At 72.4% G+C, this 57,671-nt stretch carries 47 protein-coding genes and 1 pseudogene (2 of these 48 cut by a window edge); 30 read left to right on the top strand and 18 right to left on the bottom strand.

Translation table 11 applies throughout. From position 1 onward, the window contains the following. The 6 genes from ACFWI8_RS12795 to ACFWI8_RS12770 all read left to right on the top strand — a co-directional run. Positions 1–1,164, top strand: partial view of an amidase gene (locus ACFWI8_RS12795; RefSeq protein WP_387089471.1) — the 3' portion only. It extends 426 nt beyond the left edge of the window; 1,164 of the gene's 1,590 nt are visible here — the last part of the coding sequence; the start codon falls outside the window, past its left edge; the stop codon is at positions 1,162–1,164. Continuing rightward, positions 1,149–1,910 (top strand): cysteine hydrolase family protein, encoded by a 762-nt coding sequence (locus ACFWI8_RS12790; RefSeq protein WP_387089468.1) that lies wholly within the window; start codon positions 1,149–1,151, stop codon positions 1,908–1,910. Before ACFWI8_RS12795 ends, ACFWI8_RS12790 begins: the two co-directional genes overlap by 16 nt. After that, the gene (locus ACFWI8_RS12785) at positions 1,907–3,004 is read left to right on the top strand and encodes an acetamidase/formamidase family protein (protein ID WP_387089465.1); all 1,098 of its coding nucleotides are present in this window, start codon (positions 1,907–1,909) and stop codon (positions 3,002–3,004) included. The genes ACFWI8_RS12790 and ACFWI8_RS12785 overlap by 4 nt, the downstream gene beginning before the upstream one ends. Positions 3,005–3,011: 7 nt before the next feature. After that, positions 3,012–3,668, top strand: a complete 657-nt coding sequence (locus ACFWI8_RS12780) for a YoaK family protein (RefSeq protein WP_387089462.1) — start codon at positions 3,012–3,014, stop codon at positions 3,666–3,668. A gap of 197 nt (positions 3,669–3,865) precedes the next feature. Continuing rightward, positions 3,866–4,342 carry a hypothetical protein gene (locus ACFWI8_RS12775; protein WP_387089459.1) on the top strand — a complete coding sequence of 159 codons (477 nt, stop codon included), beginning with the start codon at positions 3,866–3,868 and terminating at the stop codon, positions 4,340–4,342. Positions 4,343–4,572: 230 nt separating this feature from the next. Further along, the gene (locus ACFWI8_RS12770) at positions 4,573–5,820 is read left to right on the top strand and encodes a sensor histidine kinase (protein ID WP_387089456.1); all 1,248 of its coding nucleotides are present in this window, start codon (positions 4,573–4,575) and stop codon (positions 5,818–5,820) included. Positions 5,821–6,071: 251 nt separating this feature from the next. On the opposite strand, the gene ACFWI8_RS12765 is transcribed toward ACFWI8_RS12770, so the two are convergent. Then, positions 6,072–8,300: an MMPL family transporter gene (locus tag ACFWI8_RS12765; RefSeq protein ID WP_387089453.1), complete on the bottom strand. Its 2,229-nt coding sequence runs from the start codon at positions 8,298–8,300 to the stop codon at positions 6,072–6,074. Between the two features lie 397 nt (positions 8,301–8,697). Between ACFWI8_RS12765 and ACFWI8_RS12760 the strand changes: the two genes are divergently transcribed. Further along, positions 8,698–9,372 (top strand): response regulator, encoded by a 675-nt coding sequence (locus tag ACFWI8_RS12760; RefSeq protein ID WP_387089451.1) that lies wholly within the window; start codon positions 8,698–8,700, stop codon positions 9,370–9,372. Between the two features lie 56 nt (positions 9,373–9,428). Here the strand turns inward: ACFWI8_RS12760 and ACFWI8_RS12755 are convergent, their stop codons facing one another. After that, entirely contained in the window at positions 9,429–10,490 is a 1,062-nt protein-coding gene (locus tag ACFWI8_RS12755) for a hypothetical protein (protein WP_387089448.1), read from the bottom strand. A gap of 733 nt (positions 10,491–11,223) precedes the next feature. On the opposite strand from ACFWI8_RS12755, the gene ACFWI8_RS12750 reads away from it, so the two are divergent. Then, positions 11,224–11,802, top strand: a complete 579-nt coding sequence (locus tag ACFWI8_RS12750; protein WP_387089445.1) for a dihydrofolate reductase family protein — start codon at positions 11,224–11,226, stop codon at positions 11,800–11,802. A gap of 213 nt (positions 11,803–12,015) precedes the next feature. Here ACFWI8_RS12750 and ACFWI8_RS12745 read toward each other — a convergent pair whose 3' ends face one another. After that, complete coding sequence (locus ACFWI8_RS12745) at positions 12,016–12,693, bottom strand: SDR family NAD(P)-dependent oxidoreductase (RefSeq protein ID WP_387089442.1); 678 nt, start codon at positions 12,691–12,693, stop codon at positions 12,016–12,018. A gap of 179 nt (positions 12,694–12,872) precedes the next feature. On the opposite strand from ACFWI8_RS12745, the gene ACFWI8_RS12740 reads away from it, so the two are divergent. Next, positions 12,873–13,571, top strand: a complete 699-nt coding sequence (locus ACFWI8_RS12740; RefSeq protein WP_387089439.1) for a TetR/AcrR family transcriptional regulator — start codon at positions 12,873–12,875, stop codon at positions 13,569–13,571. A gap of 65 nt (positions 13,572–13,636) precedes the next feature. Then, positions 13,637–13,966 carry a hypothetical protein gene (locus ACFWI8_RS12735; RefSeq protein WP_387089436.1) on the top strand — a complete coding sequence of 110 codons (330 nt, stop codon included), beginning with the start codon at positions 13,637–13,639 and terminating at the stop codon, positions 13,964–13,966. A gap of 53 nt (positions 13,967–14,019) precedes the next feature. Here the strand turns inward: ACFWI8_RS12735 and ACFWI8_RS12730 are convergent, their stop codons facing one another. The 4 genes from ACFWI8_RS12730 to ACFWI8_RS12715 form a co-directional block, all read right to left on the bottom strand. Next, positions 14,020–14,877 carry a carbohydrate ABC transporter permease gene (locus ACFWI8_RS12730; protein WP_387089433.1) on the bottom strand — a complete coding sequence of 286 codons (858 nt, stop codon included), beginning with the start codon at positions 14,875–14,877 and terminating at the stop codon, positions 14,020–14,022. Continuing rightward, the gene (locus ACFWI8_RS12725) at positions 14,874–15,821 is read right to left on the bottom strand and encodes a carbohydrate ABC transporter permease (RefSeq protein WP_387089430.1); all 948 of its coding nucleotides are present in this window, start codon (positions 15,819–15,821) and stop codon (positions 14,874–14,876) included. Before ACFWI8_RS12725 ends, ACFWI8_RS12730 begins: the two co-directional genes overlap by 4 nt. Then, entirely contained in the window at positions 15,808–17,157 is a 1,350-nt protein-coding gene (locus tag ACFWI8_RS12720; protein ID WP_387089427.1) for an ABC transporter substrate-binding protein, read from the bottom strand. Before ACFWI8_RS12720 ends, ACFWI8_RS12725 begins: the two co-directional genes overlap by 14 nt. Positions 17,158–17,235: 78 nt before the next feature. Further along, positions 17,236–19,281 (bottom strand): hypothetical protein, encoded by a 2,046-nt coding sequence (locus ACFWI8_RS12715; protein ID WP_387089424.1) that lies wholly within the window; start codon positions 19,279–19,281, stop codon positions 17,236–17,238. Between the two features lie 215 nt (positions 19,282–19,496). Here ACFWI8_RS12715 and ACFWI8_RS12710 point away from each other — a divergent pair, with 215 nt between their 5' ends. The 4 genes from ACFWI8_RS12710 to ACFWI8_RS12695 all read left to right on the top strand — a co-directional run bounded on the left by ACFWI8_RS12710 (position 19,497) and on the right by ACFWI8_RS12695 (position 22,747). Next, complete coding sequence (locus ACFWI8_RS12710; RefSeq protein ID WP_387089421.1) at positions 19,497–20,414, top strand: NAD(P)-dependent oxidoreductase; 918 nt, start codon at positions 19,497–19,499, stop codon at positions 20,412–20,414. 21 nt (positions 20,415–20,435) lie between these two features. Next, positions 20,436–21,110, top strand: coding sequence for a GntR family transcriptional regulator (locus tag ACFWI8_RS12705; protein WP_387089419.1), 675 nt, complete (start codon positions 20,436–20,438; stop codon positions 21,108–21,110). Positions 21,111–21,231: 121 nt separating this feature from the next. Next, positions 21,232–21,852: an HAD family hydrolase gene (locus tag ACFWI8_RS12700; RefSeq protein WP_387089416.1), complete on the top strand. Its 621-nt coding sequence runs from the start codon at positions 21,232–21,234 to the stop codon at positions 21,850–21,852. 202 nt (positions 21,853–22,054) lie between these two features. Further along, positions 22,055–22,747 carry a lytic polysaccharide monooxygenase gene (locus tag ACFWI8_RS12695; protein ID WP_387089413.1) on the top strand — a complete coding sequence of 231 codons (693 nt, stop codon included), beginning with the start codon at positions 22,055–22,057 and terminating at the stop codon, positions 22,745–22,747. Between the two features lie 314 nt (positions 22,748–23,061). Here the strand turns inward: ACFWI8_RS12695 and ACFWI8_RS12690 are convergent, their stop codons facing one another. Next, the gene (locus tag ACFWI8_RS12690; protein ID WP_387089524.1) at positions 23,062–23,982 is read right to left on the bottom strand and encodes a GNAT family N-acetyltransferase; all 921 of its coding nucleotides are present in this window, start codon (positions 23,980–23,982) and stop codon (positions 23,062–23,064) included. A 452-nt stretch (positions 23,983–24,434) separates the two neighbouring features. Between ACFWI8_RS12690 and ACFWI8_RS12685 the strand changes: the two are divergent. After that, positions 24,435–24,632: pseudogene (locus ACFWI8_RS12685) on the top strand (ferredoxin). 77 nt (positions 24,633–24,709) lie between these two features. Here the strand turns inward: ACFWI8_RS12685 and ACFWI8_RS12680 are convergent. The 5 genes from ACFWI8_RS12680 to ACFWI8_RS12660 form a co-directional block, all read right to left on the bottom strand. After that, positions 24,710–26,731 (bottom strand): TIM-barrel domain-containing protein, encoded by a 2,022-nt coding sequence (locus ACFWI8_RS12680; protein ID WP_387089410.1) that lies wholly within the window; start codon positions 26,729–26,731, stop codon positions 24,710–24,712. Positions 26,732–26,818: 87 nt separating this feature from the next. After that, complete coding sequence (locus ACFWI8_RS12675) at positions 26,819–27,637, bottom strand: carbohydrate ABC transporter permease (protein ID WP_387089407.1); 819 nt, start codon at positions 27,635–27,637, stop codon at positions 26,819–26,821. After that, on the bottom strand, positions 27,634–28,563 hold the full coding sequence (locus tag ACFWI8_RS12670; protein WP_387089404.1) for a carbohydrate ABC transporter permease: 930 nt from the start codon (positions 28,561–28,563) through the stop codon (positions 27,634–27,636). The genes ACFWI8_RS12675 and ACFWI8_RS12670 overlap by 4 nt, the downstream gene beginning before the upstream one ends. Positions 28,564–28,662: 99 nt before the next feature. Beyond that, a complete protein-coding gene (locus tag ACFWI8_RS12665) occupies positions 28,663–29,910 on the bottom strand; it encodes an extracellular solute-binding protein (protein ID WP_387089401.1) in 1,248 nt (415 codons plus the stop codon). Positions 29,911–29,999: 89 nt separating this feature from the next. Next, positions 30,000–30,986 carry a LacI family DNA-binding transcriptional regulator gene (locus ACFWI8_RS12660; RefSeq protein WP_387089398.1) on the bottom strand — a complete coding sequence of 329 codons (987 nt, stop codon included), beginning with the start codon at positions 30,984–30,986 and terminating at the stop codon, positions 30,000–30,002. Positions 30,987–31,458: 472 nt separating this feature from the next. Between ACFWI8_RS12660 and ACFWI8_RS12655 the strand changes: the two genes are divergently transcribed. Next, positions 31,459–33,297, top strand: a complete 1,839-nt coding sequence (locus ACFWI8_RS12655; protein ID WP_387089395.1) for an RICIN domain-containing protein — start codon at positions 31,459–31,461, stop codon at positions 33,295–33,297. 130 nt (positions 33,298–33,427) lie between these two features. On the opposite strand, the gene ACFWI8_RS12650 is transcribed toward ACFWI8_RS12655, so the two are convergent. Continuing rightward, positions 33,428–34,051, bottom strand: coding sequence for a hypothetical protein (locus ACFWI8_RS12650; RefSeq protein WP_387089392.1), 624 nt, complete (start codon positions 34,049–34,051; stop codon positions 33,428–33,430). A 299-nt stretch (positions 34,052–34,350) separates the two neighbouring features. Next, the gene (locus ACFWI8_RS12645) at positions 34,351–34,977 is read right to left on the bottom strand and encodes a TetR/AcrR family transcriptional regulator (protein WP_387089389.1); all 627 of its coding nucleotides are present in this window, start codon (positions 34,975–34,977) and stop codon (positions 34,351–34,353) included. Positions 34,978–35,068: 91 nt separating this feature from the next. Here ACFWI8_RS12645 and ACFWI8_RS12640 point away from each other — a divergent pair, with 91 nt between their 5' ends. Beyond that, positions 35,069–35,965, top strand: coding sequence for an alpha/beta fold hydrolase (locus ACFWI8_RS12640; RefSeq protein WP_387089386.1), 897 nt, complete (start codon positions 35,069–35,071; stop codon positions 35,963–35,965). 30 nt (positions 35,966–35,995) lie between these two features. Here ACFWI8_RS12640 and ACFWI8_RS12635 read toward each other — a convergent pair whose 3' ends face one another. After that, complete coding sequence (locus tag ACFWI8_RS12635; RefSeq protein ID WP_387089383.1) at positions 35,996–38,857, bottom strand: AAA family ATPase; 2,862 nt, start codon at positions 38,855–38,857, stop codon at positions 35,996–35,998. Positions 38,858–38,969: 112 nt separating this feature from the next. Here ACFWI8_RS12635 and ACFWI8_RS12630 point away from each other — a divergent pair, with 112 nt between their 5' ends. Both ACFWI8_RS12630 and ACFWI8_RS12625 read left to right on the top strand, forming a co-directional pair. Then, complete coding sequence (locus tag ACFWI8_RS12630; protein ID WP_387089381.1) at positions 38,970–41,828, top strand: AAA family ATPase; 2,859 nt, start codon at positions 38,970–38,972, stop codon at positions 41,826–41,828. A gap of 219 nt (positions 41,829–42,047) precedes the next feature. Continuing rightward, a complete protein-coding gene (locus tag ACFWI8_RS12625) occupies positions 42,048–42,188 on the top strand; it encodes a hypothetical protein (protein ID WP_387089378.1) in 141 nt (46 codons plus the stop codon). Between the two features lie 134 nt (positions 42,189–42,322). Here ACFWI8_RS12625 and ACFWI8_RS12620 read toward each other — a convergent pair whose 3' ends face one another. Together ACFWI8_RS12620 and ACFWI8_RS12615 are read right to left on the bottom strand one after the other, a co-directional pair. Further along, the gene (locus tag ACFWI8_RS12620) at positions 42,323–43,711 is read right to left on the bottom strand and encodes a cytochrome P450 (protein WP_387089375.1); all 1,389 of its coding nucleotides are present in this window, start codon (positions 43,709–43,711) and stop codon (positions 42,323–42,325) included. 225 nt (positions 43,712–43,936) lie between these two features. Then, positions 43,937–45,184, bottom strand: a complete 1,248-nt coding sequence (locus ACFWI8_RS12615) for a tol-pal system YbgF family protein (RefSeq protein WP_387089372.1) — start codon at positions 45,182–45,184, stop codon at positions 43,937–43,939. Between the two features lie 511 nt (positions 45,185–45,695). Between ACFWI8_RS12615 and ACFWI8_RS12610 the strand changes: the two genes are divergently transcribed. The 11 genes from ACFWI8_RS12610 to ACFWI8_RS12560 form a co-directional block, all read left to right on the top strand. Then, entirely contained in the window at positions 45,696–46,802 is a 1,107-nt protein-coding gene (locus ACFWI8_RS12610) for a polyprenyl synthetase family protein (RefSeq protein ID WP_387089369.1), read from the top strand. Then, complete coding sequence (locus ACFWI8_RS12605; protein ID WP_387089366.1) at positions 46,799–47,863, top strand: polyprenyl synthetase family protein; 1,065 nt, start codon at positions 46,799–46,801, stop codon at positions 47,861–47,863. Before ACFWI8_RS12610 ends, ACFWI8_RS12605 begins: the two co-directional genes overlap by 4 nt. Positions 47,864–47,897: 34 nt before the next feature. Beyond that, positions 47,898–48,920, top strand: a complete 1,023-nt coding sequence (locus ACFWI8_RS12600) for a hypothetical protein (protein ID WP_387089363.1) — start codon at positions 47,898–47,900, stop codon at positions 48,918–48,920. Further along, positions 48,917–50,377: a protoporphyrinogen/coproporphyrinogen oxidase gene (locus ACFWI8_RS12595; RefSeq protein WP_387089360.1), complete on the top strand. Its 1,461-nt coding sequence runs from the start codon at positions 48,917–48,919 to the stop codon at positions 50,375–50,377. Before ACFWI8_RS12600 ends, ACFWI8_RS12595 begins: the two co-directional genes overlap by 4 nt. Further along, positions 50,374–51,744, top strand: a complete 1,371-nt coding sequence (locus ACFWI8_RS12590) for a protoporphyrinogen/coproporphyrinogen oxidase (protein WP_387089357.1) — start codon at positions 50,374–50,376, stop codon at positions 51,742–51,744. Before ACFWI8_RS12595 ends, ACFWI8_RS12590 begins: the two co-directional genes overlap by 4 nt. A 130-nt stretch (positions 51,745–51,874) precedes the next feature. Beyond that, positions 51,875–52,879 carry a mevalonate kinase gene (gene mvk / locus ACFWI8_RS12585; RefSeq protein WP_387089355.1) on the top strand — a complete coding sequence of 335 codons (1,005 nt, stop codon included), beginning with the start codon at positions 51,875–51,877 and terminating at the stop codon, positions 52,877–52,879. Beyond that, positions 52,866–53,912: a diphosphomevalonate decarboxylase gene (mvaD, locus tag ACFWI8_RS12580; protein ID WP_387089352.1), complete on the top strand. Its 1,047-nt coding sequence runs from the start codon at positions 52,866–52,868 to the stop codon at positions 53,910–53,912. Before mvk ends, mvaD begins: the two co-directional genes overlap by 14 nt. After that, on the top strand, positions 53,912–55,030 hold the full coding sequence (locus tag ACFWI8_RS12575; protein ID WP_387089349.1) for a phosphomevalonate kinase: 1,119 nt from the start codon (positions 53,912–53,914) through the stop codon (positions 55,028–55,030). The genes mvaD and ACFWI8_RS12575 overlap by 1 nt, the downstream gene beginning before the upstream one ends. Then, a complete protein-coding gene (gene fni, locus ACFWI8_RS12570; protein ID WP_387089346.1) occupies positions 55,030–56,088 on the top strand; it encodes a type 2 isopentenyl-diphosphate Delta-isomerase in 1,059 nt (352 codons plus the stop codon). Before ACFWI8_RS12575 ends, fni begins: the two co-directional genes overlap by 1 nt. Further along, entirely contained in the window at positions 56,085–57,167 is a 1,083-nt protein-coding gene (locus ACFWI8_RS12565; RefSeq protein ID WP_387089342.1) for a hydroxymethylglutaryl-CoA reductase, read from the top strand. Before fni ends, ACFWI8_RS12565 begins: the two co-directional genes overlap by 4 nt. Then, positions 57,160–57,671, top strand: partial view of a hydroxymethylglutaryl-CoA synthase gene (locus tag ACFWI8_RS12560; RefSeq protein ID WP_387089339.1) — the 5' portion only. The gene runs 661 nt beyond the window's last position; 512 of the gene's 1,173 nt are visible here — the first part of the coding sequence; its start codon is at positions 57,160–57,162; the stop codon falls past the right edge of the window. The genes ACFWI8_RS12565 and ACFWI8_RS12560 overlap by 8 nt, the downstream gene beginning before the upstream one ends.

Here is a 57,671-nt window from a genome sequence, read left to right as displayed (position 1 = left end):
GCCGCTGGCGCGCCGGAAGGACCGCTGTCGGGGGTCGACGTCGCCGTCAAGGACCTCTTCGCCGTGGCCGGCCACCCCATCGGCGCCGGCAACCCCCGGTGGCTCGCGGAAGCCGTCACCGAGGACCGTCATGCGGACGCCGTACAGGCCCTGCTGAACGCGGGGGCCGAGCTGGCCGGCATCGCCCACACCGACGAACTCGCCTTCGGCCTCGCCGGGACGAACGCCCACTACGGCACCCCCGCCAACCCGGCCGCCCCGGGCCGGATCACCGGCGGTTCGAGCAGCGGCCCGGCCGCGGCCGTGGCCCGCGGCTGGGCCGCCCTGGGCCTGGCCACCGACACCGCGGGCTCCATCCGGGTGCCCGCCTCGTACTGCGGGCTCTACGGCTGGCGGCCCACGCACGGTGCCGTGCCGACCCGCGGACTCCTCCCGCTGGCCCCCGCCTTCGACACCGCGGGACTGCTGGCCCGCGACGCGGACGTGCTGCGCACCGCCGCCGGAACGCTGCTGCCGGACCGCGGGGACGCCCCCGTGCCCATCCGCGTGCTGGCGGTCGACGACCGCCTCACGGCGCTGACCGAGCCCGGGGTCCGCACCGCCCTCGAGGCGGCCTGCCGCGCCCTCGCCCTGCGGACCGGCCTCCCCCTGACCCGCCTCGCCGTACCGGGCACCGAACGGCTCGACGCCTGGTTCCGCGCCTTCCGAACCGTCCAGGCCGCCCAGGCATGGGAACACCACGGTGCCTGGATCGACCGCCACGCCGGGGCGCTGGCCCCGGACGTCGCCGCCCGCTTCGCCGCCGGGAGGGACGTGACACCCGCCCAGCTCACCGCCGCAGAACGGGAGTTGGCCGACGCCGGGTCCCTGATCACCTCCGCGCTCCCGCCAGGCACGGCGCTGCTGCTCCCCGCCACCAGCGGCCCCGCACCCCGCGTCGGAGCCGCGCCGGCAGACGTGGAAGCCGTGCGCGCCGCCACCCTGCGTCTCACCCACCTGGCCTCGCTCGCCGGACTGCCCGCGGTCGTTTCCCCGCTGCTCGCCGTCCGCGGCCTGCCCGTGGGTCTCTGCGCCCTCGGCCGGCCGGGCGCCGACCTGTCCCTGCTCGACCTGGCCGCCCAGGCCGCCCGCCCGGAAGGACTCCCGAGGTGCCCGACGGCCTGATAGGTCCCAACCGCCGCAACGCGTGGACAGCGGGGCCCGGCGGAGTCAGCCTGGTGCGCCCCGCCCGCGCCCCGCGCACCGCCACCGTCGAGGCGCTCCCACAGCCCGTGACCCTGGACCTCGCGGCGACGGCGCTGATCGTCGTCGACATGCAGAACGACTTCTGCGCCGCCGACGGCTGGCTCGCGTCCATCGGCGTCGACATCACCCCGGCCCGCTCGCCCATCCCGGTCCTCGCCGGCCTGCTGCCGAGGCTGCGCACCGCCGGCGTCCCCGTGGTCTGGCTCAACTGGGGCAACCGCCCCGACCGCGCCAACCTCCCGCCCGGCGTCCTCCACGTCTACGACGCCGACGGCACCGGCGGCGGCATCGGCGCGGCCCTCCCCCACGGCCGGGGGCCCGTCCTGGAACGGGGCAGCCCCTCCGCCGCCGTCGTCGACGAACTCGAACCCGCGGCCGACGACGTGCACATCGCCAAGTACCGGATGAGCGGCTTCCAGGACACCGAACTCGACAGCGTGCTGCGCAACCTGCGCGTCGACACCCTGCTCTTCGCCGGGGTCAACGCCGACCAGTGCGTCCTGGCGACCCTGATGGACGCCGCCAACCTCGGCTACGACGTCCTGGTGCTCCAGGACGCCGTCGCCACCACCTCCCCGCCGTTCTGCATGGACGCCACCCTCTACAACGTCCGCCAGTGCTTCGGCTTCACGCTCACCAGCACCGCCCTGGCGGAGGCACTGTGACGGTCCTGCTGCAACCCGGGGCCGGACCCGTCGACGGGGCTCACTACCTGCCGGCAGAGCCGGAGCTGGTGCACTGGGGTCTGCTGCCCAACGCCCGGTCGGCGCCGGCCCTGACCGTCCGCTCAGGGGAGACCGTCACCCTCGACACGATCAGCCACGAGGGGATACTCCCCGACCAGGGGCGCGACCCGGCCGCCTTCTTCGGCGCCGCCGGCATACCGGCCACGGCGCTCCTGGCCGACGCCGTCGCGCTGGCCGCCTCGCCCCGGGAACACGACGCCGCGACCCGGGGTCCTCATGTGGTGACCGGACCGGTCGCGGTACACGGCGCACGCCCCGGCGACGTCCTGGAGGCCGAGGTGCTGAGCCTGCGCCGCCGAGCCCCCTACGGGGTGATCAGCAACCGGCACGGCAGGGGCGCGCTGCCGACGGAGTACCCGGAACCACCCGCCGCCGTGCACAGCCTGGTCGCCACCGTCGGCGACGACGGCCGCGGCCGGCTGGCCGTCGGCGACGGCCGCCACCTGTCGTTCCGGCTGCGCCCGTTCCTCGGCATCATGGGCGTCGCCCCCGCCACCGAGGCCGACGTGCACTCCGTGCCGCCGGGCCGGCACGGCGGCAACCTCGACGTCCGCCACCTCCTCGCGGGCAGCCGCCTGTTCCTGCCCGTCCAGGTCCCCGACGCCCTCTTCTACGCGGGCGACCCCCACTTCGCCCAGGGCGACGGGGAGGTGGCGCTCACCGCCTTCGAGGCACCGCTCCGCGCCACGCTGCGCCTGACCCTGCACAGCGGACCTGACGCGCGCGCCCTGGCCGCGCGCCTGCGGGCGCCCTATGCCGAGACGGCGGACGAGGTCATCGTCCTCGGCCTGGACGCCGATCTCGACGAGGCGGTGCGGCACGCGGTCCGCGACGCCCTCGCGCTGCTCGACCACCGCCACGACATCCCGGGCCCGGTGGGTCTCGCCTACCTCAGCGCAGCCGGCGACTTCCAGATCTCCCAGGTGGTCGACGGGGTGAAAGGGGTACACGGCCGTCTGGCCAAGGCGGATCTGCCGGCGCCCCGGGCCGACGCCGCGGCCGAGGGGCGGTGAACCGACGATGCGCCCCGAGATCCACCTCCGGCTGCTGCTCGCCCTGACCTTCGCCACCGGAGTCGTGGACGCCGTCAGCTACCTGTCCCTCGACGGCGTCTTCGCCGGGAACATGACCGGCAACGTGATCATCATCGGCGCGGCCGTCACCGGCGCGGACCACCTGCCGACCGTGGGGCCCGGGGTCGCCCTGGCCTGCTTCGTGCTCGGGGCGGCGGCCGGCGGGCGCGTGCTGCGCTCCTCTCCGCCGGGTTGGAACGTCCGGCACACGGCGTTGATCGGCGGCGGTGGACTGGCGACCGCCGGCTCCGGCGTGGCCCTGTTCGCCGGGGGCGACAGTGTGGCCGTCGCGGGGGTCCTGGCCTTCGCGATGGGGACGCAGGCCGCCGCGGCCAGGGAACTCGCGGTCAAGGACGTCACCACGGTCGTGGTCACCTCCACCATGACCGCCTTCGCCGCCGACTCCCCACTCGGGGCCGGCCGAGCCCAGCCGTGGCCACGCCGGGCCGGCGCGATCGCGCTCATGACGGCCGGAGCCGCCGTCGGAGCCGCGCTGATCCGCCTCGCCCCCGGCTGGGCTCTGCTGGTCGCGGCAGCCGCAGCCCTGTCCACGGCCCTCGCCGGGGCACGCGCCACGGCGAAGAGCTCGGATCGCTCCCCGTGACATGGCCGCGGGTACGCCGCCCTTGTCGGCGTCGCCCGGGAACGCGCGCAGCGGAAGGGAGACGAACCCGCCGTCCCTCGTCGAGGACGTAGCCGCTGTGCGACAAGAGGATCGCCGGGCAGAGGCCGCGGCCCGTCCGGCGTCACCGGGCGTTGGTATCCGCCGGTCCTCGTCGGAAGTCCCTCGCAGAGCTGGGCATGGCCGCCGGCACGAGCCTCTCCGTCTCGCTCCCCCGCTTCTACGGCGCGGCATCCGTGGAAGACCTGCTCCACGCCTTCACCAGGAGGGAGAACGCCGGCGGGTCACACCTGCACAGGTCCACGGCCGTGCGCACCGTGCTGCACGAGGCGGAGGCCGGCGACCCCGTCGCGATCGTTCTCGTCGACGAGCAGGCCGAACGCGTGACCCGCTACGTCACCTCGTGCGCGAGGCGGGTCGGCCTGCCGCCCGGCGACGGGTTCACCGTCACTTTGGGCGGCTCGGTGGCCGCGGCCGACACCGTCCTCCGCGCCGCGATCCTGCGAGAACTCGCCGAAGCCCATCCGCGGGCCCGCGCCGTCACGGAGGGCGCGGTGCCGATCCGCGGAGCGGTGCTCGACGCCCTCGCGGAAGGCGGCGTCACTCCCCGGGGCGCTGTGCGCGACGCCGTCACTCGATGGCGGGCCGAGCGCTGAACGGTGATCGCGCGGTTCCCCTGTTCCCGGTGTGCCTCCACCGAGTCGACCCGCCGGTGACCGGACGATGGCACTCGCCACCGGAGCGGCACTCGGTCGAGGACGCTGGTCGGTACGACCTTCGCGTACGACCAGAGATGTACTGCCCGCCCGCCCGCAGTCGGCGATGCACGCGGTGAACGCGACTGTGACGTGACGACCAGCCCTCTCGCCATAAGTAGCCTGCTGGTGTGTCCGGCATCATTCCAGCACCGCAGGTCCGGCGATTTCTCGCCAGGCGACCGCGACCCCTGGTCCTCCTCGACGTCGCGCTCGCCGCCCTGCTGTGCGTCGGTCTGCTCTGGGCCGACGCCCTCAGCGGCGCTCACCGCGCCGTCGACGGCGAGCTCGCGCTGCGGACCGTGGGCATCGCCTTCGCCGCTCTCGCCGTCGCCGCCCGCCGGCTCTGTCCGCGCTTGTCGTTCGCCGTGGCGTCGCTCTGTGCCTTCGTGGTCGCGGCGCTCGGCGGCGCACCGCAGGTCTCGGTCTGCGTCGCCCTCACCGCCTACACCCTCGCGGCGACGGCGGAATACGCGCTCTGGTGGGTTCGCCCCGGCGTCGCCAGCCTGCTGATGGCCACCGGGATCAGCATCGGGCGTGTCTCCTCGAGCTGGGTGGCCGTGCTCGCCGCCAACGTCGCGATCATCTGCCTGGGCTGGTTCGCCGGCCTCGCCGCCCGGGAACACCGGAACAGGATCATCGCCACCGCCGAGCAGGAGGCCGAACGCGAACGTCAGCACGCCGCCCGCATCCGCCAGGCCGCCATCGACGAGCGCCTGGTCATCGCCCGCGAACTGCACGACATCGTCGCGCACTCGATGAGCCTCATCGCGGTGCGCGCCGGCGTCGCGCGCATGGTCATGGACAGCGATCCGGCCCAGGTGGCGGAGACGCTCGGCATCGTCGAGACCACCACCCGCCAGGCCCTCCACGAGATGCGGCTGCTCGTGGAGGTACTGCGCCACGAGCACGCCGTCGACCCCGCGCTCACTCCCACCCCCGGGCTGGCCGACACGGCCGCGCTGGCCGACCAGATCCGCAGTGCCGGCGTCGACCTGCGCCTCGATGTCCGCGGTACGGCCCGCCCGCTCCCCGCCGCGGTGGACCTGTCGGCGTATCGCATCGCCCAGGAGGCCCTCACCAACGTCGTACGCCATGCCGGGCCGACCCGGGCCACCCTCCGCATCGAGTACCGCACCGAGGACGTGGTCATCGAGGTCACCGACAGCGGTCCCTCCGAGCCACACCGCCGGAAGGCCCCCGGGCTCCGTCCCGCCGCCGGGCGTGCCGCCTCGGCCGGTCACGGGCTGATCGGCATGCGCGAGCGAGCGGCCCTGTTCGACGGCCGCCTGCGCGCCGGCCCGCACGGCAAGGGTTTCCGGGTCCAGGCACTGCTGCGTACGGGGGGAATCCAGCCCTCCGACCGCCATGTCGACTGAGTCGACCTTCGCCCGAGTCTCCCTGGTGGCCGCCGCCGGGGCCACCGAGTATCAGACCCGCACGTGGCCGACGAGAGGGGACGACGATCCCGGGTGCCCGGTCAACCGCGTCGGACGGCCGGCGTCCCACCTCGTCGTCTCGTCGTCTCGTCGTCTCGTCGTCTCGTCGACCACGATCAGGCAGGCCGCGCCCCCGGTGCGCGGCCTGGCGGTAGGCCCGCGGCCGGGGGCGCGGCGGATGTGGGGCGGCGTCAGACGCCGTGCTTGTCGGTGAGGACCGGACGCTGGTCATCGGCCGGGGCCGAGGCGTGGGCCCGCCCGCTGGCGGCCAGCAGGTCCGAGGGTCCTTCGACCGAGACGTGGGGCAGGATGCGGTCGAGCCACCCGGGCAGATACCAGTTCCATTTCCCGAACAGCTGCATGGCCGCCGGTACGAGGATCGTGCGTACCACCAGGGCGTCGAGCAGGATGGCCACGGCCACGCCAAGACCGAACTCGGCGATGATGCGCATGCCCATGAACACGAAGGCCGTGAACACGCAGATCATGATGATCGCGACGGCGTTGATGAGCTGGCCTGTCGCGGCCTGGCCGCGCCGGACGGAGAGGTTGTTGTCCCCGGTGTGCAGCCATTCCTCGTGGATGCGGCTGACCAGGAACACCTCGTAGTCCATCGAAAGACCGAACAGGACGGCCAGCATCATCGGTGGCAGGAACGATTCCACCGGCCCGCCCGGGCCCGCGCCCAGGGCGGACGAGCCCCAGCCCCACTGGAAGACCGCGACCACGATGCCGAACCCGGCGCCGGCCGAGAGCAGGTTCATCACCGCCGCGGTGAGCGGGATGAGAATGCTGCGGAACGCGAGCATCAGCAGCAGGCATCCCAGGACGACGACGATGGTGACGAAGAGCGGCATCTTGCCGCTCAGCGCGGCCGCGAAGTCCTTGTGCACGGCGGTCTGCCCGCCGACGTGGACCTCGAGCCCGCCCTCCTCGTGATCGGGTATCACGCCGTCACGCAGCGTGTCGATGAGCTCCGACGTCTGCTCCGACTGCGGGGATTCCGTGGGAATGACCCGCATGGTCTGCACCGTCGCGCCTGGCGTGGCCGGCGGGGTCTGCACGGACGCCACCCCGGGAACGGTCTCGAGCTCCTGCGCCAGCTCGGTGAAGGCGGTCGCGGCCTCCGCGGTCGGGACCTCGGCCACGAGCATCAGCGGGCCGTTGTGGCCGGGGCCGAAGCCGTCGGCGAGCAGGTCGTAAGCCTGACGCGTGGTGGTGTCCTCCGGGTTGTTGCCGGCGTCGGAGGATCCAAGACGCATCGAGAAGAACGGGATCATCAGCACCACCATGAGCACGGTCGCCATGATCGTCAGCGGCACCGGCCGCTTCTGCACGTATCCGGCCCAGCGCTCCCATCCCTTGGAGATCTGAGCCTCCATCGGCCCTTCGTTCCTGAGCTGGGTGCGTTGGCGGCGGCTGAGCACCCGCATTCCGAACAGCGCGAACAGGGCGGGCAGCAGGGTCAAGGCGACCGCGACGGCGAACACCACCATGATCGCCGCCGACAGGCCGATCCCGGACAGGATGCTGAACCCGAGCATGAGGAGGCCGAGCATCGCGACCGCGACCGTACCGCCGGCGAAGATGACCGCCCGGCCGGAGGTGTTCATGGCCCCCACGGTCGCGTCCTCCGGGCTGAGCCCGGCCCGGATGCCGTTGCGGTAGCGGGCGACGACGAACAGCGCGTAGTCGGTGCCGACGCCGAGACCGATGAACGCGGCGATGATCGGGGCGGTGCTGGGGACGCTCATCGCGTGGGTGAGGAGGTCGATCGAGAGAATCGCGCTGCCCAGCGCGAGGACCGAGGCGATGAGCGGGATGGCCATCGCCACGAAGGACCCGAACGCGAACAGCATGACGATCGCCGCGGCCAGGAGGCCGATCAGTTCGCTACTCGATGTCGAGGGCCTGTCCAGCTCCCCCATCACCGCGCCGCCGAACTCCACCCGCAGGGTGTCGCTGCGCAGCTCCGAGCCCAGGTCCACGACCTGCTGGATGTTCTCCGTGTCGAGGCCCTGGCGCTCCTCGGTGAACGTGACCGTCGCGTAGGCGGTCCCACCGTCCTCGCTGACCTGCGCCGCCCCTTCCGGCGCGAACGGGCTGGTCACCCCGCCGACCTGGGGCACCTCGGCCACCCGGGCCAGCATCTGGTCCACCTCGGCCCGGACGGCCGGCTCAGTCACCTTGCCGCTGGTCGCGTCCAGCACGATGGTGCCCGAGTCGCCTGAGGTGCGCTCGAACTGTGACGACAGCAGCTCCCCGGCCGTGGTCGACTCGGTGCCGGGCAGGGAGTACTCCTCCGAGAAGGAGGCGCCACCCGCGGCGGTCACGCCGCCCGCCAGGATCGCGAGGAGCAGCAACCACCCGCCGACGACGATGAACCGGTGCCGGAAGCACCACCGCGCGATCCCGCTCATCGGCTCCCGCCAGGGAGCCCGGTCTGATGATTGTCGAAATGGTGCACAACTCTGCCTTCGTGACGTAGGTCGGGCTCAGCGCATTGCCGCGCTGGCTGGTCCGCGCAGCCTTGTCCCACGGACCTCTCCCGCGGCTCAAAGCCTGCCTCCGCGGAGGCCCCGGCGTCGTCAGGCCGCGGTCCGGTACCGGCGTCCGGCCAGGGGGGTACTGGCCGTCGGCATACAGTCCTGGATGTACGCGCGGGTGCGACCGTGACCCGACGGCCGCTCACCGCCGGGCGGACGCCCCGCGGGTCGGCGGGCACGGCCGGGCGTACGGCCTTGTATGTTGGCTACTCGCAGTGCGCTGACCACTGCCTGCGGTGCCCAGATCGACGTCCGCGTTCGGAGGCCGGCGATGACGATTCGGGTGGTCATAGCCGACGACCACATCCTCGTACGAGCCGGCTTCAGCGTGCTCGTGAACGCCGCGCCGGACATGGAGGTCGTCGCCGAGACCAGCACCGGCCGCGACACCGTGGCAGCCGGCCGCCGGCACCTTCCCGACATCATCCTGATGGACGTACGGATGCCTGACATGGACGGCATCGAGGCCACCCGGCAGCTACTCGGCGACCCGGCCACCGAGGCCATCCGGATCGTCATCCTCACCACCTTCGACCTTGACGAGTACGTGTTCGCCGCCCTCAAGGCCGGCGCCAGCGGCTTCCTCCTCAAGGACACCCCGCCCGAGACGCTGCTCGCGGGAATCCGCACCGTCGCCGCCGGCGACGCTCTCCTCGCGCCGAGCGTGACCCGGCGTCTCATTCGTGACTTCGTCAACCGCAACGCCCTCGGCTCCGGCGTCTCGTCCACCCTGCTCGACCCGCTCACGGAGCGCGAGAGAGAGGTCCTCGTCCACGTGGCCGCAGGACATTCGAACACCGACATCAGCGCCCAGCTCAACATCAGCGTTGCCACCGTCAAGACCCACGTCAGCCGCCTGTTCAGCAAGCTGCAGGCGAACGACCGCGCCCAGCTCGTCGTGATCGCCTACGAGACCGGCCTCGTCGAGCAGGCCCGGCGGCGATAGGCCGGCCGCGGGCGAGGGGCAGCGCGTTGCGTGCCGGTGGCGGCAGCAGACCGGTGTTACGGTCCGGCGCGGGAAAGCTTGATCGTACGGTCCACGATGAATCCGAGCGCGGACAGCGAATCGAGGTCGTCCAGGCTGTCCTGGAAGACCACCACGAACTGCTGCGCGGGATCCGAACTCTCGACCACCGCGCCCTCGGAAAGCACCGGGATTCCGGTCTTCAGCTTCTCGCGGCCGATCTTGGAGTCGAGCACCCCGAAATCCCGTGGCGGGAGGCCTGGCCGCCGGGTGAAGTCCAGATACGAGGGGTCGTCACCAACGCTCGCGGACGTGGCGAGGAGCGCGTGCATGAGGTTCGAACTGACGGGATCCACGAGGGTGCGGCGGACGATGTGCGCGTAGGGGTTCGCCATGTCGAAGCAGGTCGACGCCTGCGCGACCATACCGTCGTTCACGCTCGGGATGCGAACGGCGGTCAGCGCACCTGTGAAGGTTCCGGCCAACCAGATCCCCGTGGCGGCCGGCGGGAAGAAGAAGCCGCCGGCTTTGAGCGCTCCGTTGATCCAGCTGTAGCCGAGCGCCTGGATGACCGCGGACGCGGTGTCGTTCGCCCCTCTGACGATCATCCTGTTCAGGTTGTCCTGGAAGCCGGGCTGGAACGAACAGACCAGTGCGCCGAATACGGGAGCCGTGGCGAAGATCTGCTCGTACTTCGGCAACCGCTGCGCCCGGGTGAGGCCCGGTGCCGCGGCGATGGCTGGCACCGACGCGTCGATCACCGGATCGAACTCGCTCCGCAACCGCGTGAACAGCTCCCCCGGCGTCGTCACCTCTCCGGCCACCGCGTTGACGCTCCGCAGGAGTTCGAACGCCGCGTACAGCGCGCCGACCTTGGCCAGGCTGGCGGTGAAACAGCTGTCTCCGAACCGCAGCCCGGCGTGCCGGAAGTCCGGCCCGTCCGGCGTCTGGTCGACCGCCACGAAGGACATCGCCGCCCGGAAGGGGCGGGCCAGCCCGGGAAACTGCGTCAGTGCCTCGCTCACAGCGGTGTCGAGTGCCGTCTGCAGCACGGGGTCGTCACCCAGCAGCGTGGGGTACGGCGCGGGAAAAGGGTCCACCCGGTCAGCATCAGCCTCGCCGCCGCGGGCCGCGCGCGGATGGGGCCGGACGGGTGAGGCGGGGACAAGTCGACATCATGCCCGTGCCGCCTCGTTCAGTCATCGAGGCCACCTACGCTGCATCGCTCCTACGGATCGCCCTGGCCGCCATGTCGCCATGCCAGACCTCCTGACGAGCAAACGCGGTTCGCATCCGTGCGCCTTGACTGGGAGGATGACGGTCCCGCCGAGGTCGAGAGGCCATCCGGATGCACTCGCCCGCCGACTACCTCGAACTGGCACACGCCGCGAACGATGGTTCCGTCCTTCGCCAACTCGCGTGATGCCCATACCCGTTCGTCTGGCGTGCGATGGCCGCCAATCCCCTCCGTGAGCTTCTCCGCCGCGGCGTTGAGAACAGCCAACAGCACGGCGCGGTCGGCCTGTGGATGCCGAGCGAGGAGGTGGAGAAGCTCGTTGTCGCTCCACGCCGTGCTATGGGCCGCGCACAGTTCCAGGAGGACAAGGGCCGGGGTGTCCTTCCCGGCGCGTCCGCGCGGCTGCGTCGAGGGCTGGCCCATCGCCTGACCGCTCGGCCATGAGACGAGGAACAACCGATCCCCCACGCTCGCCGGCCGCCCGCACCGACCGAGAGGGGAGAGGCGTGAGCCGACCGTTGCGCCCAGGTGCGATGAGTTTCGTCATGGGTCCTCGTCTGTATCCACAACAGGCAACCGCACTAGAGGAGCGCATCATGACCGCTGTCTACACCTGGGACGTCTTCTCCACCCTCGACGGCTTCGGCTCCTACGGTCCCGACGGTGACTGGGGCGGCTACTGGGGAAAGCAGGGTCCTGAGTTCCTCGACAACCGCCTTGCCGTGATCAGCGAGGAGCAGCGGATGGTGCTGGGGGCCAACACCTTTCGGCAGTTCCTGGAGCTGCTGGGGCCGATCCCGGAGTCCGACCTCGACCCGGTGAACTCCCGGATGCGAAGCATGCCGACAACGGTGGTCTCGACGACGCTCGCAGGCCCCCTCGCATGGCCGAACGCGACCGTCGTGGCCGGCGACGCCGTCGATGTCGTCGCCCGGCTCAAGGAGGAGTCCGCGGTGCCGTTGCGCTCGCACGGCAGCCTGTCGCTCAACCGGGCGTTGATGGCCGCAGGTCTCGTCGACCGCGTCCAGGTGACGCTCTTCCCGGTGATCAGCGGTCAGACGGGGACCGACCCGATCTTCGAGGGGGCGGCCGACTTCGACCTCGAACTGATCGAGCACCGGACCTTCGACGGCCGGACCCAGGAGCTCGTCTACCGGCCCACCCCGCACCACTGAGCGCGTCCACGCACCACACCAGGTCCGGCAGCCGAACCTGCCCCGGAGGCTCTCCCGCGCCGACTGGACGAGGAGGTCCTCGTCGTCCGGGGTGAGAGGCGTGGGGCGGCCTCCCGCCCACTGAGGGTCCAGGCCCGGGGCCGGCTCTTCGATCGCGCCGCGGCGTGTTCGGCCGCGGCGCGATCAAGGGGTCGGTGGGAGAGCCGGCGGGGCTCAGCCCTTGAAGACGATCTCGGCCTGATCGCGCTTGGTGGTGTGCAGTTCCCAGTAGACGGGGGCGATGTCCTCGGGCTGGCTCACCGGCTGGCCGGGGATGACGGAGACGGCGATCGACACGTCGATGCCGATGTGGGCGGCCTGGACGCCGGTGCCGTCCAGTTCCTTGTGCAGGTTGACCGCCCAGTTGCGCAGGGCAGCCGCGGCGGCGTTGACGTTGCCGACCTGTGGCACGGGGTCGAGGGAGCCGGCGCCGGTGGTGTAGAGCAGGGTGCCCGTGCCGGCCTCGTGCATCGCCGGCAGCACCGCCCTGGTGGCGGTCATGGCTCCGTACAGCTGGAACTCGATCTCGTGCTGCACGTGGGCCGGGTCGCTCTCGGCCGGCGTGGTCAGAACGGTGGAGTCGAAGGTTCCCAGTGGGGAGTACTCCAGGACGTCGATGCCGCCGAAGCGGGTGGCGGCATCCCCGATGGCCTGGGTGAGGGCGTCGCGGTCGAGCACGTCCGCGGGGAACGCGGCGGCGTTGACACCCTCGGCGCCGAGCTTGCCGACGAGGTCGTCCAGCTTGGCGCGGTTGCGGGAGATCAGGGCGACATCCAGGCCCTGGGAGCCGAAGATGCGGGCGATGGCCAGACCCAGCTGGGGGCCGGCTCCGACGATGGCGATGCTGGTCACAGTGATCCTTTTCTGATTGCTCGTGGGGATCGGGAGCGTTCCTGTCGCTACTGAGCCGAGCCGTCGCACCCGAGACGGATAGGTCTATCCGTTTCAGAATCGGATAGGGCTATCCGATTCATGGCCGTCACGGTACCACTAAAAACGGATAGGGCAATCCGATTGCTAGGCTGACCGGTATGACCCCTGGTTCTCGACACCGCGACAGCTCTGCCTCCCCGCCGCGGCGCAGCGATGCCGAGCGCAACCGGGCGCGGATCATCGCCGCCGGGCGCAGGGTGTTGGGGCGTGACGGCCTGGATGCCTCGATGGCGTCCGTGGCCCGGGAGGCGGGGGTGGGGATCGCGACCATCCTGCGGCATTTCCCGGCCAAGGAGGACCTGGTCGCCGCGGTCTTCGCCGACCGCATGGACGCGTATGCCGACGCCGTCACCGACGCCCTCGACGACCCTGACCCCTGGCACGGGTTCGTCGGCTACATCGAGACGGCCTGCGCCATGCAGGCCGCGGACCAGGGCTTCGCCGACGTGCTGACCATGACCTTCCCCGGCGCCAAGGCCCTGGAGAAGCGCCGTGCCGAGGCGTACGAGGCCATGGTGCGGCTCATCGACCGAGCCAAGGCCACCGGCCGCCTGCGCGAGGACTTCGACCCCTCGGACCTCGTACTGATCCACATGGCCAACGCCGGAGTCGTCAACGCCACGGGACAGGCCGCCCCCGACGCCTGGCGCCGCGTCGTCGCCCTGTTCATCCAGTGCTTCGAGGCCCCCGCCCGCGGCCCGCTTCCCGCCTCGCCCGACCACGACGCCCTCTACCAGGCCATGCTCCGCGCCAGCCCGGCGGGCACCATCACGCCGGAGCCGGCCAGGGACAGCTGACCCGTCACCGGTCTCCGCACACCGGGACCGGACGGCATGTGCGCGGTGGCCGCGCGAACCCGGTCATGTGCCGTGCCGGAGTACTCCCCGGCCTCACACGCCGGGGCCCGGCCTCACCATGCCCCACCCCCTCCGAGTCGACGGCGGAGAACCCACAGCCGCACCTCGAGTACGTCTTCTACGGCGGCGGCTCGGTGGACCCCGTCCCGATGCTGGGCAACGTCAACCCGGCCGGCGCCGCCCCGCGCGACTGGGCCATCAACCTGAACAAGGAGCTCGCCGACAGCGGCGTCCACGCCGCCCACGTAGCGATCAACGTCTGGATCGGCGACGGGGCCTGCCCATGCGGCCCGACGAGCCGGGAACCCCGCTGTCGTCTCCGGCCGCGTCCTTGACGGCCACGGCCCGAGACCACCCGAGCACTCGCACGGATGCCGGGAGCGCGACCTCACTTCAGGCCGGTGTTGACGATGCCCTGGACGAACTGGCGCTGGCAGAGCAGGAAGATGACCAGCACCGGCAGGGTGGTGAGGGTGGCCATGGCCATGATGGGGCCCCAGGGGGCGGCGAAGGACTCGCTGCCCTGGAGGCCGGCCAGGCCGACCGGCAGGGTGAGGTTGTCCTCGCCCTGGAGGACGATGAGCGGCCACAGGAACTCGTTCCACCGGGCCATGAAGGCCAGCACGGTGAGCACGCCGATCAGCGGACCGCTCAGCGGCAGCACCACCCGCAGGAAGATCCGCAGTTCGCCGGCGCCGTCGATGCGCGCCGCCTCCAGCAGCTCGGTGGGGATGTTGAGCATGAACTGGCGGGCGATGAAGACCGCCGTGGCCTCGGCCGCGCCCGGCAGGATCACGCCCCAGACGGTGTCGACCAGGCCGAGCTTCACGATGACCAGGAACGACGGCACCAGGGTGACCTGGATCGGCACCATGATGGTGAGCAGGTAGGCGAAGAAGATCGCGGTGCGGCCCCGGAAGCGGTACTTGGCGAAGGCGAAGCCGGCCAGCAGGCTGACGACGACGGTCAGCACGGTGCCCACGGTGGCGATGAGCAGCGAGTTGACGATCCAGTGCCCCACCGGCAGGTCGCGGAAGACGGCGGTGTAGTTGTCGAGGCCGATGTCGGCGGGCCAGAGCCGGAAGTCCTGGCTCTGGGTGAGGGTGCCGCCGGTGAGCGAGGTGGCGACCATCCAGTAGAGCGGGAAGGCAGTGATCAGGGCCGCGATGACGAGCAGGGTCCAGATCGCCCAGGTGCCGCCGTTGCGGCCCCGGTGGTGGCGTGCGGGAGAGGGTGCTGTGCTCATCGGTTGTCCTCGTCGTTCCTGCCGAGGTACCACCGCAGCAGGGTGAAGGTGATCAGCAGGAGGGTGGAGACCACGCCGAGCGCGCTGGCGTAGCCCATCTCGCCGTTGGCGAACGCGGACCGGTAGATGTACTGGATCAGCACGGTGGTGGCGAAGCCCGGGCCGCCGCCGGTCAGCACGTACAGCAGGTCGAACGCCTGGAGCGAGAAGACGACGTTGACCACGAGCAGGAAGAAGGTGGTCGGCGAGAGTTGGGGCACGACGACGTGCCGGAACCGCTGCCAGGCGCCGGCGCCGTCCAGGCTCGCCGCCTCCAGCAGGTTGTGCGGGATGGACTGGAGCGCCGCGAGGTAGAGCACCATGCAGAAGCCGACCCGGGTCCACAGCACCGCGAGCACCACCGTGACCATGCCCGTGTCCGGCGAGGTCAGCCACTCCCCGCGGGGCAGCCCCGCGGCGGCCAGCACGTTGTTGAGCACCCCGTAGTCGCCGTTGAAGATCCAGGCCATCACCATGCCGACGCCGACGCCCGAGACGACCATCGGGGTGAAGAACACGGTGCGCAGCAGCGCGCGGCCCGGCATGGGCCGGTTCAGCATGAGGGCGAGCAGCAGGCCGATGACCATCGAGAGCGGGACGGTGGCGGCGGTGAAGACCAGGGTGTTCCGCAGCGCGGTCCAGAACAGCGGGTCGTCGACCATCCGCTGGTAGTTGTCGCCGCCGACGTACTCGGTCTGGCCGAGCACCGCGCCCTGCTGGGTGCTCATCAGCACGGCGGCGACGATGGGGAAGAGCGAGAAGACGCCGAACAGCAGCAGGCTCGGGGTCAGGAAGAGGTAGGGGGCGCGGGTGCCGGTGGGGCCTGGGCGCCGCCCGGTTCGCGGGGCGGGCCCGGTCGCCGCCGGCGCAGGCCGCGAGGGGGTGACGGTCTCAGTTCCGGACATTGCGCAGTCCCTCCGCGATGGCGTCCGCGGTCTCCCTGGCGCTCGCCGAGCCGATGAACATCAGGTCGAGGAAGTCGCCGAGCAGTTGCCGGATCGCCTGGTAGTCGGGGCCGGCCTGCTCCCTGGCCATCTGGGGCGGAACGGTGGACAGTTGGTCGATGAAGCGCTGCACGAGGTCGGGCCGGTAGGCGTAGCCGACGTCCCTCGCGGTGACGCCCGTGTAGGGGGCGATGGCGCCCGACTCCCGGACCCGGGCCAGGATGCGCTCGGGCGCGCTCGCGAAGGCCAGGAACTCGGCGGCGAGTTCGGGGTTGCGCGAGCTGCGGGTGACGACGTTGACGCTGCCGCTGAGGTTGGTGGCGGCGCCCCGCTCGCGGAAGAGGTGGTCGACCGACCAGTCCTCGTCGGGTATGACGTCCTTCAGGCTGCGGAACTGCGACTCGTGGATCATCAGCCCCACCTGGCCGGTGGTGAAGAGCGAGAAGGCGGTGTCCTCCTGGCTCGCCTTGACGGTGTTGCTCGCCGGGATCAGCTCGTCGGCGTAGAGCCGGCGGGTCCACTCCAGGGCGTCGATGCCCTCGGGGTCGCCGATGGCGGGTGTCCTGCCGTCCTCGCGGAAGAGCGAGCCGCCGAACATGTACAGGACGGGCAGCCAGCGGTTGCCCGAGCTCTCGTTGATGTAGCCCCAGGAGAGGCCGTAGGCGCCGGTGACCCGCTTGGCCTCGACGGCGATCTCGCGGATCTCCTCGGCGGTCCAGGCGCGTTCCAGGTCGTTCCTTGGCTCGACGCCGATCCGCCGGAGGATGTCGGTGCGGTAGTAGGTGGCGGCGCAGTTGGTCTCGTGGGGGATGCCGAAGACGCCGCCGTCCTTCTCGACGAGGGCGCGCAGCGAGGGTTGGTAGTGGTCGAGGAAGCCGTCCGGCAGCTGGTCGCGGATGTCGACGGTGCCGCCGTTGGTGGTGTAGCGGCCCACCGCGGAGACGCCCATGTTGACGATGTCCGGGGCGCGGTCCGCGGCGAGCCGGGTGACCAGCCAGGCGTTGAGGTCGCCGTTGGGGGCGGGGGTGAGCTCGATCGTCACCCCCGGGTTGCGGTCCATGAACTCCTGTGCGGCGCGCTGGAAGTGGGGCCCGCCGACGGGGTCGAGCCCGATGGCCCAGGTGATGTGGTCGCGGTCGCCGCCGCCGGCCGAGCAGCCGGCGCCGAGCAGCGCGGCGGTGGCGCCGCCGGCCGCGGCGCGGAGCAGGCCGCGCCGGGTGGGCCCGGCGCGTCCGGTTCTGGAGGGCGGGCGGGTCGCGCGCGCCGGTGGCGCGGTCGAGCCGTGGACGGGGACCATGCGGGGGCCTCCTCGTTGAAGCTGATGGTCGGGTGCGGCGGCGAGGGCCGCCGACGGTGGCAGCGGTGGGCGGGTGGGTCACGCCAACACGATGGCTTCGAAGAGCCCGAGTTCCGGCAGGGTCAGCACCTGCTCCCCGCCCTCCTCGGTGAGGGCGGCGTCGGCCCCGGCCACCAGCGCGGTGGCGGTGCGGTAGGCGGGGCCGCCCGGGAAGTGGACGCGGGCGCCGTGCACGGTGACCGGGGCGCGGAATCGGCGGTCGGACTGGCCCGTGTAGTTGATGAGTTGGAGCAGGGTTCGGCCGTCGCCGGTGGCCGAGAGGATCAGTTCCACGGCCTCCGGCAGCCCCGTGGTGCGCAGCGGCACGGCGTCGGGCGTGGTCTCCCTGACGGTGTCGGCGATCAGGGCCGCGAAGCGGGAGAGGCCGAAGTCGACGTGGCCGCGGCCGACCGGCCAGGGGAAGTAGACGGTGTGTCCGGCGCCGTGGGTGTGGTGGACGACGCCGACGTGGTCCAGCGGGATGTGGCCGTAGCACTTCTCGGGCGGCCCGTAGGGGGCCTGGGACAGCAGGCGGAGGCGGCCGGTGGCGCCGGGCCTGAGTCGGGTGTGGCGGAACTGGTCGTGCAGGGGGTAGACCACGCGCCCGGAGGTCAGGTCCGCGGTGTCGGTGCCGTCGGCTAGGTAGCAGCCGAACATGCGCTCCGTCCCCTGCCGCACGCCGGTCACGGCCTCGACGCCGAGGCAGGTGAGTCCGGTCTGGTCCCCGCCGGCCGGGGCCACGTCGCCGGTGGCGACGACGGTCCCGCCGGCGGCGGCGAAGGCGTCCACGAGCGTCCGCACGCCCGGCTCGCGCAGGGGGGTTTCCGGGAGCATCAACACCCGGTAGCGGGCCGCGCGCTCCGGGGTGCCGAGCAGGCCGGGCAGCGCCTCCTCGGCGACCACGTCGAAGGGAACGTGCTCGCCCAGCAGCGCGAGGTAGCAGCCCCGGTACTCGCGCTCGGCCGGCGAGTCCCAGCCGTCGTCGTGCCAGCCGTGGAAGGCCGGCTTGACGAGGGCGACCGCCGCGCGCGAGGTCAGCCCGGCGTAGAGCTCCGCGTGGTCGCGGTGGAAGCGGGCGAACCGACTGCCCTCCGCCGCCGCGGCGTTGACCAGCCGTCCTGGCTCGCCCATCAGGTAGGTGGAGGGGTTGGCGCCGCGCGCGACGGCCTGCGCCTGGTAGAGGGCGTAGTGCTCGGGCTGCTCGGACGCCAGCCGGTAGGGCATGTCGACGAAGGCGGCGGCGTTGACCACGACCGGCTTGTCGGGGTGGATGCTGCGCCAGCGGCTGACGGCCTCGCCCGTGCCGTGTATCCAGAGCGGGAGTTGGCGGCCAAGGGCGTTGTTGGCCTCGAAGAAGAGGATGTCGGCGTTGTTGCCGAGGATGAGCGCCACGTTCTCGTCGCGGGCCCTGAGGTGGCCGTGGATGCGGGTGGTCAGCCGGTCGATGACGCCGGCGGCGAACGCCTTCCAGGTGGCGTAGTCGGGGGAGTCGGGACCGGTGGGCAGCTCGCGTCCCGGGGCGTACTCGGCGAAGCCGCCGGCGCAGGCGGTGCAGTGGCAGACGCCGTGGTAGACGCGGCTGTAGTCGGCCTCGTTGAAGGAGAGCCAGTTGAGGAAGAAGCCGTCGAGCGGGTAGCGGTCGAGGAGTTCGTCGATGATGTCGAGCGAGCGCTGCTGGTAGTAGTCGCCGCTGGGGCAGACGCTGACCAGCCCCTGGTACTCCTGCCAGTGCCCTCGTGGGCCGACGAAACACCACTCGGGGTGCTGTTCCGCGATCTCGCGCTGGACCTTGGAGAAGTCGAGCCGCCCGATCAGCCGGACGCCCCGGTCGTGCGCCGCCGCCACCGCCTCGCCGAGCAGGTCGTGCCCGGGGCGGTCGGCGAGGTGGGGGTTGCGGCGCTGCTCGGGGCGGTCGGTGGGGTGGAACGCCAGGATGCCGCCGGCGTTGAGCAGCCAGACGTCGGCTCCGTGTTCCTCGATGCGGTCCAGGGTGGCGGCGACGTCGAGTCCGGCGTCGATCTCGGCGAGATTGGTCTGGTACATGCGGAAGGGTTGATTCCACCAGGCCGTCAGGTGCGTGGACACCGCGCTCCTCGTACTCGGTTGGGTTGTCTCTCGGTTGGGCTGAGCCTCGGTCGGGGTGCGTCGGCGGGAACGTATGCACGGCAGGATTGTCAGTCAAGTGTTCTGGACATATCCGCTGGCAGAAATACTGGTCATGTCAGTGAGGTTGCCCGACCATCCTTCGGATGGCAGGCTGTGCCGCGCCCAACCCCACGGTCAGAAAGGCTGGTTCACCCATGGAACGGGTCGGAGTCATCGGTCTTGGTGTGATGGGCGGCCCCATGGCCGCCAACCTGGTGCGCGCCGGCTTCGAGGTCACCGGCTTCAACCGCTCCCCCGCCGCCGTAGACCGCCTGGTGGCGGCCGGCGGCCGGGCCGGGGCGAGCGTGGCCGAGGTGGTCGAGCGGTCCACCGTCGTGCTCACCGTGCTGCCCGACTCCCCCGACGTGGAGCGGGTGGTGCTCGGCGAGGACGGCGTGCTGGCCCACGCCGCCGAGGGACTGCTGTTGGTCGACTGCTCGACCGTCCGCCCCGGCACCTCCACCACCGTCGCCGCGGCGGCCCGCGACCGCGGCGTCCGCACGCTGGACGCCCCGGTGAGCGGCGGGGAGACCGGCGCCGTCAACGCGACGCTGTCGATCATGGTCGGCGGCGAGGCCGAGGACGTGACCCGGGCCCGACCCGTGCTCCAGGCCCTGGGCACCACCGTCGTCCACGTCGGCGGACACGGCGCCGGGCAGACCGTCAAGGCCGCCAACCAGCTGCTGGTGGGCGGGATCTCGGGGCTGCTCTCCGAGGCGATCGTGCTGATCGAGCGCAGCGGCATCGCCCCCGCGCCCGCCCTCTCGGTGCTCGCCGGCGGCCTGGCCGGCAACCGGTTCCTCGACCTGAAGTCCGAGGGCATGCTCCGCCGGGACTTCGCCCCCGGCTTCCGCTCCGAACTGCACCTCAAGGACCTCGGGATCGCGCTGGCCGCGGCCCGGGAGGCGGGCGTCGCGCTGCCGATGACCGGTCTTGTCGCCCAACTCTTCGCCGCCCTGGTCGCCCAGGGTCGCGGCGGTCAGGACCACTCGGCGATGCTGGCGCTGGTCGAGGGGCTGAGCGGCGGCCCGACCGGCGCCGAGCGCGGACGACGAGAAACGACTGCCCAGTAAACCTGTGCGACAATGTGACCCATGTCTGACCACGCGGAGCGCTTCGTCCTCAAGCCCGCGTCGTTGACGGACGCCCTCTTCGACTCCCTGCGCAAGCGCATCGTCAACGGCCAGATCGCGCCCGGCGAGAAGCTGACCGAGGCCCGGGTCGCCACCGAGTACTCCGTCGCCCGCCCGACGGCCAAGGCCTGCCTGGAACGGCTGATCGCCCGTGGGCTGTTGCGCAGGTCGGCGCACAAGTCGGCGGTCGTCCCCGAACTGACCGCCAAGGAGATCCTGGACCTCTTCCTCGGCCGGGAGGCGGTGGAGAGCTTCGCCGTGACCACGCTCGCCGCCCGTGGCGCGCCCGTCCCACCGGACGCGGTGGAGTCGCAGCGGCTCATCGAACGCGCGGTCCGCGACCTGGACTTCCCCGCCCAGGTCGAGTCCGACATCCTGTTCCACTCGGCGCTGGTCGCGGCGACCGGAAGCACCTACCTGGCCAAGATGCACGACCTCATCATGGGCGAGGTCCAGCTCACGATGGGACAGGCGCAGGCCCACAAGGCCACCCACCCCAGCAACATCGAGCGCGAGCACGCCGCGATCCTTGCCGGCATCGAGTCCGGCGACCCGGAGGCGGCACACGAGGCCCTGCTGTTCCACCTGCACGCCGCGCGCGACCGCCTGGTCGCCAACGTCACCGTCTCGAAGTAGCGAAGCGAACTCCGCCAGGCGCGGCGTGACGCTCCAGGCCGCTGGTGTCGCTCCCGCGTGCTGCCGTGTTCGGTGTTGCGCCTGCCCCAGGTGGGAACATCCCGGTATGACGATCTCCGCTGTGCTCTTCGACGTGGACGGAGTCCTGCTGGACTCGGCGGCAGCTCACCGAAGAGTCTGGAACTCCTGGTCGCTGGCGCGAGGTCTGGACCCCGAGAAGGTGTGGCAGCTCACCTTCGGGCGGCGCCCCGAGGACACCGTCAAGGACGCAGCCGCACATCTGGACCCGGTCGTCGAGCGGCAGGTACTGGACGGGCTGCTGGCCCGGGAACGGGACAGCGTCCTGCCGGTCGACGGCGCTGCCGATCTGCTGAAGGCGTTGTCCGACAGCCCGTGGGCGATCGTGACCTCCGGCGACCGGGCCTTCGTCGAATCCCGTTTCGCAGCGGCGGGACTCCCCCTTCCCACCGTGCGGGTCTATGGCAGCGATGTGGAACACGCCAAGCCCGCGCCGGACTGCTTCGCCCTGGCCGCGTCCCGGCTTGGCGTCGACGCCTCGGCGTGTCTCGTGGTGGAGGATGCCCCCGCCGGCATCTGCGCGGCGGTGACGGCCGGCTGCGCGGTGATCGGCCTGACGACAACCCACCGGGAGGAATCACTCCGACAGGCACACATGTGGGCCGCGTCCCTGACAGAGGTGCGAAACCTGCTGATCACGCACGGACTTCTCGCAGGGCCCTGAGCCGGCGGCGGGCGGCTACGCGTCCGACACGGGCGCCCTTCCGGCGCTCGGACGGCCATCAAGACAGAAACTCTCTCTGCTTTTTGACGGAAAGTTGCTCACGAAAGTCCTCGACAGTCGTAGTGCCCCGCACTAACCTCGCCGAAGCGGAGGGCTGAGACACCTAGCCGCATGTCATGGACATGCAATGAGGAGAGCCGTCATGTCATCCCCTCGACACCAGCGAACCGAGGCGCGGGCCTGGACCCCCCGCGCCCTCCTGGCCGCCGTGGTAACGGCAGCCCTGGCCGTGGCCATGGTGGTCGCCAGCCCCTGGTCGACCCCGACCGCCTCCGCCCACGGGTCGGTCCAGGACCCCGTCTCCCGCGTGTACGGCTGCATGCTGCGCTGGGAGTACACCTGGAACGACCCGGCCGTGGGAGAGCAGGACCCCATGTGCTACCGGGCGTGGCAGGAGAACCCCAATGCCATGTGGGGCTGGCCCGGCCTGTACCGCGAGGGCACCGGCGGTGACTTCCAGGCGCACATCCCCGACAACCAGCTGTGCAGCGCCGGCCACACCTACGACGCCGAGTTCGCGGCCATGGACACCCCGGGTCCCTGGTGGACCACCGAGCTCGACAACGACTTCACCGTCGACGTCTACGACCTGGCCAGGCACGGCGCCGACTACCTGCAGGTCTACGTCACCAGGCAGGGCTACGACGCCGAGACCGACGCCCTGGACTGGGGCGACCTGGAGAGGGTCGCCGAGACCGGCCGCTACGGGCCGGCCGAGCACTACACGGTCGACGTCAGCGCGCCCGGCCGCACCGGCCACCACGTCGTCTACACGATCTGGAAGGCATCCCACGCCGACCAGATCTACTTCATGTGCAGCGACGTGACCTTCTGACCCGCTCCCCCCGCGGCCCCGCCGAGCGACCGGCGTCTTCCCGCCTCGCCGGCGGGGGCCCCATCCCACCGTGCGCGGGGCCGACTTCCGGGTGACAGCCATGAGCGCACAGCTGTAAGTCGGCGCGCCCCCGCTCGCGGGAGAGATTAGGTACCGGCCGACCACCCCTCAGGGGGCCGGCCGATGCCCTGCCCGGGGGCCCGGGGCTGACCAGGTTGCCCGGGTTGGTCAACCGCCCCCGACCTGCGGTTGACCAACCCGCATGGTGGGGCCGCGGTTGGCTCCCCAAGCACGACCGGGGGGTCGAGCAGTTGTCAGGGCGGGGTGAGGCGATGGCGGTGATGGAGGATCGGGTAACCGGCGCGTGTGAAAGCAGCCGCCATCGGGCGGTTTTCCACGTCCGTCGAGGCCGCGATCCGTTCGGCGCCCTCGGTGACCAGCTGGTGGGTGCCCTCAACCAGCAGGTCGTACCCGTAGCCGCAGCCCCGTTGTTCCGGGACGACACCGATCGTGCCGATCACGGGCATGCCCTGGTTGATGACGGGGGCGTGGAAGCCGACCGGCTGACCGTCAGACGTGTACGCCAGCCGCCACCAGTCACGCGGTGAGGCACACCAGCGGAGGTGGTCCAACTCCTCCTGGGCCGCCAGTGCCACACCTCCCGTCGCAACGGACCGCGAGGTGTGGCCGTCCAGCGAGTCCTCGTGCACGCGGCGCAGCATCGCCAGGACCGCCGCGTCGTCCGGTTCCGGGCGGAAGGTGAGCCGCCCCGGTCGTTCGGGCAGTCCGCACTCGGGGGTCCACAGATAGTGGTACCGCTCCACCGGCGTGTGGTAGCCCGCTTCTTGTGCCGCGTCGAGGCGCGCCCGGGCAGCTGCCCGCACGGTGGGATCCCCTCGCCAGTCCGGCGGCAGGAGGAGTTCGTAGTCGGCACGGTGGGGAATGGTCCGCAAGAGCTCCACAGCCGCCGTGCGGTCGGTGAAGTCGAACCATTCCAGAACCCGGGGCACTTCGTCGTCCGGCCCGCCCCAGAAGGCCGCGCGGGCGACCACCTGGCCGTCCCGCACAGCGACCCAGCTCCATTCAGGCCGGTACTCGCCGCCACGCGCCACGGTCTCATAGGTGTTCATCGGCGGATCGAGAATCGCGCGCCCGACGAGGCCGGGATCGGTCAGTGAGAAGAAGAGGGAGCGCGCATCGTCTTCGACGAGGGCGCGTATGACGAGACTCATCAGGCAGAGTCCTTCCCGCAGGGCTGGCCGCGCCTTCCGGGTCAGTCCCCGAAGCGCCCCCCGAAGGGGCGGAGACGCGGCGAAAGATCGATTGACACCAGACGCCTCCTCTCGTCAACTCGTGTCGTCGGCAATGGAGTTACTCGGGCACTCTAGCCGTGACGTGCCGCCCGGTCATGTCGATTTCCTCTGCACGCGTCATCGCGGCGAACACCGGCCGCGCTCGACGAAGCGCGGTGGGCGGCGGCCGTCGTGCCGCCCATCTCCCCACCCTCCGCCTGGCCGCCGACCTGGACGAAGCTCCCCTTCAAGGAGGACGGCGTCGTGTACGGACTCCACGAACTGCCGGTGACCTGATAGCGGCCGAGGAGGCCCGAGGAGCTCGGACCGACAGCCAGAACGACGACACGAACGAGGGCACGGCCGAAGAGCCGGCCGCCAGGAAGGGAGCGACCATGAAGGTCGCCGAGGACGAGGACAAGTGCTGCGGCGCCGGGAGTTGCGTACTCGCCGCACCTGAGGTCTTCGACCAGCGCGACGAGGACGGCGTCGTCATCCTCCTCGACGCCTAACCCGCCGAGGCCCGGCACGCGGCCGTCCGCGACGCGGTCGCCGTCTGTCCCGCGGCCGCCATCGCCTTCGGCGACGCGTGACGCGCTGACCGCTCCGCGGACCCCGAGGCGGGGCACGTCGAGGCGGCAGCCGGACGTGCCCCGCCGCACCCGCGCGTTCATACGCGGCCCACGAGGTGGGCCAGGGCGTCGTCGCGGGCGAAGACCGGGATGGCCTCCAGCGGAGCGGGCACGACGATCCGCCGGGCGCCCCGGTGCCTGGTTCCCGTGCGCAGCTCGGTCCAGGTGGCCCCCGGCGGCAGGTGGACCTCGCGCGACTCGGCGCCGGCCATGGTCACGGGGGCGACGAGCAGGTCGGGGCCGAACATGTACTGGTCGGCGAGGTCCCAGCAGGCCGGGTCGTCGGGGAACTCGTGGAACATGGCGCGCATCACGGGCTGGCCGTGGTGGTGGGCCTCGGCCATCAGCCGGCGGGTGTACGGGCGCAGCGCCTCCCGCAGCCGCAGGTGGAGCGCCAGGATGTCGTACACCGCCTCGCCGTAGGACCAGAGTTCGTTGTCCGCGCCGGTGTGGCACCGTGCCGTGCCGTCCGCCGCCTGGACGGTTCCGGTGGGTCGTCGGTCGCCGTGCATCCGCATGACGGGGCAGAAGGTGCCGAACTGGAACCAGCGGACGAGGAGTTCGTGGAAGGCCGGGTCGGCGATGTCGCCGCCGTGGAAGCCGCCGATGTCGGTGGTGAACCAGGGGATGCCGGCGATACCCATGTGGATGCCGGCGGTGATCTGCCGGCGCAGCGTCGCGAAGTCGCAGTGGATGTCGCCGGACCACACCAGGGCGCCGTAGCGCTGGCTGCCGGCCCAGGCGCAACGCACCAGGTTGACGACGTCCTCCTGTCCGGCGGCGCGCTGGCCCTCGTGGAAGGCGCGGGAGAACGCCTGGGGGTAGAGGTTGCCGATCTCCAGCGCGGGACCCAGGTGGTAGCGGTAGTTGTCGAAGTCGTAGACGCCGTACTCCGGTTCGGCCTCGTCCAGCCAGAAGACGCGGATCCCCCTGTCGTGGTAGTTGCGGCGGCACAGCTCCCACAGGGCGTCACGTGCCGCGGGGTTGGTGACGTCGAGGAACATGCTGGGGCCCTGGAAGCTCATCTGGACGTCGGGGCCCCGCTCGGCGCCCACCAGGAGGTTCCCTCGCCGGAACTCCCGGAAGTTCTCCGACTCCACGGAGACCTGCGGCCAGACGGAGACCATCAGCTCGACCCCCAGCTCGCGGAGCTCGGCCACCATCGCGTCCGGGTCGGGCCAGAACTCGTCCTCGAAGCGGAAGTCGCCCATCCGCGGCCAGTGGAAGAAGTCCGCCACCAGGACGTCGAGTGGCAGGCCGCGACGGTGGTACTCGCGTGCCACGGACAGGAGTTGTTCCTGGTTCCAGTAGCGCAGCTTGCTCTGCCAGAGCCCGAGGCCGTACTCCGGCATCATCGGGACGTGCCCGGTGGCCTCGGCGTAGGCGGCGGTGATGTCCGCCGGGGTGTCGCCGGCGGTGATCCAGTAGTCGAGCTGCCGGGTGCTCTCGGCGACCCACTCCGTGCGGTTGGTGCCGAAGGTGGCCCGGCCGATGGCGGGGTTGTGCCACAGGAAGCCGTAACCGGCGCTGGAGAGGACGAACGGGACGGACGCCTGGGAGTTGCGGTGTGCCAACTCCAGCGTGCAGCCCTTGAGGTCGAGCAGGTCCTGCTGGTACTGCCCCATGCCGTAGAGCTTCTCGCCGGGGCGGGCCTCGAAGCTCGCGGTGAGGTGGTGTGGTCCGCCGGGTATCGCCCGGTGGGCGCGGGCCTTCAGCTTCAGGGAGCCGCCGGAGCCGAGCTCGCTCAGCAGCGTCCTGCCGTGGCGGTCGAGGAAGGTCAGTGAGCAGCGGGAGACGTGGTAGCCGGCCTGCGCGTCGTAGTACTCCTCGGCCGTCACCACCGCGGTGAGGTGCCCGTTGGTCAGCCGGGCGACGCTCCCCTCCGTCGTGATCTCGACGGGGGTGGGCGGCTGCGGGAGCAGGGCGAAGTCGGTGTCGACCACGTCGGCGGCGCGGGTGGCGCGCACCCGCAGGCTGTTGCGTCCCCAGGGCTCGACGACGAGCGTCTCGCCGTCTCCGCGCCAGACGAGTCGGTCGGATGCGGTGTGGAACACGGTCACGGAAGGAGGCTCCCAACGGTGGGCGACGATGGCTGCTGGTGACGGGCGACGACGGGAGCGGGCGGGCGGCGCCGGCCGGCCGCCCGCTCAGTCCTTGACCGCGCCGGCCGTGACGCCCGCGGCGACGAAGCGCTGGGCCAGCACGAGCAGGACGGCGGCGGGGATCGAGGCGACCACGGCGGTGGCCATGATGGAGTTCCACTCGTGGTTGTTGTTGCCGATGTAGCGGTAGATGCCGATGGTGATCGGCTGGGTGTCGCCCTGGCCGTTGAGGGTGCTGGCGAAGATGAAGTCCGACCAGGCCCACAGGAAGGCGAAGAGGGAGACCGTGACGACCGCGTTCCGGCTGACCGGCAGCACGACGGAGCGGAAGGTGCGCCAGGCGCCGGCGCCGTCGATCCGGGCGGCGGCCATCAGCTCGTCGGGGATGCCGGACATGAAGGCGGTGAGGATCAGCACGCCGAACGGCACGGCCAGGGTGGAGTCGGCGATGACCAGCCCCCACCACTCGTTCAGGACGCCGAGGTTCAGGAAGACGGCGTAGAAGCCCATCGCCATGATGATGCCGGGGATCATCTGGGCGGCGAGCAGGACGAAGCCGACCGGTCCGCTGCCGCGCGGGCGCAGCTTGGCGAGGGCGTAGCCGGCCGGCGCGGCGATGGCGAGGGTCAGCGCCACGGTGCCGAGTCCGATGAGGAAGCTCGTGCGGAGATAGGGGAGTTGGTCCGCGAGCACCGCCTGGTAGCCGGCGAGGGTCGGGTCCAGGGGAAACCAGTCGGGCGGGTCCCGGCGCATGTGCTCGGGGCGGGTCAGCGAGACGTTGACCATCCAGTAGACCGGGAACAGCATCACGGCGGTCAGCGCGAGCCCGACCAGGGTCTTCCAGGGAGCGCGTCGTCGGGTCATGCCTGCTGCCTCCTCTGGGCGCGGATGTGGGCGAGGCCGAAGGCCAGGGCGAGCAGGATCAGCAGGTTGCCCACGGCGGCGCCGGGCCCGAAGTGCGGGGTGAGGGAGCCGAATCCGAGGTCGTAGGACCAGGTCGCGAGGGTGGTGGATGAGTCGCCGGGGCCGCCGCGCGTGGTGATCCAGATGAGGTCGAACACCTTGAGCGTGTAGACGAGTCCCAGCAGGAGGGTGATGGCCGACACGGGGCGGAGCAGCGGGAGGGTGATCAGCCGGAACCGCTGCCAGCCGCCGGCGCCGTCCAGGGCGGCGGCCTCGTACAGCTCGGTGGGGATGTTCTGCAGTCCGCTGTGGAGGATCACCAGGTTGAAGGGGATGCCGATCCAGACGTTGGCGAGGGTCACGGCGGTGAGCGACCAGTCGGGCGACGTCAGCCAGTCGATCGCGGGCAGCCCGAAGGCCCCGAGTGCCGAGTTCACCACTCCGGTCTCGCTGTTCAGCATCCAGGACCAGGTCGAGGCCGACACGATGAGCGGCAGCAGCCAGGGGACGAGGAACAGCGCCCGCAGGGTGGCGGCGAGGCGGAAGTTCTGGTGGAAGAAGATGGCCAGCGCGAGCCCGATGCCGTACTGGAGGAGTATCGAGACGAGCGTGAACACCAGGGTGTTGCGCGCGGCGGGCAGGAACGTCGGGTCGTCGAGTACCTGCCGGTAGTTCTCCAGGCCGGTGAAGGGCGCGTCGCCCTGCACGAAGGAGCGCAGGGTGTAGTCCCGCAGGCTCAGCTCGACGTTGCGGACGAGTGGGTAGGCGTAGAACGCGACCAGGTAGACCAGCAGCGGGGCGAGGAAGAGCCAGGCGGTCAGCCGGGGTCGCGGCCGGCGACGGGCCGGTCCTGCGGCGGGCCGACCGTGCGTGGGTATGACCGTCATCGGGCTTCCTCCGTTCGGAACGCGGTGCCGGTGCTCGTCGCCGGGCCGGCGAACAGCCGGGCGTTCAGTCGTCGTTCAGTCGGGCGTTCAGTCGGGCGTTCAGTCGGCGAGGCCCGCGGCGGCGGCCTGCTGGGCTGCCTCCATCGCCTCCCGCGGGGCCTGCGCGCCGGAGAGGACGTTCTGCACGGCCGTCCACAACTGCTCCGAGATGACCGGGTAGTCCGTGCCGAGGTCGTCGCTGGTGCGGCCACGGGCCGAACGGACCGCCTCGACCCAGGGGGCGAACGCCTGGTCGTCGGCGACCTGCTGGTCCTGCAGGGCCTCGGTGGGGGCGACGTAGGACAGGGTCGCGTCCGTGGTCAGCAGGTTCTCGCCGCTGGTGAGGCACTCGACGATGGCCGCCGTCGCCTCGTACCGCGCCGGGTCGGACTGGACCGGCGCGGTCACGAACTCGCCGCCGGTGGGGGCCGCCGCGGGACCGCCCGAGGCCGCGGGGATCGGGACGACGCCGTAGTCGATGCCCGAGGCGTCCGCGTTGGCCAGCTGCCAGGTGCCGTTGACCGCGAACGCGTACTCCCCCGTCGCGAACTCCTGCCAGCTCGTCGTCTGGGTGTTGTTGATCACCGAGTTGGGCGCGTAGCCGAGGTCGAGCCACTCCCGCCACTGGCTGACGGCGCCCACCGCCTCCGCCGAGTCCAGCGCCCGCAGGTCGGCGCCGGCGCCCCAGAACCAGGGCAGGAACTGGAACGAGCCCTCCTCGGTGCCGATCGCGGAGAACGTGATGCCCCGGCCACCCGCCTCGGTCACCGCTTGGAGCGCGTCGTTCAGGCTCTCCCAGTCGGTGACCGAGGCCGGGTCGACCCCGGCGTCGGCGAGTACGGCCGCGTTGTAGTACAGCGCGAGGGTGTTCGCGCCGATCGGCACCCCGTAGCTCGCGTCGTCGAGCTGCCCGGCGGCCAGCAGGTTCCCGGATATGCCGGAGACGTCGAGCCCCAGTTCGTCCGTCGGGGTCAGGACGCCGGCCTCGGCCAGCGTGGAGACCACCGGGTTGTCCAGCACGATGACATCCGGCGTCTCGCCCTGCTGGGCGGCCAGCAGCGCCCGGTTGGTGAGGTCGGAGGTGTCGAACGCCGCGCGGTCGACGGTGACCCCGGCCTCCTCGCCGCACCGCTCGACCAGCCGGACCCACTCGGAGTCGCCGTCGAACTGCGGGTAGGGGTCCCAGAACGCGTATGTGCCGCCGTCGGCGTCGTCGCCGGACCCGCCGCCCGAACAGGCGGTGGCTCCGGCCAGCAGACCCAGCACGGCCAGGACGGCCGACGCGGGACGCGAGGTGGTGCTTCTCATCGCCACTGTCCTCTCAGCTGCTTGATGCGCGCTGTCGAACCGGTTCGACGACCGGCTGTGCGCGCCCGTTCCGACCGGTGCGCGCCGGGTCAGGCGGTGCTGCCCCGGTCGATGAGGGTGGGGGGCAGGAAGTGGACCCGGTGCGGCCCCACCTCGTCGCGGTCCTGGATGCGGCCGACCAGCTGGCGCACCGCCAGCCGCCCCAGTTCGCGGGGTGAGGTCTCCACCGCCGTGTAAGGGAGGGAGAAGGTGCGCCCGAACTCCTGCGAGTACAGGCTGGTGACGGACAGGTCCTCGGGCACCCGCACCCCGCGCCGGTGGAGCACCATGGGCAGCGCGGCGACGGAGCCGTCGTTGTGCACGATCAGCGCGGTGGCCGTGGGGTGCGCGTCGAGGACCGCGTTGAGGCTCTCCCCCACCGCCGGCTGCCGCGCCTCCCCATGGTGGGCGTGGAGCACGAGCCCGAGCTCACGAGCCCGCTCGACCGCCGCGTCGCGGAACCGCCAGCTGTAGGAGATGCCGCGTTCGAAGACCTCACGCGGCGGCGTGACCAGGATGATCTCGCGGTGCCCGAGCCCTTGCAGGTGGTCGACCAACACCCGGGCGGCGGCGGCGAAGTCCAGGTCGAAGACGTCGAGCCGGTCCGTATCCCGGGGCACGCCGACCAGCACGCCCGGCCGTCCGGAGGCCCGCAACGGCTCGAGACGCGGGTCGATGTGCGCCACGTCGAGCAGGATCAGGCCGTCGACCTTGCCGGAACCGGTGATCCGCCGCAGCGCTCCCGCGCCGTCGGCGTCCGTGACCATCAGCACGTCGTACCCCAACTCCCGCGCGGTGTCGGAGAGCGGGAGCACGTACTGGAGCATGGCCGGCGCGAACTCGTCCTCGTGAAACCTGAGCATGAGGCCGATCACCTTGGTCTGCGCCGTGGCCAGGGCCTGAGCGCCGGCGTGCGGGGTGAAGCCGAGCCGGGCGATGGCCTCCTCGACCCGCCGCCGCGTCTCGTCGGAGATGGAGCGCTTGCCGGAGAGTGCGTAGGAGACGGTGCTGCGGGACACCCCCGCGGCCCGAGCCACGTCGCCGATCGTCACCACTGGCCACTCCCATGTCGAACCGGTTCGCGCAAGCTAGCACCGGGGCCCCGGCGACTCAATACACCGAACACGCTCCCGCCCTTCCGTCGACGCCGGGTGACGACGAGTCACCGAACGCCACCGCACGACCGGGTGGGAAGCCCGTCGCACGCGTATTGAACCCCGAAGATCCCGGTGTTACGTTCCCGTCGAACCGGTTCCCGCGCGTCGACTCTGCCCTTTTCGAACCGGTTCGACAGCCTCTCCCCCCGACCCGTTCGGAGCCGCATGGACAGGCGAACTCCCCCCGCACGCGCCCCGCCGGTTCTCCCGGAACGTCGAACGACGCGTCCACACCGGCTGTTCCAGCCGGCGGCACGGCCGAGCACGCGGGGGCGCCCCCGGCCGTCGGTCCCGGCAGGCCACGACCTGCCCGGCGACCTCCCCAACTCCCCTCTCTCTCCAGGAGAGACGCGTGAACATCCTCCCCAGCAGGCGGCGTGGGCGTCGCCTCGGTCTCACCGCACTCCTCGCGACCTGCACCCTCGTCCTCACCTCCCTCGTCACCCTCGCCACGCCGGCCCAGGCCGCCGACGAGTCCATCGCCGTGGACTTCTCGGTCTCCTCGGGCTCCCCGACCTACCGGGCCTCCGGGTGGATCTACGGCATGACGGAGAACGCCTCGGGCCCCGCCGACCACTTCTACCGGGACGTGAACTTCCAGTACATGCGGGCCGGTGGCGCGCAACTCGACAGCCCCGGCGGCTGGGTGTCGGGCCGCTACGACCGCCGCTGGAACTCGACCCGGGCCCAACTGCTGCGTACCCGCGACCTGGGCGGCGAGTTCGTCCTCCTGGTCCACGACCTGTGGGGCGCCGACGGCTACCCCATCTCCCGGTTCCCCGGGGACAACGGCGACTGGACCGACTACGACAACTTCCTCACCCGGCTGATCAACGACGTGCGGGCCACCGGCGTCCCGGTCCAGTGGGACCTGTGGAACGAGCCCAACATCTCGCTGTTCTGGAACCGCCCCCAGTCCCAGTACTTCGAGCTGTGGCGGCGCACCTACCAGCGCGTCCGGCAGGCGTTCCCCTCCCACCTGATCGTCGGCCCGAGCCACGCCGGCGTCCCCTCCACCTCGGACTCGTGGTGGACGCAGTACCTCGACTTCGTCCGCGCCAACAACGCGGTCCCCGACATCTTCAGCTGGCACGCCCTGCCGAGCGACCCGGTGGCGAACGTGGCGGCGGCCAACGCCAGCCTCGGCGCGCGCGGCATCCCGCACCCCCGCCCGTACCAGATCAACGAGTACGGGTCCCCGCAGGAGCAGAACCCCGGCGACGGCGCCTGGTACATCACGCGCCTGGAGCGGGCCGGCGCCGACGGCCTGCGCGCCAACTGGGCGAGCGGCGGAAGCCTCCACAACGACCTCGCCAACCTGCTGGTCCGCGACCAGGCCGGGCAGCACCTGCCGAAGGGCGAGTGGTGGGTCCACCGCTTCTATGCCTCGCAGACCGGCCAGATCGCCGCCACCACCCCCAGCCAGTCCTACGACGCGTTCGCCACGAAGACCAACGGCTCGGCGCGGATCCTCGTCGGCGGTGGCGGCACGACGGGCAACATCGCGGTCGGCATCCGGCGTCTGGACGCCACCAGCGGCATCGTGCAGAACAACCAGGTGCGGGTGCTCGTCCAGCGCGTCCCGTACAACAACGGCGGGGCGGTCCAGGGCCCGATCACCGTGCAGAACACCGTGGTGAACCTGTCCGACAACGGCACGACCGTCAACCTGCCGCACACCAACGCCGACGACGCCTTCACCATCACCCTGCTGCCGCCCTCGGACACCGGCTTCCAGTCCGTCGCCGTCGCCCAGCACTCCCAACAGTGCCTGGACAACACCGATCTGAGCACCTCCGACGGCAACCGGCAGCAGCAGTACTCCTGCGAGGGCGGCGACCAGCAGCTGTGGAACTTCCGCCCGGTGGCCGGAGTCCCCGACACGTACACGGTCGTCAACCAGCAGACCGGCAAGTGCCTTGAGGTCGACGGCAGTTCCACGGCCGACGGCGCCGCCGTCCAGCAGTGGACCTGCCGCGGTGGGGCCCAGAACCAGCAGTTCACGCTGCGGCCGGTCACCTACGCCGGCGCGGACCCGCACGACGTCCAACTCGTCGCCCGGCACAGCGGCAAGTGTGTCGACGTCAGCCAGATCTCCACCGCGACCCGGGCCCCGGTCCACCAGTGGACCTGCAACCCCGCCGGCCAGAGCAGCCCACGCAACCAGACCTGGCGCCTCTGGGGCCGCTGACACCGCGGCCACGACCACGACAGGCCGACGGACGGCGACGTGGCGGTCCCCCTGCCCGCGGACTCCGTCATCATCGGCATGCCGGACGATATCGCCGGCGGCCGAACTGCCACCGGCGCGTCGTCCCGGCTCAGCCGGCCTGAGTCGGGACGACGCGGGCGCGCCGCCGCGAGTACGCGACGCAGAGCACCGCGAGCAGCGGCCCCCACAGCAGGAGTGGGGCGTAGCTCGCGTAGAACGCGGCGAGTTCCCAGCCGTGCAACGCCTTCGTCGGGAAATCGTCGGGGAGCGGCGCACCTTGGAGGGTGTGGCCGCTGAACATGGAGATCGCCGTCGCCGTCCACAGCGTCGTGAGCACCACGGCCCCGAGGGCCGCGGGAACCACCACGGCGGACGTGGGCACCGGCCGGCCGCCCAGGAGGGGTACCCAGCGGGGGACGTTCTCGCCCCATGAGGCGATCAGGCCGATGGCCGTGAAAGCGATGAGCTCGGAGAGGACCGACAGCAGGATGACGTACACCTCGATCGGCAGCCACGAGGGAAGGTCCCCGGCGCCGTGCTCGCCACCGTCGGCAACCACGTGGAAGACGACCGCCGCTATCCGCCAGAGCCCGGCCGGCAGCACGGCGAACGGGATCGCGTAGGCGACGGCCGTGCTCCACCGCGGCACCCCGGGCAGCGGGGCGTGTGCTGCGCGCCAAGCGGCGCGGAGTCGCCCGGGGGCGATGGGGGGTGTCGGGTGTCGAGCGGTCATGCGGGCTCTCCCACTGTGGGGTTCATCGGTCGGCTGCTGGCATTCGTCCTCGACGATCCCAGCCCGCCTCGCGGCCGTCGTCGGCTTGTGGGCTGATCAGGGTCATCCACGAGGCGTACGCCGGTGAGTGGCTTCGGGTTTGTCGGCGAGCGGTACGCGATGGACGACATCGGTCAGGGTCACGGCGTCACACGCGCTGTGACCACGGCCAGTTCTGAGAACGATCACCTGGTGACGGACGTTGGGCTTGATCATTTCCGGATGGGTCCAGGTGGTCCGAGCCCCGGCACGCCAAGGCGTCAGGACCCGCGCTTCGAGATCCTCGAGGTTCTCGGCTCGACTTCCGGTCGCGGCACCAGGCGGGACAAGTGGTGGTCCACGAGGCTTGTCGCCTCGGTCGGGGTCCGGTGCCCGAGCAGGACCGCGTCGGCGAGGCCGGCGACGAGGGCCAGCAGGAGGTCCGCCTCCCGGTCGGGGTCCAGCTTCGCGCACAGGTCGCCGCTTCTCTGCGCGGCGGCGACCATGGCGGCCACGGCGCCGCGGAGTTGGGCGTGACCGGCCCGGAACCGCTCGGCGATCTCCGGATCCTTGAGCGCGCGCACGACGAACGCGTTCGCTACCAGCGCCTCGGTCCGGCTCTCGGCATCGAGCGGGAGGAGGGCGACCAACGCGGCGCGCAGGCCGTTCCGTCCGCCGCCGGTCTCCGTGCCCACCCGGGCTTCCACCTGGTCCCGCAGGGTTCTGGTCGTGTAGCGCAGCATGGCGTCCCTGCTCGGGAAGTAGTGCTGCACCAGGCCCTTGGAGACGCCGGCCTCTGCCGCGACCTCGCCGATGCTCACCGCTTCCAGACCCCGGTCGGCCGCGATGCGCCGGACCGCCCCGGCGATGAGCCGCCGCCGCTCCTCGTGATCGACCCGCTTGGGCACCGGACCTCCGCACTTTCGCAATACGAACGACTTGCAAAGGGTCGTGGACGCTTTTACAGTGCGATCGTATCGCGATAATCGGGGAGGTCAGATGACGCTCGGCGGCTTCATATCACCGCAGGCCCGCGTCGAGTTCGACACGGTGTACGACCGGGGGTTCGCCGCGCTGCCCGCCCTCGCCGAACGGCACGACGTGCCCACGGCGTTCGGCACCGCCCGGGTGTACCGCTTCGGCGAGCCCGGTCCCGCCCCGGTGGTGCTGCTGCCCGGTCGAGCGGGCACGACGATCATGTGGGAGCCCAATCTCCGGGCGCTCCTGGCACGCGGCCCGGTGTACGCGCTCGATCTGATCGGGGAGCCGGGGCGCAGCGAACAGACCGCTCCCATCCGCAGCGCCGACGATCAGGCCGCCTGGCTCGACGCCGTGCTCACCGGGCTGGCCCTCCGCCACGTGCGCCTCGTCGGCTACTCCTTCGGTGGCTGGCTCGCCGCCAACCTCGCCGTGCGCGCCCCGGACCGGCTCGCCTCCCTGACGTTGATCGACCCGGTGCAGACCTTCGCCCGGTTCCCCGTCCAACTGCTGGCACGCACGGCGCTCACCCTCGTCCCCGGTATCCGCCGCCGGGCCCGGGCGTCGTTCCTGACCTGGGTCTCCGCCGGCGCCGAAGTCGCCGAGGACGACCCGGTGGCCACGGTGATCAACGAGGGCATGCGAACGTACCGGATCGCGCTGCCGACCCCTGCCCTGTTCACCGACGCGCAGTTGCGGGGCATCACGGTCCCGACGCTCACGCTCATCGCGGGCCGCAGCGTCGTGCACGACGGCCGCCGCGCCGCCGCCCGCGCCCGCGATCTGCTTCCGGACGCCCGGGTGGAGCTGTGGCCGGCGGCGACCCACGCGATCGCGGGCGAGTCGGCCGCCGAGGTCAACACCCGACTGCTGGAGTTCCTGTCCGAGATTGAGCATCGGGGCGAGACACGACGATGAGTGACCGGACATCGGGCGGAAGCCCGGCGCTCACCCTGCCGCTGGAGGACGCGGGACCGTAGACCGAGTGGTCGGCGAGGGCCGGTCGTGCGCCGGGGTGTTCGGCAGGAGGCCGGGCCGGGTCAGGCTCCCGTCCAGCCAGGCCGTGGCCAGCTCCACGCGGGAGCGACGCCCGGTCCGCCGGAAGAGCCGGGTCAGCCGCCGCTCCACCGTCTTCTCGCTGCAGGCGAGGCGCGCGGCGATCTGGCGGTTGGTGGCCCCGTTGCTGATCATCTCGATGAGGTGCAGGTCCGGCTCGCTGAGCTGCCACGTAGCCGCCCGCCTCGGCGCCGTGGGGACGGCCACGTCGCGCCGGCGCGCCGCCCGGCTGATCATCCCGCGGAACCGACGGCCCGCGCCCAGCCGGTGTGCGCCCTGAGCCGCTTTCACCAACCACGGCAGCGGGTCGTCGCTCACCTCGGCCAACCACTGGTGGCAGTGCACCTCGAGCAGAGCGTCCCCGCGCTGCCGGATCATGCGACGCGCGGCCAGCAGGCTCTCCACGTCGCGGTGTAGCACCCCGTGTGCGAGGAGCACGGCCTCGCCGGTGAGCGCCGACGCCGCCTCCTCGTGCAACGACTCCAACTCCCGCAGCGTCCTTCCCGCTTCCCGGGGGTCGTTCGCGTCCAGGGCATGGGCCAGGAGGCGCAGCAGGACCCGCTCGACGCCGGCCAGCAGCCCGCCCGCACGCGCCAGCCGTGCCTCGCGCCAGCCGTCCTCCAGCGCCGCGTCCGCCCGTCCTGAGCCGTACCGGAGGCCCATCCGCGCGCGCACCACGAGCGGGTGGACCAGGGAGTCGGGGATCAGGTCGAGCCAGCTCCTTGCCTGTGCGACATCGCCGCGGTAGCAGTGGATCTCGGCGACCAGGGCGCGAGCCAGCTGCCCGACGCCGTGCGCGCCGCCCGCTCGGCCCCGCAGCTCGATCGCGCGGGCCGCCGCCAGGGCCTCGTCCCAGCGCCCCGAGAGATAGCCGCCGACCACGGCGTGGTAGCGCCCGGCGGTGCTGTCCCCGGAGGCCCGGTACCGGTCGCCGAGCACGATGTGAAGCGCACCGGCCAGGTCGCCGTACGCGGCGGCGGTGGCCAACCCACCTCCGTCCGTTGCGCCGCCCACCTCGGCGCCGCCGGTCACCGCGGCCGCCAGCAGGCGCAGCTCCGCGTCCCCGGGGAGCGGCCCCTGGGTCGTCCCGCCGGCAGTCACGGGGTCGCCGGCGCGCCCAGGTCCCGGCTCCACCGCCCCCTGACCGATGCCGTACCGCCTGCCGAGCGCGACGAGCTCGGCGACCCCGGGCATCCGTTCGGGCACCGTGCGGGCTCCGGGGCCGGCGCCGTCGGAATCCGGGAGCCGGTGTTCGTGCAGCGCGGCCCAGGCCCATACCCGGGCGGTGAACTCCAGCTCGCCAGGGCCGACGTGGTGCGGCACGTCAAGACAGGCGAGCAACGGCTCGCCGAGCGCGAGGGCACTGGCGTGGTCGGCGTTCCGCAGGGCCAGGCCCGCCGCCTCGCGCAGCGTCCCCGGGGTGCCGGGATCGTGTGGCGACAACCGGCCGAGCGCCCACCGGTAGCTCCGCATCGCCTTCGCCGGGTCGCGCCGGGCATGGCTTCGTGCCACGGCCAGCAACAGCGGCGTCGCGACCGTGTCCTCGATCATCGGTCCGGCGGCGGCGACGTGGTCGGTCAGGCGCGGATGGGAGGCGCCCGCGGTGGCGGTGCCGAGGCGGCCTGCCACGGAGCAGGCGATGCGGGCGTGCAGGTCCCGCACGTCGTGGGAAGGCGACAGGGCCCGTAACGCCGCCGCGAACGCCGGGACGGCGAACGTGATCCGGCCGTCCTCGTCGACGGTCAGGACGCCCTCGCCGGCCAGCCCCTCGAACGTCCGGGAGCCGACGTCGGCGGGCGACGCCGGGTGCCGTTCGAGGAGGTACAGGTCCTCCAGCCGGAGTTCCGCGTTCCCGATCACGTGCGCCAGCGTGGTCGCCACCTCGGCGGCCTCGGTGTCCGGCCCCATGCTCCTTGGGACGAGCCGGCGCAGCCCCGCCGCGTCGGCGGCCAGCCGCAGCGCCTCCCGCGGGACGGTCAGGCCGAATCGGCCGTCCAGTTCGAGCAGCCCGCCGGCTTCCGCCCCGGCGGCCAGGAGGGAGAGCACGGCCCGGGGATTGCCCGCCAGCGGGCCAAGCGCCCACCGCACCGCGGTCAGCATCCCGGGGTCGGCCGGCCGGCCGAGCCGCCGCGCGATCAGGTCAGCCACCTCCTCCGGCGCCAGCGGCGCCAGGTCGAGTACGTCGCCGGCGGCGGCCGGCAACTCACCGGTGCCGGGCCCCGGGGACGTCGGCCGGGCCGCCAGGACCACGGGGACCCCGGCCGGGCGGAAGACCCGCAACACCAGCGACAGGGCGGACGCCGTGCGCGGCGGCAGCCGCTCCACGTGATCGCAGAGGAGGGCGAAGGGGGCGCGCGAGGCAGCGTCCCGCAACTGCTCGGAGATGGTGGAGAGCAGCGCCCACTCGCCCCGGTGGTCGACGGTTCGCGACTGGGCCCGGCGGATCGCCGTCACATGTCCGAGGAGCCGGCCGTCCGCCACCTCGGACAGCGCGCCGCAGACGGCGTCGGCCAGTTCGGCGGCGCCGGCCTCCCCCGCGTCGGAGTCCCGTGTGATCCGGAGTACCGGGACGCCCTCTCGGACGGCCATGGCCCGGCCCCGCTCCACCACCGCCGTCTTGCCGATGCCCGCCTCGCCGCGGACCAGCAGGGTCCCCGCCGCGTCGCTGGGCCGCAACGCCTCGGCGACCGCCTTGACATCCTCTTCCCTGCCGATGAAATATCCATCGGGCCGGTGCGTGATCACTGCCGTCACTCGTCTCCCGTTCCACGACCGACATGTCAGCTCGCCCAGCCATCGCCGAGCCCTCACGGACCAGATCCCTGTCGCGGTTGAGCCGGAAGGAAACCGACGGAGGCGAGTGGGTGTGAGAGTTCCGCAGCTGGTCGGTCGCGATCGCGAGTTGGGCGAGACGAACGCCCGGCTCCGCGGTCCCGGCGGCCCGCGCCTCGTCGTCGTGCGTGCCGAACCGGGCGGCGGGCGCACCTCTTTCGCACGCGCCCTGGCCGCGCGGCTGCGTGCCGAGGGGCTGCCGTGTCCGGTGCTCACCTGCGTGGCGGGGGACGAGGGGCGTCCGCTGCTGCTGGCGCTGCGGCTGGTCACCGCGGTGCGGGGGCACCGGGCCGGCGCCGTGCCGTCGCGCCCGGCCGACCGGCGGGGACTGCGAGCGCTGATCGCCCTCGAAGAGGGGGATGCGACGGCGATGGGGCACGCGCTCCGCGAAGCGCTGACCCGGTCGCCTTCCATGGTGGTCGTGGTCGACGACCTCCAGCGCGCCGACCCCGAGTCCCTGGCCCTGCTCGGCGGCTTCGGCGTCGAGCGCTGGGCGCCGGGTTTCCGGCTCGTCGTCACGGCCGTTCAGCGCGCCCCGGCGGGCGAGACGCCGCCCGCCGGGGACGATCCCCCTCTCGCACAACTGGTGCGCCGGGCGGCGGACGAGATCGTGCTGCGACGCCTGGCGGCACGGGAAGTGGGCGAGCTTCTGACCCGGCGGCTGGCCGCGACCCCCGATCCAGGCCTGGTCCGGCGGGTGCGGGAACTGAGTCGAGGCATCCCGGCGGCGGTCGACGCGCTGCTCGCCGGATGGACGCGGCAGGGCGCCATCCGGAACGTGGGGGGCCATGCCTTCCTGTCCTCCGAAGCGCCGGTGCCGGTGTTGCCGGACGACGACCGGTTCGTGGTGGCGCTGCGGGCGCTGGGCGAACCGGGCGGCACGGTGGCGAGGGCGCTGAGCGTCCTGTGGCCGCTCGGTCGGGCTGCTCCGGCGCTGGCGGCGGCATGGAGCGCCCTTTCGGCCGACGAGGTCCACGCCGGCATCCGCGGCCTGGTGAAGGCCGGTGTCATGGATCGTCTGCACGATGCGGACGGCCGTCTCACCCGGGGCTGGACCTTCCGCGTCCCGCTCGTGGAGCACGCCGTCCGGGAGCGCCTCGGGCCGGTGGAGCGCGCCCGGCTGTCGGCCGTGGCGGTGGAGGCGCTGTGGACGGCGGGCGAGCCGACGGTCACCGGCACCGGCCGCCGGCCGCCGGCGGCGTCCCTTCTTGACGAGGCCGACGCGGAAACCTATCTGCCTGACCGGATCGCCGAGGCGGGGGTGCTCGTCGACCGGCGGCGCGCCGCCGCCGACCTGACGGCCGCGGCGCAGCAGATCCATCCCGACCGCGGAGGCCGCGGCATGACGCGCTGGTTGCGAGCGGCACACCTGCTCGTCGACGAGCCGGCCGCCCGCGAGCTGGCACTGTTGCGGTACGGGAAGGGCGCCTACGTGGCCGGCGAGTACTCGGCCGCACGGGCCGCCGCCGAGACGATCCTGCGGGAGCCGGTCCAGGGCCTGACGGCGATCACGCTGCAGGACACCGCCGTGCTGCTGGTGGCCGCGGCGGCTGGCGAGGGCAACCGGCCGCTGCTGGACCGGATCGCCGCCGAGTCGTGGTGGCGCGAGTCACCGCTTCCGACCGCGGCCGTCCTTTCGGCTCGGGCGCTGGCGCTGAGCCAGTCGCAGCGGTGGCGGGAGACCCGGGACCTGCTGGCGCGCACCGCGTCCCTGTGGAACGCCGACCCTCTCGTCCGGGTGCTGCCCGAGTGGTTCGGGGCGTGCGCGGAGTGGGTGCTGGGCCGGCCGGACCGGTTCAGACGCGCCGTCGCCACCCCGCTCGCTCCCGAGCTGCCTCCCGAGTGGGCGTACTCACTGACGACCTCACAGTTCGATCAGCTGCTCGGCGCCCGGGACCTGGCCGCGGCGACCGCCCTGCTTTCCGCCCGAGGGCTGCCGGTGGAGGCGCTTCCCCCGTACAGCCGGTTCCTCAGGGCGGACCTTCTGGGGCGGTGGGACGAGGCGCTGACGCTGGCCCGCGGCATGCTGGCCGACGGCCGGACGTTCAGCCCGGCCCCGGGCCACCACCTGCTCCACGCCCGGTGGGCGGCCATCCTGCTCGCCCAAGGTCGCGCCACGAGCGCCACCCGCCTGCTGCGGAGTGTGCGCGGCGACCGGGAGGGACAGCTGGAGCTCTTCCTCGACCATGCGGAGGCCGAGGTGGGCCGCGCCCTGGGCGACACCGGCTCGGCCGAGCGACTCCTGCGGCGAGGGCTGCGCGAGGCCGAGGCGCGGGGGCAGGTCTACGGCACGGACGAGCTGTGGGCCAGCCTGGCCGCTCTCCAACGGGAAACAGGCCGGCTGGACGAGGCGGCTCACTCGGCGGTGCGCCTCAGGCGCACCGCGGAACGGCTCGGCAGCGGCCGGGCCCACCTGCTGTCCCTGCTGGTCAGCGCCGATGTCCTGCCGAGGGAGGACACGGACGCCACGCGCCGGCTGTTGCTGGAGGCCGTGGCGCTCGCCCGCTCCCGGGACCAACCGTTCGAGACCGCGGCCACCCTGTCCGCCGTGGCCCGCGCCGGGGTCGGCCCGAAGGAACAGCTGTACGAGGCCTACGAACTGTTCGGCGAGACGGGCGCCGCCCTGTGGCGCTTTCACACCCGCACGGCGATGCGCGAGGCGGCGCTGTCCGTCCCCGGCCGCAGACAGGTCGCCGAGGAGAACGACCGGCTCCTGGCCACCCTGGTCGCCGAGGGGCTCAGCAACCGTCGGATCGCCGTTCTGCTCCGGCTCACCGAGGAGGCGGTGGCCACCCGCCTCAGCCGGCTCCTGACCCGCACGGGGCTGCGTTCCAGGGCGGAGGTGGCGACGCTGCTGCTGGCCGGAGACCCGTTGACCGTCACGGACCGCTGATCTTCATTCGCGTAAGGTTTCCCTCCCTTTCCGCGCCTACCGATGATTGCGATGGGAAACCGCAATCACGCGTGCGACCATTACTGGGTAATCGACATACAGCCGACATCCGTTCACGTGTAAGGAGAGAGAATGCGTCACCTTGTTCGTGAAATTCCCTCCTCTGAATCCCTCCGTTTCTCACACGGAAATGCGGAGGCCCCCGGTGACTCGTTAAACGTGGTCCGCCCCGACGGGATCAGGGTCTCGACGACGGCCGCCATGGACGACCCCCGCCACTGGCGTCCCCGCACGCCGGAACAGGACAAGGAGAGCCAGGAGAAAGAACAGCCGCCCGTCGAGCAGCGGGCGGCGGTCTGAGGAATTCCGCGGGCGTGTGACTGATCGCCCGGCGGTATGGCGGAAGAACGCCGAACGATCGCGGACTCGACCGCCGTGCCTCAGCGGAGTGCGTCGGCCGCGTTCGCTCGGCGGCTCACCGGGTCTCCGCCCGTTCAGGCCCCGGCGGCGGACAGCGGTCCGACCGGGGTCAGCCGGCAGCCGACGGTCCGCGCCGCCCGTATGGTGACGCCCACCTCGATCGGCACCTCCTCCTCCAGGCCGGAGAATTGGTAGCGCTGGAGGAACATCGCCACGGCCAACTTCATCTGGAGCATCGCGAAGTGGTTGCCGATGCAGGAACGCGGACCGCCGCCGAGGGGGAACCAGGCGTACCGCGGCCGGCCGTTCGCCCGCTCCGGGCGAAAGCGGTCCGGGTCGTAGCGCTCGGGCTCCGGCCAGTAGGAGGGATGGCGGTGGGTCACCCAAGGGCACACGTAGACGTGGGAGCCCGCCGGGATGGCGTACCCGTCGACGACCGCGGCCCGCGCCGCGCGCCGGATGAGCACGGGGGCCGCCGGGTAGAGGCGCATCGCCTCCTTCAGCGCCCGCTCGACGGCGGGCATGGCGTCCAGGTCCCCGGGGGTGGGCCGTCGAGCGCCCAACGTGGAGAGCACCTCGGCGCGGGTGTCGCTCTGCACGTCCCCGTGCCGCGCCAGCAGGTGCATGGCGAACGTCAGCGAGGTGGCGGTGGTGTCCGAGCCGGCCAGCAGGAAGACCAGTGCCTGGTCCCGCAGTTCCCGGTCGGTGAGCGGGCTGTCCTCGTCGCTGCGCGCGTTGATCAGCAGCGTCAGCAGGTCGTCGGCCCCACCCTGCCGTGAGGCGCCGCCGCTCGCCCGGCGCTGCTCGATGAACCGGTCGCACAGGGCGTACAGCTCCGCCTGGGCCGCCGCCGCCCGGCGATTGGCCGGGGTCGGGACCGACCGGGGGAGGTTCAGGGGCATCAGGCCGCGCTTCAGGGTGTACATGCCGAGTATCGGCATGCAGCGCCGCACTACCGCGGCCGCCTCCTCGGCGTCCGCGCCGAACAGGATGCGGGTGATCATGCGCACGGTCAGCCGGCTCATGTCCTCGTTGAGGTCGGCCCCCGTTCCACCGCTCGCCTCCCACTCCCCGCACAGTCTTTCGATCTCGTCGCACACAGCGTCGGCGTACTCCGCCACCTTCCGTTTGGTGAAGAGCGGGGAGAGGAGCCTGCGTTGGCGCAGATGGTCCTCGTCCAGGCTGGACAGCAGCCCGTTGCCGAAGGTCTCGCGCATCTCGAGCGAGAAGGCGTCGTCCTTGCGGAAGTCGGCGGCCTGTGAGGCGAGCACCTGCTGGGCGCCCGCGGCGGAGAAGACGAAGTAGATCTCACTGCGCAGGCCGGGAGGACCGGCCAGGATCCGCACGACGTCGCCGTGCTCCCTGCGCGCGCGCTCGTAGGTTCCCAGGGGGTCCCGCCGCAGGTCCAGGATGGAGCCAAGCAGGGGAAGTCCGCTGGCGGTGGGCACCTCGATCGGATTCATCCCGTATCCCTTTCGGACTCTCGACCAGACGGCCGTCGCCGGCCCGGCCCCGCGCCGCGGGGCGGGGCCGGCGTGCCGCGTCTCTTCCAAGTCCACTCGCTCGCAACCACGTTCGACAGGGGAACGCGGTGGCGGCGTGTCGTCCGTGCCCCACGCATGTGCGCTTGTGCACCGGGCGCCGGCCGTGTCGGACGGCCCCGCCTGGACCCGGGTCTTCGCGGGCGCCTACCTGACGAGGTTCGTCGACAGGGCGTGATGGGCCTCGTAGCCGTCCAGGCGGCTGACCACGGCGCGGACCCGCGGCCGTCTCGCGTGGGGCAGCAGTCGCCTCCGCAGGTCGAGCAGCCGCTCGGCGGTGCGGGGGCAGCGGATGTGGCCGCAGGTGTCGAGCAGCCGCTCGGTGCTGGCGCAGGCCTGCTCCACCCGGCCTTCGAGCAGCAGGACCTCGCTGAGCCTGGCGAGCGTCAGCGCCTGGGCCCGGCGTGCCTGGGCCGGCCGGTTCCGCAGCGAGGTGGCGAACGCCGAGGCGGCCTTCCCGTAGTCGCCGAGGGCCTGGTGCACCAGGCCGCGCTGGTAGTGCAGGGCCGCCACCGGGTAGTCGCCGAACGGCGTGGCCGGATCCGAGTCCCGCCCGCCGTGGAGCTCGATGGCGTCGGAGAGCGCCGACAGCGACGGACGGGCGTCGCCGCACGCGGCGCGGGCCACGGCGAGATGGCTCATCAGGAACGATCTGACGGCCGGCGGGGAGTCCTCGGGCGCGGCCGCCAGCGCCAACTCGGCCAGCTCCGTGTCGTGGTGCCCCAACTGGCCGAGCTGCGCGCTCATCGCCCGCAGGGTGACGGCGTACAGGGTCCGGTCCCGCGCCTCGACCGCCAACTGGGCGGCGACGTTGAAGTACTGCTGGGCCGCGCCCGCCTGGCCGCAGTCCACGCACATGCGGGCCAGGAGATGAGTGAGCCGCGACAGTTGGCCGAGGATCCGCTTCTCCGTCTCCGGATCGGCCCTCGCGGTGAGGAACGCGGCACCGTCGGTGGCGAGGTAGGCGGGCAGCGCCGTGCGTCCGTGCCCGGCCCCGAAGGTGTTGATGGTCTCCGCGTAGTAGGAGGTGGCGTACTCGAGGGCCTCCAACTCGCCGGCGCCCAGTTGCCGTGCCCCCGTCATCGGGGCGGGGCTCGGCTCCGACCAGGCCGGGGGCACGTTGGCCAGCCGGAAGGGAAGAGCACGGAACGCCCGTCGGGTGACAGGGCCGGTGTCCGCCGCGGTCAGCATCGCCAGCGCGGCACGCGCGCAGCCCCCGGTCGCCCGTAACGCGTCCATCGGCTGGTCGGGGACGAGCGAGAGGCCCGTCTCCTGCACCGTGACGAGCCGGCCGGTGTGCCGGGAGAGCGCCTCGGCCACCAGGGCGGGGACCGGCGCCGGTGGTCGCGAGCCCGCGAGCCAGCTCGCGACGGACTTCCGTGAGTAGCGGAGCACCCTGTTGGTCTCCGCGGCGGCCTGGTTGACGGAGCGAGCCAGTGCTTCGCCGGACAGCCCCGCCTCCGATAAGAGTCGCTTCAGAGCGTGGTTGGGCTCGTTGCGGGCCAAGTCAACTCCTGTAATCCGGACGGTGAGGGGAGCGCGCGGGTGACGCGGGCCGGATAAGGGATGCCGTGCGGTACGGGGGTCGCGGCGCGGCCGGCCGACCTGTTCTCAATCGTCATCGTTTCCACCGCGCTCGTAAAGAGGGCCACCCTTTCGTTTTCGGCCTGTTGGCAGATGTGGAACACCACCGCAACGCGAATCTCACAAGGGCACAAGAAGGGGACTCGTCCGACATCGACGGCACCCGGTAAGTCTTGGCCCGCCGGATGGTCGCCCGTTTCACTGGAGTAGTCGCCGAGCTCGGCGAAATCGACCCTCCACACATCCACGGCATGTCCCCACCCAGGCGCGAAGCGGCTCTCGGGGCCGGCCCGGAAAATCACGGGAGCGGGAGACAACACCCATGCAGGATGCAAAGGCCCCCAGCCGCACGGCTGCGGACTTCGTCAAGGACACACTGGCCGAGTGCCGTCAGGCCACTTTGCCCGCGTTACGCGAGGCGGTCGAGGAACTCCACCCCCGACTGGCCCGTGTCAGCGCCTATCACCTGGGCTGGTGCGAGCGTGACGGCACACCCACCGACCTCCACCCCGGGAAGCTGATGCGGGCCGCCCTGACGCTCCTCTCCGCACGGGCCTTCGGGGCCGGTACGGCGACCGCCGTACCCGGTGCCGTCGCGGTGGAGCTGGTGCACAACTTCTCGTTGCTGCACGACGACCTGATGGACGCCGACGAGACGCGCCGCGGCCGTCCGGCTGCCTGGGTGGTCTTCGGGCCCGGGCTGGCCGTCCTGGCCGGCGACGCGCTGTTGAGCCAGGCGACGTGTGTCCTCGCCGACGCGGACGACACCCCGCCGCACCGGGCCTCCCGGGCGCTGGCGCGGGCGGTGGACACCATCATCCGCGGTCAGGCGGCGGACCTCGCGCTCAACCGGTTCCCCGTGGACCGGGTCACCACCGAGGACTACCTGACGGCCTGTGCCAAGACCACGGGGCTGTTGTGCGGTTCGGTCGAGGTGGGCGCCGCGCTGGCCGGCGCGCCTCTCCCGGCCGTGCGGGCGCTCCGCGCGGCGGCCTGGAACCTGGGCGTGGCCTGGCAGGTCGCCGACGACATCGAGAGTATCTGGGGCGACACCGCCGACAGCGGCAAGCCCCCGTTCGGGGACCTGCGGCAGCGCAAGCGCACCTATCCGGTGATCGCCGCCCTCAGGTCCGGTACCCCCGCCGGCCGCCGGCTGGCCGCGCGGCTGCGCTCCGACGCCGAGAAGGAGCCCACCGACGCCGAACTACCCGTCCTCGCCGACCTCGTCGAGCAGGCCGGTGGGCGCGCGGAGGCCGAGCGGTCCGCCCGCGAGCATCTCGACCGCGCGCTGCGGGGGCTGGAGCAGGCGGGGGACGCGGCCACCGCCGAGAACGGCCTCACCGCCGTGTTCCGGCAGGTGGTCGACCGCCACCACTGGCAGCGCCCGACGGCCGAGCCGGGCCACACGACGGCAGGAGCGACCAGGTGACCACGACCGATCGGGCACGGGTGCGCGAGGCAGTGGCGACGCCCGGCGACGGCGCCCGCCCGGAGACCTGGTTGCGCTACGCCAGGGAGGTGACCGACCCGGTCCTGCGCGAGGCCGTCTCCACCCTGCACGAGCAGGCGCGGAACGTCGTCGGATACCACCTCGGCTGGTGGGACGGGCAAGGCCGGCCCGTGTCGGCCGGCTGGGGAAAGGCAGTGCGCCCCGCCCTGGCCCTCCTCGCCGCCCGCGCCGTCGGCGGCCGCCCCGAGGTGGCCGCCGACGCCGCGGCGGCCGTACAACTCGCCCACGACTCCTCGCTGTTGCACGACGACATCATCGATAGGGACGACACGCGGCGGCATCGTCCCACCGCCTGGAGAGTCTTCGGCATTCCAGGCGCGCTCCTGGCGGGCGACGCGATGCTCACCCTGGCGGTGTCCCTCACCCAGCGGGCCGACCCGGGCGCGCGCTCCGCCGCGGCGCTGAACGAGGCCGTACAGCAGTTCATCGGTGGCCAGTTGGAGGACATGGCCTTCGAGGGACGGGCCGATGTCTCCCTCAGCGAGTGCACCACCATGGCCGCGCGCAAGACCGGTGCCCTCATCGGGGTTGCCTGCCGCCTCGGCGCGCTGGCCGCGGGCGCCGACGAGGCCCGGGCGGCGTCACTGGACGCCTTCGGCCGGGCCCTGGGGCTCGCCTTCCAGCACGTGGACGACCTCCTCGGCATCTGGGGTGACCCGGAGCTGACCGGGAAGCCGGCCGGCGCCGACCTCCACGCCAGGAAGAAGAGCCTCCCGGTGGTCGCCGCCCTGACCGCCGGAGGCCCCGAGTCCGCGGAGCTGGCCGACCGGTACGCCCGCGATCCCGCGCTGGACGACGCCGAGACCCTGCGCCGCACAGCCGATCTCGTCGAACGGGCCGGCGGGCGGAGCGCGTCCGCCGACAGCGCCCGCCGATACCTGTTCGAAGCCCTGCGCCACCTGGACGACGCCCGCCCACCGGAATCCGCCGGCCGTCCGCTCCGCGCCCTGGCCAGGTGGCTCGTCGACCGCGACCACTGACACCCCAGCCACGCCACAGACAAGGAGAAGCACCGTGCGAAGTCCCGTCCCGGATCCGGTCCTGGAGACCGTGCTGCCGCGGTGGCCCTTCCCCGCCGCGCCCCCACGGGACCCCGACGACGTCGAGGCCGTCGAGCGCGCCGGCGAGGAGTGGGCCCGGCGGTTCGGCCTGATCGACTCGGGCCCGGCCCCGCACCCGCTGCGCCGCCTGTGTGCCGGCGAGCTGGTCAGCTACGGTTACCCCCGGGCCGACGCCGGCATGCGCGTCCTGATCACGCAGTGGACGATCTGGTACTTCAACCTCGACGACCACTTCGAGGACGGGGCCGCCGGCACCAGCGCCGAGGCCGCCGAACAGGCGGCGACGCCGCTGCGCCGGATCGTTGACGCGGCCAGGCACCGCGGCCCGACACCGCGCACCGACGACGCCCTGCAGCGGTCGCTCGCCGATCTGCTGGAGCGCACGGGCGCGGTCATGGCTCCGGTGCAGTTCCACGAGCTCCTCACCCACCTCGACGACTACTTCACCTCCCTGGTCGTGGAGTCGGACTACCGGGCACGCGGTGTCCTGCCGGGTGTCGACGCCTACATCGCGCTACGCAGGGACACCGGTCCCGTGCTTCCGCTGCTGGACTTCGTGGAGCAGACGGAGTCCGTACGCCTTCCGGCGCGCTTCTACGGCACGCCCGAGTACACCGAGATGATCGGCTGCGCCGCCGACATCGCTTCCTGGATCAACGATCTGTGCTCCGTGTCGAAGGAGCTGGACCGGCCGGACGCCTACAACCTGGTCGTCCTTCTGCACCGCCTGGAGCACAAGTCGCTGCAGGACGCCGCCGTCGAGACGCTCGACCGGATCGGGCAGCGTGTGCGGTCGTTGGAGGGCGCGCTCCGGCGGATCGCCGATCCCGGCTCCTGCCATGCCTACACGGGAGCCGAGATCGCGGCCGTCCGGGCCTGGGCGAACGGTCTGCTCTCCTTCCAGAGCCACGTCGAGTGGTACCTGCGGCACACCCGGTACGACCGTGCCGAGCCGGAGCGGGAGATGTCCGTATGAGCGGGGTGCTGCCCAGGACCACCGGGCGGGGCGCCGAGGCGGCGGGCGGTCGGCCGCACGTCGTCGTGGTCGGCGCGGGCATCGCGGGACTCACCAGCGCCTACCTGCTGCAACGGCGCGGCTGCCGGGTCACCGTGCTGGAGCGCTCGGGTCCGGAGTACGCGGGTGGACGGATGTCGTCGATCCGCCGGGACGGATTCTACCTGGACACCGGCGCCTCCCTGCTGTCCCGCCGATACCGCGCGATGCTGCGCCTGGCCGACATGGTGGGCATCGGTGACCGCGTCCTGCCCTCCTCCGACGTCGTCGGCCTCATGCGGGACCGCCGGGTGCACCACGTACGGGTGGGCTCGCTGCCTCGGATGGCTGCCGGGTTGCTGCGCTTCGCGCCGTTCCCCGGCGACCTGCCGAAGCTGATGGCGGACCACCTACGGATCCGCGGGGCCCTTGACTGGTACGACATGTCGGCGGCCGCCCGGCACGACGGGGAGTCCGTCGCGGGCTACGCGGCCCGCCGGGGCCTGCGCCCGGGCACGGTCGACCACCTGCTCGACCCGCTGTGCATGCTCGCGTCGCTCCAGGACGTCGAACGCACCTCGTCCATCGCCCCCTTCATGCTGCTCAACTCGCTCCTCGGTGGCGGCGGTCTCTTCACCTTCGAGGAGGGCGTCGGGCAGCTGCCGCGCTCCCTGGCGGCGCGGCTGTCCGTCACGTACCACGCCCGGGTCCACCAGGTCGAGGAGAGCTCCGCCGGGGTGTCCGTCACCTGGCAGGCGGGGGACGGCGCCGGTGAGCGCACCGAGCGGGCCGATGCCTGTGTGCTGGCCGTGCCCGTGTCGCAGACGCTCGATCTCTACGGACAACTGGGGCGGCCGTTCGCCGACTTCTTCCGGCAGGTCGAGTACACCGGCAGCGTCCACGTGGCGTTCGGCCTGGACCGGCCCACCGCCGAGCGGGCCGTGATGGTCAACGTGCCGCGGGCCGAACATCCGGCGCTGGTGGGCGTGATTCTGCCGCACAACACCGCCCCCGGCCGGGTGCCCGATGGCCGCGGCCTGGTCATGGCGCACTTCCGGGGTTCCTGGTCGGACCGGCACCGGGACCTGCCGGAGGAACGGCTGGTCGACCACGCCCGGGCCGCGCTGCGGTCGGTGGGGCTGGCCCCGGAGATCGAGGGCCACACCGTCATGACGCACGTGTTGCGGCCCGGCCAGTGCGTGGTCTTCAGGCGCCCCGGTGACTACCGCGAGCTGGCCCGGCTCAGCGGCGCCTGGCCGAGCGACTCGCGCGTCCGGCTCGCCGGGGGCGACTTCTTCACCCAGTCCAGCACCCACCACAGCATCTGCTCGGGCGCCACCGCGGCCCGCCGGCTCGCCGACCGGCTCGGCCTGACCGCCGGTGAGCGCCGTTCGCACGAACTCACACTCGCCTCCACCCGGATGAAGGGACGCCCGTGAACACCGCAGGAAACGGAGAACCGATCGTCGTCGTCGGAGCCGGCATCGCCGGCATGACCGCCGCCTTCCGCCTCCAGCAGGCCGGCCACCCGGTCAGGGTCCTGGAGGCGGAGGACCGCGCCGGCGGCCGCATGCGCACCGTGGAACGCGCCGGCTACCACATGGACCTCGCGGCCATCCTGCTGATCCAGAACTACACGCAGATGCTCGACCTGGTGCGCGACCTCGGCATCGAGGACACCACCCTGCCCACCAACAACGTCGTCGGCATCAAGCGGAACGGCCGCGTCCACCGCATCCGGGCCAACAAGCCGACCGACCTCAAGCGCTCGGGTCTCGTGCCGTGGTCCTCGATGCCCGCCATGACGCGCCTGCAGGCGGACCTGAACCGGTACCAGGGCCGGCTGCGGTGGGACAGCGACCTCGGTGAGGCGGCGTCGCTCGACACCGAGACCGCCACCGAATACGCCGAGCGCCGCCTCGACAAGGATCTCCACGACTACCTCGTCGACCCGATGAGCGCGATGTTCTTCAACTCGCCTCCCGACCTCTCGGTGATCAACTTCCTGTTCTCGATGCCGGCGGTCAACGCCGAGTGGTTCAACTTCCACGACCGGGTCGACACCCTCACCACGGCGCTCGCCGCCCGGCTGAACGTGGAGACCAACGCCGAGGTCACGCTGGTCGAGGAGACCCCCGACGGGGTCCGGGTGCACTGGAGCCGCGCCGGCGAGCCGGACCACGTGGAGGAGGCCGCGGCCGCGGTGGTCGCCCTGCCGGGCCCGATCGCCGCCCGGCTCTGCCCCGGCCTGGCGCCCGCGAGCCTCGCCTACCTGGAGAACCTGCCGTACGTGCCGGACATCCACGTCTACTTCGGGGTGGACAGCAAGCCGAGCGAGACAGCCACCTGTGTCCTGTTCCCCACCCGGGAACACGCCGACCTCGGCGTCATCACCTTCAACCACAACTTCGCGCCCGGCCGCGCCCCGGCCGGCCACGCCCTGCTGACCAGCTACTACCGCTACCCGTGGGCGATCCGGCACTGGGACACGGACGACGACACGGTGGTGGAACTGACCCACGAGGTGCACCGACAGGCCTGGCCCGAGTTGGCCCGGCACATCGAGGCGCACCAGGACATGGCCTACGTGCAGCGGTGGAAGAACGGCGTCATCCTGCGCAAGCCCGGCGACTACGCGCGGCTGCGCGAGTTCAACCGCGGCCTCGACCCGAGGTCCCGCATCCAGCTCGCCGGGGACTACCTGGCCTTCAGCGCCACCAACTCCGCCCTCGTCACCGGGGAGCGGGCGGCCGACCGGGTGCGGCAGGTCGTGACCACCGGAGTGGTCGGCGCCGGCCGCGGCTGACCCGTCCGTCGTGCCTCTCCCCGGCGTGGTGCGCCGGGGAGGGCACGGCCGGAGTCCCACCCACCGTGCACCTCTCAGCAGGACCCAGCAGGACTCCAGAAGGACCCCCAGGAGGAGGGAACCCCGGAACGTGTCCACACACCACGTGCCCGAGACCGAGGAGCGGCGGGCCGCGACGGGCAGGGCTCACGGCAAGGTCATCGTGCTGGGCGAGCACGCGGTGGTCTACGGCGCCCCGGCGCTGGCGCTTCCGGTGCCGGCCCTGAGCTGCCGAGCCACCGTGCGCCTCCGTGGCCGACCAGAACCCGGACCACTCGTGATCCGCCGAGCCGGCCCGTCGTCGGACGGGCCGGCGGAGTCGGCGGAAGAGGAAGCACCCGAGGAACTCCGGCTGCTGGTCGACGCCTTCGCGCGGCGGGCCGGCCTCGCCGAGGCCCCGGACGTCGAGGTGCTGATCGAGAGCCGGGTGCCGCCCGCCCGCGGGCTCGGCTCCAGCGCGGCGACCGCACGCGCGCTGGTCCACGCGCTCGACGGACTCTTCGGAACCGGACTCAGCGACCGCGAACTCTTCGACCTGGTACAGGTGTCGGAGCAGTCGGCGCACGGCCTGGCCAGCGGAATCGACGCGCTGGCCACCGGCTCGGCCGGTCTCGTGCTGCTGGCGAACGGCCGGCCCAGCGCTCCGCCGGTGGGCGCCGAATGCCAGGTCGTCGTGGCGGACAGCGGGAGCGGCCCGGGTACGAGAAGGGCCGTCGCCATGCTGCGGGACGCCTTCACCCGGGCGCCGGCCCGGCGCGCCGAGTTCCTCGACCGGTCGGCCGAGCTGGCCACGGCGGCACTCGGCGACCTGGCGCACGGGCGCCTGCCCGAGTTGGGCCGACGGCTCACCGACGGCCACCGCCTGCTCGCCGGTCTCGGCCTCACGACGAAGCGCACCGACGCGCTGGCGCGTTCCGCCCTCGACGCGGGCGCGTTGGGCGCCAAGATGAGCGGCGGCGGACTCGGCGGCTGCGTCATCGCCCTGGCGGCGACGCCGCGAGAGGCCGAGGCGGTCGCCGGGCTGCTCGCCCGCGAGCACGGCGTTCCCACGTGGACCGTGCCGGTGACGAGGGAGGCCGGGCATGACCGCATCTGAGCTGACGGGTGCTGAGCCGACAGGGTCCACACTCACGGGGACCGGGCACGCGGTCGCGGTGGCCCATCCCAACATCGCGCTGATCAAGTACTGGGGCAAGCGCGACGAGCGGCTGGTGCTGCCCTTCACCGACAGCCTCTCGCTGACCCTCGACGTGTTCCCCACCACGACCTCCGTGCGGCTCGCCCCGGCCGCCGAGGCGGACGCGGTGGTGATGGACGGCGTACCCGCCCGGGATGAGCGGCTGCGGCGTGTGACCGCTTTCCTCGACCTGGTGCGCGACCGGGCCGGGCGGCGCGAGCGGGCCGTCGTGGACACCCGCAACACGGTGCCGGTGGGTGCCGGGCTCGCCTCGTCGGCCAGCGGCTTCGCGGCTCTGGCGCTGGCCGCGGCCGACGCCTACGGGCTGCCCACGGAGCCGCGGGCGCTGTCCCGGCTGGCCCGGCGCGGCTCGGGATCGGCCGCGCGGTCGGTATTCGGCGGCTTCGTCGTCTGGCACGCCGGCCCCGTGGACGCCCCCGACCCCGACGTGGCCTCGTACGCGGAGCCGGTCGGTGACGCCCGGCTCGACGCCGCGTTGGTGGCGGTCGTGTTGGAAGCGGGCCCGAAGTCGGTCTCCAGCCGCGAGGCCATGCGACGCACGGTCGCCACCTCTCCGCGCTACCCGGAGTGGGTGGCGGCGAGCCGCGCGGAGCTGGTGCGGATGCGGCAGGCGCTGCGGGTGGGCGACCTGGACACCGTGGGCGGGATCGCGGAACGCAACGCACTTGGCATGCACGCAACAATGGAGGCGGCGTCGCCGCCGGTCCGCTACCTGACCGACGCCTCGGCGACGGCCCTCGACACGGTCCGCGCCCTGCGCGCGGAAGGCGTCGGGGCCTGGGCCACGATGGACGCCGGCCCCAACGTCAAGGTGCTGTGCGCCGCCGCCGACGCGGAGCGGGTGGCCGCGCGAATGCGCGCCGCGACCCACGCCCGGGTCGTCGTCGCCCGCGGCGGCCCCGGCGCCACGCTGCGTGCGGAGGCCGGCTGATGTGGGAACCGGTGACCCGCCGGGCGCCCGGCAAGCTCCTCGTGGCCGGGGAGTACGCGGTGCTCGAGCCGGGACGGCCGGCGATCGTCGTGGCGGTCGACCGGTACGTCACCGTCACGGCGTCCGCCGCCGAAGGCGCCGATGTCGTCGTCGACACCGACCTGCTCGACCACGAGGTCCCCTTCCGTCGGGACCGGGGAAGGCTGCGCACCCTCGCCCCGGCGGACACCGAGCACGCGCGCGGCACGCTCGCCCACCTGGTCTCCACCGTCGAGGTCGTCGAACGACTGCGGGCCGAACAGGGGTTGCCGCTCACGCCACTTCGGCTCACGGTGCGCAGCGGCCTGCATGAACGGGGCGTCAAGGTCGGGCTCGGATCGAGCGCCGCGGTCACCGTCGCGACCACCGAGGCCGTGACCGACCTCTACGGCATGCGGCTGCCACGCGAGGACCGCTTCCGGCTCGCCCTGCTGTCCAGCGTCCGGATCGACGCCGGCCCCTCCGGCGCCGACCTCGCGGCCAGCACCTGGCACGGCTGGATCGCCTACCGCGCCCCGGACCGGGGAGTCCTTCGGCGGAGCCTGCGCCACAACGGCGTGTCCAAGACCCTGGCCTCCCCCTGGCCGGACCTCTCGATCCGGACGCTGCCACCGCCGCGGGGCCTCGACCTCCGGGTGGGCTGGAGCGGCAGTCCGGCCTCCACCTCGGCCCTGGTCGCCGACCTCACCGCGAGCGCCTGGTGGCGCGGCACCGCCCGGACCGGCTTCCTCGCGGAGAGCGAGCGCTGCGTGACCGCCGGAGTGCGCGCGCTCGAACGGGGAGAGCCGGACGGACTCCTCGACGCCGTCCGGACCGCCCGCCACCTCCTCGCCCGCATGGACGCGGCCGTCTCGCTCGGTCTGTTCACCGAGCGGCTGACCCGGCTCTGCGACGCGGCCGAGGCCTGCGGCGGCGCGGCCAAACCGTCCGGCGCGGGCGGCGGCGACTGCGGCATCGCCCTGCTGCCCGACCGCCACCCGCCCTCGGCCCTGCGCACCCGCTGGGCGCGGGCCGGCATCACCACGCTGCCGCTCCGGGTGACCGACCCCCCATCCCTCTCCCCCCGAGGACACCCCTGATGACCGGAAACCGAAAGGACGAGCACGTCAGGCTCGCCATCGCCCAACGCTCCCCCGAACACCCCCCCGTGCCCAGCCAGTTCGACGAGGTGCGCTTCCTGCACCACGCCCTGGCCGGCACCGACCGGGCGCGGGTCTCCCTGCGGACCGGCTTCGCCGGAGTCGAGTGGCCCGCCCCGCTCTACGTCAACGCCATGACGGGCGGCAGCGAACAGACCGGGGACATCAACCGCGACCTCGCCATCGCCGCGCGGGAGACCGGGCTGCCCATCGCCACCGGCTCGCTGAGCCCCTACCTGAAGGACCCGTCCACCGCCGCCACCTTCACCCCCGTGCGCCGCGAGCACCCCGACGGGTTCGTGATGGCCAACCTCAACGCGAACGCCACCCCGGAACAGGCCCGCCGGGCGGTCGACCTGATCGAGGCCGACGCCCTCCAGATCCATCTCAACACCGTGCAGGAGACGGTGATGCCGGAGGGCGACCGCTCCTTCGGCCACTGGCCGGCCGCCATCGAGGCGATCGTCGCCGCCGTCGAGGTGCCGGTGATCGTCAAGGAGGTGGGGTTCGGGCTGAGCGGCCGGACCGTCGAACGCCTCGCCTCACTCGGTGTACATGCCGCCGACGTCGCCGGACGCGGCGGCACCAACTTCGCCCGGATCGAGAACGGCCGCCGTGCCCACCCCGACTACGCCTACCTGGACGACTGGGGACTGAGCACCCCGGCCGCGCTGCTCGACGCCCGCGGCCACGGCCTGCCGCTGCTCGCCTCGGGCGGCGTGCGCCACCCGCTGGACGCGGCACGCGCGCTCGCACTCGGCGCCCACGCGGTCGGCGCGTCCGGCGGCTTCCTCGCCGTCCTGCTCGACGGCGGCGTGGCCGCGCTCGTACGGCACATCACCGCCTGGCTCGACCAGCTCACCGCCCTGATGACGATGCTCGGCGCGCACAGCCCGGCCGCACTCGCCGACTGCGACGTGCTGGTGACCGGCTCGCTGCGCGCGTTCTGCCACGACCGCGGCATCGACCTGGGGACCACGAAGGGAGATCCCGTATGACCGTCACGACCGACGCCGCCAGGTCGGGCCCCGGGCTCGCGACGGCGGCCGTCCCGCTCCGCTGGGTGGGCCCGCTGCGCGTCTCCGGAAATGTCGCCACCGCCGAGACCGAGGTCCCGCTGGCCACCTACGAGACCCCGCTGTGGCCCTCGGTGGGCCGCGGCGCGAAGATCTCCCGACTGACGGAGGACGGCATCAGGGCCACCCTGGTGGACGAGCGGATGACCCGCTCCGTCCTGGTCGAGGCCACCGACGCGGCGGCGGCCCACGCCGCCGCCCGAGCGATCCACGCGACCCTGGACGAGCTGCGCGCGGTCACCCGCCGCGGCAGCCGGTTCGCCGAACTGCTCGCGGTACGCGACGAGATCGCGGGGTCACTGCTCTTCCTGCGCTTCGAGTTCGCCACGGGCGACGCCTCAGGACACAACATGGCCACCCTCGCCGCCGACGCCATCCTCGCCCACCTGCTCGCCACCGTGCCGGGGATCCGCTACGGCTCCATCTCCGCGAACTACTGCACGGACAAGAAGGCCACCGCCATCAACGGCATCCTCGGCCGCGGCAAGAACGTGATCGCGGAGATCCTCGTCCCCCGACAGGTGGTGGTCGAGCGCCTGCACACCACCGCCGCCAAACTCGCCGCGCTCAACACGAACAAGAACCTGGTCGGCACCCTGCTCGCCGGCGGCATCCGCTCGGCGAACGCCCACTACGCCAACATGCTGCTCGCCTTCTACCTGGCCACCGGCCAGGACGCGGCGAACATCGTCGAGGGCTCGCAGGGCGTCACCCTCGTCGAGGACCGCGAAGGCGACCTGTACTTCTCCTGCACCCTTCCCAACCTCATCGTCGGCTCGGTGGGCAACGGCAAGGGCCTCGACTTCGTCGACGCCAACCTGCGCCGCCTCGGCTGCCAGGAGGACCGGCCCGTCGGGGACAACGCCCGGCGCCTCGCGGTGCTGGCCGCCGCCACCGTGCTCTGCGGCGAACTGTCGCTGCTCGCGGCGCAGACCAATCCGGGCGAACTGATGAAGGCCCACACCCGCCTCGAACGCCACAACGGAGACACCCATGCCTGACCCCGCCATCGGCATCCACGACCTGTCGTTCCGCACCGCCAGCCTGGTGCTCAGCCACGCCGAGCTCAGCCGGCACAACGGCACCGACCTCGCCAAGTACCACGTCGGTATCGGACAGCGCGCGATGAGCGTGCCCACCCTCGACGAGGACATCGTCACCATGGCCGCGGCGGCCGCCGCCCCCGTCGTCGAGCGCCACGGCACCGACCGGATCCGCACCCTCGTCCTCGCCACCGAGACCGCCGTCGACCAGTCCAAGGCCGCCGGCATCTACGTGCACTCGTTGCTCGGGTTCCACCCGAACGTCCGCGTGGTCGAGGTCAAGCAGGCTTGCTACGGCGCCACCGCCGGGCTCCAGTTCGCGACCGCCCTGGTGCACCGCGACCCCGGCCAGCAGGTCCTCGTCATCGCGAGCGACGTGTCGCGCTACGACCTCGACAGCCCGGGCGAGGCCACCCAGGGCGCCGCGGCCGCGGCCCTCCTGGTCTCCGCGAACCCGGCGCT

Source organism: Streptomyces sp. NPDC127098 (assembly GCF_042722465.1).
GTDB lineage: Bacteria > Actinomycetota > Actinomycetes > Streptomycetales > Streptomycetaceae > Streptomyces > Streptomyces millisiae.
This window is presented reverse-complemented; position numbering and strand designations above follow the sequence as displayed.

Excerpts from the sequence above, each read along its gene's own strand:
- ACFWI8_RS12780 (WP_387089462.1), top strand. The coding sequence starts at position 3,012 with ATGCGCCCCGAGATCCACCTCCGGCTGCTGCTCGCCCTGACCTTCGCC.
- ACFWI8_RS12775 (WP_387089459.1), top strand. The coding sequence starts at position 3,866 with ATGGCCGCCGGCACGAGCCTCTCCGTCTCGCTCCCCCGCTTCTACGGC.
- ACFWI8_RS12765 (WP_387089453.1), bottom strand. The coding sequence starts at position 8,300 with ATGAGCGGGATCGCGCGGTGGTGCTTCCGGCACCGGTTCATCGTCGTC.
- ACFWI8_RS12760 (WP_387089451.1), top strand. The coding sequence starts at position 8,698 with ATGACGATTCGGGTGGTCATAGCCGACGACCACATCCTCGTACGAGCC.
- ACFWI8_RS12750 (WP_387089445.1), top strand. The coding sequence starts at position 11,224 with ATGACCGCTGTCTACACCTGGGACGTCTTCTCCACCCTCGACGGCTTC.
- ACFWI8_RS12740 (WP_387089439.1), top strand. The coding sequence starts at position 12,873 with ATGACCCCTGGTTCTCGACACCGCGACAGCTCTGCCTCCCCGCCGCGG.
- ACFWI8_RS12735 (WP_387089436.1), top strand. The coding sequence starts at position 13,637 with ATGTGCCGTGCCGGAGTACTCCCCGGCCTCACACGCCGGGGCCCGGCC.
- ACFWI8_RS12730 (WP_387089433.1), bottom strand. The coding sequence starts at position 14,877 with ATGAGCACAGCACCCTCTCCCGCACGCCACCACCGGGGCCGCAACGGC.
- ACFWI8_RS12725 (WP_387089430.1), bottom strand. The coding sequence starts at position 15,821 with ATGTCCGGAACTGAGACCGTCACCCCCTCGCGGCCTGCGCCGGCGGCG.
- ACFWI8_RS12720 (WP_387089427.1), bottom strand. The coding sequence starts at position 17,157 with ATGGTCCCCGTCCACGGCTCGACCGCGCCACCGGCGCGCGCGACCCGC.
- ACFWI8_RS12710 (WP_387089421.1), top strand. The coding sequence starts at position 19,497 with ATGGAACGGGTCGGAGTCATCGGTCTTGGTGTGATGGGCGGCCCCATG.
- ACFWI8_RS12705 (WP_387089419.1), top strand. The coding sequence starts at position 20,436 with ATGTCTGACCACGCGGAGCGCTTCGTCCTCAAGCCCGCGTCGTTGACG.
- ACFWI8_RS12695 (WP_387089413.1), top strand. The coding sequence starts at position 22,055 with ATGTCATCCCCTCGACACCAGCGAACCGAGGCGCGGGCCTGGACCCCC.
- ACFWI8_RS12675 (WP_387089407.1), bottom strand. The coding sequence starts at position 27,637 with ATGACCCGACGACGCGCTCCCTGGAAGACCCTGGTCGGGCTCGCGCTG.
- ACFWI8_RS12670 (WP_387089404.1), bottom strand. The coding sequence starts at position 28,563 with ATGACGGTCATACCCACGCACGGTCGGCCCGCCGCAGGACCGGCCCGT.
- ACFWI8_RS12665 (WP_387089401.1), bottom strand. The coding sequence starts at position 29,910 with ATGAGAAGCACCACCTCGCGTCCCGCGTCGGCCGTCCTGGCCGTGCTG.
- ACFWI8_RS12650 (WP_387089392.1), bottom strand. The coding sequence starts at position 34,051 with ATGACCGCTCGACACCCGACACCCCCCATCGCCCCCGGGCGACTCCGC.
- ACFWI8_RS12640 (WP_387089386.1), top strand. The coding sequence starts at position 35,069 with ATGACGCTCGGCGGCTTCATATCACCGCAGGCCCGCGTCGAGTTCGAC.
- ACFWI8_RS12620 (WP_387089375.1), bottom strand. The coding sequence starts at position 43,711 with ATGAATCCGATCGAGGTGCCCACCGCCAGCGGACTTCCCCTGCTTGGC.
- ACFWI8_RS12610 (WP_387089369.1), top strand. The coding sequence starts at position 45,696 with ATGCAGGATGCAAAGGCCCCCAGCCGCACGGCTGCGGACTTCGTCAAG.
- ACFWI8_RS12595 (WP_387089360.1), top strand. The coding sequence starts at position 48,917 with ATGAGCGGGGTGCTGCCCAGGACCACCGGGCGGGGCGCCGAGGCGGCG.
- mvaD (WP_387089352.1), top strand. The coding sequence starts at position 52,866 with ATGACCGCATCTGAGCTGACGGGTGCTGAGCCGACAGGGTCCACACTC.
- ACFWI8_RS12575 (WP_387089349.1), top strand. The coding sequence starts at position 53,912 with ATGTGGGAACCGGTGACCCGCCGGGCGCCCGGCAAGCTCCTCGTGGCC.
- fni (WP_387089346.1), top strand. The coding sequence starts at position 55,030 with ATGACCGGAAACCGAAAGGACGAGCACGTCAGGCTCGCCATCGCCCAA.
- ACFWI8_RS12565 (WP_387089342.1), top strand. The coding sequence starts at position 56,085 with ATGACCGTCACGACCGACGCCGCCAGGTCGGGCCCCGGGCTCGCGACG.